Source organism: Mucilaginibacter sp. OK268, from assembly GCF_900103125.1.
GTDB lineage: Bacteria > Bacteroidota > Bacteroidia > Sphingobacteriales > Sphingobacteriaceae > Mucilaginibacter.
Map to the genome: position 1 here is coordinate 922,743 of NZ_FNJV01000003.1, position 57,671 is coordinate 980,413.

Here is a 57,671-nt window from a genome sequence, read left to right on the forward strand (position 1 = left end):
GTTTATAATACAAATATGTTTAAAAAAAACCTTTTAATTATTTAAAAGGCTAATAAACATTTAAGGAATAGTTAATTGAGAAAATTAGAATCAAGAGTTAAGAATCAAGAGTCAAGACTAAAAACGTCGGTTGCTTAAATACGTCATCCCTGATTTAAACCAAAACCGGGGACCAAGATTATTGCTTATCTTGATTCTTGACTCTTGGTTCTTGATTCTAATTCCCCAACATCTTTGGCGGCCGGTGCCGACTTAATGTATGTTTTAGGTTTGCTGCTTAACGCGCCTGCTATGGCCAATATTACTCCAGAGAATAGCACATACCAGCCCCATTTAAACCTTACATGCCTGGTTAAATAGGCATCCAGTTTTTTAAAGGGTATAAAGCTAAAGGCAGTTTGCACTTTGAATATAGAAGCTAATAACAGCAGTATCACCAGGGCAAAGGCCATCCATGAAGCTGCCTTTATGATTTTTGGCTGGTTTAAAAAAGATGCCGCCACGCCAACCACAGCCACCAGCGCCAATACCAAACCGTAAGGCTGATTAAGCTGATAAACATTCCAGTTAAATAAGCCAAGCGGCCGCAACAAAGGGCAGTAAGTACCGGCAAAAAGCAGCACAAAGCCCAAAAATGATAAAATAGAACTGATACGCATGTTGGTGAGTGGTGAGTAGTGAATAGGCAATTGTATATAGTAAGCAGTGAATAGTGAGAGAAAAGTATAAAATGCCATCCCTTTTAAAGTTGACAACCACTCACCTCTCACTACTCACCACTCACTAAATTATTGTTTTATTTCCATTTTATCGGCAAAGTGGGCGCAATAGTCGCGCAGGTCTTCTACGATGTTGGTTTCGCCGGTGGCGCGTAAAAAACTGTCGCCCATGGTTTGCAGGGTTTCGTAAAAAAAGCGTTTCATTTCATCAACAGGCATATCTTTTGTCCAAAGGTCAATACGCAGCGTATTTTTGTAGCTTTGATCCCACAGGGCCAGCATCATTGATTTTACAGGCAGGGCCTCTTTGTTTTGCGAATCTGTCGATTCCCACAGGATGCTTTCCGGTACATTGTTATCATCAAGGCTGATGGTCAGCTTTATTTCAGCAGTTTTCATCTAAAAATAATTAGTGATTTATTGAATTAGTGAATTAGTGATTTTTTATCCTTCTCTGTAAAAAAATCACACAGAGGGCTTACAGATTAATATCTTTTTAATAATTATTTTCCGGCCGCAAGTATCTTAATTTTTGAACAAAAGGCATATAATGGGTTTGTAATTATTTTATCTTCACCCATGGCTTTATTCAAAAACGGCTGTCATGCTGAGCACCGTCGAAGCATGGTGGGCGGGCCTCTGCGCTCTACCCTTCGACGGAGCTCAGGGTGACAGCCCCTTTAGTCCATTATTTATTCTACTATCATTTAACCAATAAAAATATAACGGTTACCAGGGCTATAAAACATAACTCTACTATCCATAGCTTTTTAAGTTCGGCAAAAAAGTTACGGAATATCAGATCCAGAAAAAACACTACCGCGGCAAACAGCAAAAATATCCAGCCAATGGTAGTGCTCCAGGTTTCCAGTGGCCTACCCGCTATGTGGGCGCCATAGATCCAGATATAAACCGCCGCCACAATAAAAAAAGTAGTAGCGAAATTTAAAGGGGTAATGCGAAGTTTCATGTAATACTTTATTGTGGAGTCAAGAATCAAGAGCCAAGAATCAAGAACAAATTAAAAACAGGTATCGAAACATATTTTTTTCATATTCTATTTGCCGCTATTTTTTATCTTAACTCTTGATTCTTGACTCTTGCTTCTAATTAATTATCGTTTTTTCCTCGATGATTTACTGTTCGGATTTTTTTTGCCTACTTTACCATAGCGCGCCTTATCCCGGGTGGCGTCGAATTTTTTGCGCTGGTTAAGCGTTTTCTTTTCGTGAAAAGCTCCTTTAAAGTCGGGATCATCCTTACGCTTTTGCAAATCGATCTCTTTGTTCTGCTCCTGCCTTTCGTCGTAACCGGTTTCCTCCATAAATACATCATCAGGAATGGCCGATACGGGTATGCTTTGTTTGATCAGTTTTTCGATCTTTTTGAGATAATACTCCTCCGCCGGACCACAGAACGTAATGGCTTCGCCCGATTGCAGGGCCCTGCCTGTACGCCCAATGCGGTGTACATAATCTTCTATCACTACCGGTACATCAAAGTTGATCACATGGCTCACATCGCTCACATCGATCCCCCGCGATGCCACATCGGTTGCCACCAGGATCTTCACCTCATCGTTCTTGAACGAATTGATGGAGTTGATCCTCGTATTTTGCCCTTTGTTGGCATGCAATACGCGAACACCGTTTTCGCCGTATTTGCGAAGCAAAAACTTGTACACATCTTCGGCAGCTATACGGGTTTTGCAGAATATGATGAGCTTGGTGATGTCGCCTTCCAAATCAAGCAGCTTTTTGAGCAGGTTGATCTTGGTTTTGTTGTTGGGCACATGGTACAAATGCTGGTTTACCGTTTGCGCCGGGGTAGCCTGCGGGGTTACCTCAATTATGGTCGGATACTCCAGGAAATTGTTGGACAATTCATGGATCTTATCGCTCATGGTGGCCGAAAAAAGCAGGTTTTGTCTTTTTACCGGTACCACTTCCAGTATGCGGTTTATCTGGGGCATAAAGCCCATGTCCATCATTTTATCGGCCTCATCTAACACCAGCACCTGTAGGGTTTTGGTTACGATGTGCCCGGCCAGATAAATATCCATAAAGCGGCCGGGGGTGGCCACAATAATGTCGACCCCTTTATTGATCTGCTCTATTTGTGTTTTAGGCCCCAAGCCGCCGTAAAGTACCACCACACGCAAGTCAGTGTTGGCGGCAAATGTTTTTACGTTCTCCTCGATCTGCATAGCCAGTTCGCGCGTTGGCGAAATGATCAGCGCCCGCGGATTTTCGCCTTGGGCATATTTTAGTTTCATGAGGATGGGCAACACATAGGCCGCCGTTTTACCGGTGCCGGTTTGCGCAATACCCATCACATCCTGCCCGTTCAGTATCGGGGGGATGGCCTTTTGCTGTATAGGCGTAGCTTCGGTATAACCGGCATCAGCTATCGCGTTCAATATTTGCCGGTTAAAATTAAATTCTTCAAAAGTTACAGCCATGGCGCAAAGATAAGCTTTTGAGGAAAGAGTCAAGAATTAAGAATCAAGAGGCAAGAATGGGTGGTGGTTTGGCGACGATAGACTCAGCTCGCCGGCGCTGCGCGACCCTCTCTTTGGCTTTGATTCCTTCTCCACACACGTCATTGCCACGTCGTTCCTCCTCGCAATGACGTTCTTTATTAAGCTCCCTTTTTGTCTCTTACATCTTGTTTACTGTCTCAAACCCCAAAATCCTATATTTGCCTTAATTAAATCCGAAATCGAAAATCCCAACTCCGAAATCAATATATGTCAACAATCCTCATCAAATCAGCAACAGTAGTAAACGAAGGCCGGCAATATGTAACTGACATCCTGGTAAAAGATGGTTTTATTGAACGGATAGATTCAAACATTGACACCCCTGCAGATGAGGTGATCAACGCTGAAGGCCTTCACCTGCTGCCCGGTTGTATTGACGACCAGGTGCATTTTCGCGAACCTGGATTAACCCACAAGGCCAATATTCATTCCGAATCGCGCGCGGCGGTGGCAGGCGGTATTACTTCGTTCATGGAAATGCCCAACACCGTACCCAATACACTTACTCAAACTTTACTGGAAGATAAATATGAGATAGCCTCACGTAACTCGCTGGCTAACTACTCCTTTTTCATGGGTGCATCAAACGATAACCTGGACGAGGTGCTGCGTACCGATGCCGCCAATGTTTGCGGTGTTAAAGTATTCATGGGCTCATCAACCGGTAATATGCTGGTGGATAATCCGCGCACACTGGATAACCTTTTTGCACAATCGCCCATGCTCATAGCGGTACATTGCGAGGATGAGGCCACCATCAAAAGTAACCTAAACCATTACAAACAGTTGCTGGGCGAAAATCTGCCCGTGAGATTGCACCCCAAGATCAGGAGCGCCGAGGCTTGTTACCTGTCGTCGTCATTGGCGGTAGAGCTGGCTAAAAAACATAATACCAGACTGCATATCCTGCACATATCCACCGCGCTGGAAACACATCTTTTTACCAATAAGATCCCATTGCAGGACAAACGCATTACCGCCGAGGCCTGCGTGCACCACCTGTGGTTCAGCGATGTTGATTATGAAACCAAAGGAAACTTCATTAAATGGAACCCCGCGGTAAAAACCGCACAGGACCGTGATGCTGTTTTACAGGCTGTGTTGGATGGCCGTATAGATGTGATCGCGACGGACCATGCCCCGCATACTTTAGAAGAAAAGGAGCAACCCTACCTGCAGGCGCCATCGGGCGGTCCGCTGGTTCAACATGCCTTACCGGCCATACTGGAACTGTACCATCACGGTAAGATCACCCTGGAACAAATAGTCGAAAAAATGGCGCATAATGTGGCCACTCTTTTCCGGATAGATAAACGCGGCTTTATCCGCGAAGGCTACTGGGCCGACCTGGTGCTGGTGAATTTGAATAAACCCTGGAACGTGAACAAGAGCAATATTTTATACCATTGCGGCTGGAGCCCTTTTGAAGGCACCACCTTCCGCTCGCAAATTGCCTATACTTTGGTATCGGGTAATATAGCTTACGCTAATGGAAGTTTAACTGAAGGTAAAACTGGCAAACGTTTGAATTTTAATCACTAATAGAATTAATATTTTTCAATTACAGAATTTTCTGTAGAGAAAAACACATAAAAACGCGTCATGCCGAACTCGTTTCGGCATCCCACAGGAAAGGTTAACCACCGTGCTACCGGGACCTGCTAATGGGATGCCGAAACAAGTTCGGCATGACGAATTAGATAAAGATGGCCTGTCACCCTGAGCTTGTCGCAGGGTCGCGCGCAGAGGCCTGCACACCATGCTTCGACGGGCTCAGCATGACATCCGTCCCTTTGTAAAGACTCTACTCCACCGCTACATAAATCTCCACCCGGGCATCCTCTGGGTTTTGGCCGGGGCAGCCGTATACATCAAAATCGGCGGTGTATTTGCGGTTAAGGCTACTGTTCCAGATGTGCTGCCAGGTTTCGGCCACACGATCAGGCATCCAGCTTTTAGCTGTGAATTTTACATAAGTACCAGGGGCAACCACCAAACTCACCAATCCTTCCGGAATGTCATCCAACGAATTCACTTTGCAGCCAAGTACGGCGGTATAAGGCCCGGTATGGTCTGTTTCGTATTCGGTATAAACGCAATGCACCTCATCGCTTACCCTATCTTCAATTTGCAGTAAAATATTATCGTCCATAAAGCGGCACCACAGGTCGCCAATGTCCTGGGCTGCCTGTCCGTTCTGGTTGGTGGTGCGTGTAGAGATCCCCAGCAAAAAGAAGCCTATTACATCTATCTTATCCATAATTGAAGTTATCACTATTTGTTATATTGATACATAATTTATTTTATATCAATTTTTTATAACGTTTATATAAATTATTTATTTAATATGAAAATTACTCGATCATTTTTCGTAATCCATCAAAAACGCCGCGCCAGTTTTGCTCAGAATGTTCTTTGCCCGCTTCATCTTTGATATTATCCTGGGTAATAGCCAGGGTGGTTACCCCATCTTTTTCGGTCAGGCTGTAGGTAATATCGGCATAGTTCTCGGGCTTATCTTCGGTGCCGGCCATGCTGCTCCAGTAATTATACTTTACATATTTGCCAGGATCAATTTCCAGTATGGTGCCATGATCGCGGTAAGCCTTGCCATCCCACTCGCCGCTGAAAGCAATGGGCTCCCCTACCCTCCAGCTCGACTCCAATTTAGTACCAAAAAAGTAGGCTTTTACCATTTCCGGATCAGTAAGTCCCTGCCAAACTTTGGTTATTGGGGCTTTAAATGTTAGATTAATGCTTAATGTTAAATTTTTCATTTGAGTAATTTGTTTTTTAAAGGTAATGAAGCTATCATGAGCCTATTTACTCATTCAGGTTGCTGAACTTTAGCTCATGATGGTTTCATAATGTGGTTTATTTATGGTTTATAATAGCCTCACCTAAATCCTCTCCAAAGGCGAGGGCAGGGTGAGGCTCTTCTGTTATCATTTGCTTTTTGATCAGTTCAAAATCCTGTTCGCCTATCTCCAGGAAGCCAAAACGGAAAGGATAACCCCATGATTTTTTGTTGATGATGAAGTCGAGTTCATCCACCAGGGGAACGATAGGCGCTTCAGCACTTTCATAGAACCTGATGTTGCGACGCCAGGGTATAAAATCCTCAGACATTTTATGCTGGTAGATCTCGTCACCAACAGCCTGCCCAATGGCTGTAAAGGCCTTACAAGGTTCGGTACCATTCATGCTTTGTTTTGGCGAATAAAAAAGCACCCAATCACCGGCATGTACCTTTTTTAAGGCGGCCTGTTTACCGTGATTGGCCTGCATAAAGCCACCGGCTATACCACGGGCTATATGATCTTTTGATGCTACGGTTATCCAGTATTTCATAATACAGTTATTGAATTATTGATTTAGTGAATTAGTGATTTTATGCTTCTTGTAAAAGGTCACAAAAACACTACCATAAAACCATGTGTATAAGCCAATCACTTTAACACACTATTTGTAATGGTTAAGCAAAGTAAACACCGGTTAATGACAACCCTATGTCAGCAGGGAAAAAGAAGGATTATTTATTTTTTTGAACGATGGCCGCGGCTATGGTTTTAACCTGATCGATGAGCTCCTGGGGTTTCACAATTTCGGCACAATCGCCGTACATCATAAACCAGCGGGCAAAGCTCTCGATAGACCGTGTCAGGAAAGTCATTTCGATCTTATTACCCACCGCTTTGTCGGATACAAAGCCGCTGTAGTATTTTTGGTAATCTAAATGACGGGCTATTTCTTTATCTACCCTGATCAGTACCGTTTCCAGCTGTTTCTCTTTGGCGGTTTGTTCAATATAGGCCTTCAAGGTAGGGTGCTTGCTATGGTTATAAGAAGCATCGGCTATTACTGCCTTGCGCATCCTGTCCACCCGGAAATCGCGGTAATCGCTACGCAAACGGCAAAAGGCAATTAAATGCCAAAAACTATCCGCATAAAAAATACCAACCGGTTCTACATCCCTTTTGGTGGCCTCCTGGCTGTGCGCGGCAAAATAGTCGAGTGTCAGCAGCTTTTTTTGTGCTATGCTATCCAGTATGGTCTGGATATGATCGGTATTGGCTGCCGGTTTATGGTACCTGTTTTTCAACACCTCGATGCTCCCGTCCAGGTTTTCCAATATATCCTTTTCAGCGGTTTTGAGGATGGCCCGCACCTTGTACATCGCCGATTGATGGTGCTTCATGGTACTGGTATCCGTCATCTTCTCCACAAACTTTTCGGCGGTTAAAAAGGCGGTGGCTTCCTCGCGGGTAAACATTACCGGGGGCAAACGGTAGCCGTCCATAATAGAATAACCCACACCGGCCTCGCCCATGAGGGGGATGCCCGCTTCTTCCAGCGTTTTTACATCGCGGTACACGGTACGCAGGCTGATATTAAAACGCTCGGCAATGTCCGAAGCTTTTACTACCCTGCGCGATTGTAGCTGTATCAAAATTGCCGAAATACGGTCGATGCGGTTCATAAATCAAATTAAGCAAAAAACAAGCTACCTTTGATGGAATAATTCATTAAAAAGAATCAAGAGTTAAGAATCAAGCACCAAGACCGCTTCAAAGGGAGTATGCATCCTTAGCTTTGTCTTGATTCTTGACTCTTGGTTCTTACATCTAATTACGCTATGTCCAACCCTGCTGAAGATAAGATCATAACACTGGAAACCTATTACGATGTGATGCTGGCACACATTATGCGTACCAAGCTGGAAGATAATGGCATACCCTGCTTTATTGCTGACGAAAGCTTAAATGCCCTTGGCCCATTATACAACCAGGCCGTTGGCGGTATAAAGCTTAAAGTTTTTGAACGCGATCTGGAGCGCAGCCGCGAAATACTGGCTACCGAGGGCGATCTGCACGAGCAGGACCATATAGAAATTGATGAGGAAACCAATAATGCGATCATCTGTCCGTTTTGCGCCTCAACCAATATCGGTCCGGCAGATCCGGGTAAGTTTTCCGTTTTCCTTTCGACTGTTTTCCCGTTTTACAATACCAAAGCCTGGCATTGCTTTAACTGTTTGCAGGATTTTGAGTAAAGTTCTTTCCCTTTATGTCATTGCGAGGAGGAACGACGAAGCAATCTCCTCGCCTGTACAAACGCGAGGAGATTGCCACGCTACGCTCGCAATGACATGATTTTGATTTAATATTATTCCCCGCACTCTTTGCGGCAAAGCCGAAGAGGGTCGTCCAACGATGTGCAGATGGGGCGAGTCTACTGCCGTTTAGGTGAGGTCATTTTATTTGCTGTTTTTTATATATTAGCAGCATGTATAACCGCCGTAAGTTCATCAAAATATCAGCCGCGGGCGCATCGCTTGCCGCATTATCCAACTCTGCTGTAGCCAAAGCCATTTCGTCAACCACCGATACCACTTTACCCATAGTGATATCCACCTGGGATTTTGGCATCATCGCCAATAAAGGCGCCTGGAAGGTACTTTCAACTGGTGGCCGCGCGCTGGATGCCATTGAAGCCGGCGCACGCATACCCGAAGAACAGGATATCAGTAGTCATACCGTTGGTCGTACCGGTTTACCTGATCGCGATGGTCATGTTACGCTCGATTCCTGCATTATGGACGAGAATGGCAACTGCGGCTCGGTAGCCGCTATGGAAAACATAGCCCACCCTATATCCGTGGCCCGTTTGGTGATGGAAAAAACCCCGCATGTGATGCTGGTGGGCGAAGGTGCCACCCAGTTTGCGGTTGAGCAGGGCATGAAAAAAGAAAAACTGTTGACACCGGAGTCTGAAAAGCTCTGGAAAGAATGGCTTAAAACAGCCAAATATGCCCCGGTTATGAATATCGAGAACGGTAAAAAACCGGGCGATAAATACAATCACGATACCATCGGCATGCTGGCTATTGACGCCAAAGGTAATATATCCGGCGGTTGTACTACCAGCGGCATGGCCTTTAAACTGCATGGCCGTGTAGGCGATAGTCCCATTATTGGTGCGGGTTTATATGTGGATAACGAAGTAGGCGGCGCCACATCCACCGGTGTGGGCGAAGAAGTGATCCGCAATGTGGGCAGTTTTTTGGTGGTCGAACTGATGCGACAGGGTTATTCGCCCGAGGATGCCTGTAAGGAAGCTGTTCGCCGTATCATCAAAAAGAAACCCGAAACAGCTAAACAGATCCAGGTAGGCTTTTTGGCCATCAACAAAAAAGGCGAATACGGTGCTTACGCCATACAAAGTGGCTTTTCCTTTGCGGTTTGCAACGCGCAGCAGCAGGACCTGCTTATTAAAGGAAAGAGCTTTTATTGATTTATAGTTCATAGTCAATGGACCATAGTAGTAATTTTAAGCCCGGTCAGGGACATTTCAAATACCATGGACTATAAAACGACTAACGATAATCTTAACCAACTATGATTAAACCCGTTAATCTTGAAGTTTGCGCTAATTCAGTTACATCTGCACTTGCAGCCCAGGAGGGCGGCGCCGTACGAGTGGAACTGTGCGAAAATTTAAAAGAAGGTGGCACTACGCCCTCGCATGGGCAAATATTAATGGCCCGCAGCTTACTGCACATTAAATTATATGTACTGATCCGTCCGCGGGGCGGCGATTTCCTGTATTCCGACCTGGAATACAATATCATGATGGCCGATATCAGGTATTGTATCGATGCCGGCTGTGATGGCGTGGTGATAGGCATGCTGAATCCCGATGGCTCTATTGATACCGAACGCTGCCTGGAAATGGCACGACTGGCCCGCCAATGGGGATTGGGTGTTACCTTTCACCGGGCTTTTGATATGTGTGCCAACCAGGATAAAGCCCTGGAAGAAATTATTGAAATGGGTTGCGAACGCATCCTTACCTCGGGTGGTAAAAGCACCGCCATGGAAGGCGCCAGAGTGATCAACCACCTGGTGCAAAAAGCCGCAGGCCGTATCAGCATTATGCCGGGCAGCGGCGTGAGCGAAGCTAACGTGGCCGACCTGGTACATTTTACCGGCGTAACCGAAGTACACTCATCGGCCCGCGTCAGTGTACAAAGCAAAATGCAATACAAAAACGACCATATCCTGATGAGCAACGAACCCGGCGATGAATACAGCATCGACCTCACCAGCGTTGATAGGGTACGGAAACTTGTAGAGTTGGCTAATAGCTGAGCGAGAGAATCAAGAGATTAGAGTCAAGAATTAAGATACAACTGCTCAACCTTGGGCTCGTTGGAAGACATAAACCCCTTGTCATTTCGAACGAGGAATGAGGAGAAATCTTCTTCGACATGCAATTAGGGTTTGTACACAGCAGAAGATTTCTCTTTCGCACAACGCCCAAGCCTACCCATGCTCTATCGAAATGACATTTTTCATGTACTTTTTGTGAAGCCAAGCGACTGTTTGTTTTCCAGTTCCCTCCCAACGGGAGGAGTGCGGCTGGCACGAGCGCAAAAGCAGGGAGGGGTTTAGCCAGCTGAAGAAACCCCTTCCTCCCCTTCCCCAAGGAAGGAATCGCAAGGGGCCATTCGCCTTATCTGCCATTATTTTTAGTTTCAATCAGAGACTCTAGACAGCGCCGTATTATGTTTCAACATATTCATTTAGAGCCTTTCTTACAATTACATTTAGATCGTCGCCATCAAACCGTATACTATCAAAAGATCCTTTTGATGAGCTAATAACCACGGTATAAACATAATTTTCTCTTGCCCCATCATTTTTCAATATAAAGATATCGCCAAGGCGCCCTATTTTAAAAAACACATCCATTATCTGATCATTAGTTAGAACATCGGGATTTTTTAATAGGGCTATTATTTCTTCTTTAGTTTGTTCCACATTGATTATTTCATAAAACTTGCCGTGCTACCATCTTTTTTAAAGTCTCCCCCTCGGGGAGATTTAGAGGGGTAATTAAAAAAACGTAACCGGCAATACCAGTTCTATCCTATTCCTGCCCGTGCCGCCAAAAAAGTCCTCATCCAATAACCTACTGTATCGGATGCCGAACGAGATGCTGTTCTGGTTAAAGAATTTGGTATCAAAAAACACCCCTGCCCCTGTCGACCGGAAGTTTTGTTTGAAGCTGGCGCCATTGGTAAAAAAGTTATCGGAGGTAGCCCGTGTATAATCAAAAAACAATTGCCCTCTTAAACGCAGCAGGTATACGATGTTGCCAAAACCGGCGTCGGGATAGGCGAAGGGGAAATGATAGTTAAGGCCTACCTTATTCATATCGTCCAGGCTTTCGGCAGTATATCCCTTGCTAAAAGGGAAGTCGTTCGAGAAACCGATCACATTATTTTTACCTTTTTGCTGATGCGCCACATTGATCACCAGACTGTGGTTGGTTGCCAGTCCGGGGAAATAGAATGTACCCTGCGCCAATAACTGTGTAGCCGCCCCGCCAGATACACCAGACTTATAATTGAGGCTGATGCTTTGCGCCAGCATGGGGTATATATTCTGCTTAGCCACCAAACCCTGGTTGCTAAAGGATATATAATTGTTCAGGTAGGCGTAGTTACGGTCTTTAAACTGCTGGGCATTGCCTTGCTGAAAGTGCGTTTGGTTAAAATACAGGTCGCTGCCAAAGGTAAGCCAGGTAGAGTGTTTACCCGCGCTAAAGTTAAGCGGCACTTCGAGTCCGCCATGTACCGACGTTTCGTTCCAATACACATAGTTGCCTTTATAAAACTGGCGGCGATCAAGCGTATAATCAACCCCGGCGGATAGGTAAGGGTACAAAGCGCCATAAGTAGCATCAAAGCCAAATTGCTTGTAACCCTCGTTACGATTATAATCAAAGGAGATCTGCGACTGAAACGTATTCAGTACGTTCTCGCCGGTAATGGCAAAGGAATAGTTGGGGTCGCTGATGTTGGGAATGATGCTATGGAAATTAAACAAGCCATGCCCTTTGGAATATGGCACAACCGGCAAAGGTTTATTTACCACCTCCGTCAGCATATCCGCAGATGAGTCGCGAGCCAATGCGCTGATACCCATGTTTGGCAAATGCCGTACATACTGCGGACCGGCATCTATCCATTTTAAGTCCTTTTTGTTTACCTCATTAATCTGGTAGCCAAAAGCGGTAAAACCAACCCAGGCTAGTTTATTATCGGCCACAGCGGGCTGGTAATGGCCTATACCGGTATCATGGCCCGTGGGCAATAATTCATAGCATTGGTTATCTTTCAGTTTCAGTACAAACAGGCGGTCGTTTACATCTTCGGTTTGGGTAAAGTATACGTCGTTATTTTTAACCGTGGTGAAACCAATGGGCCGGTAACTAAAAGGGACCAGGTATTTAGCGCTGCCGCTGGCAATATCGATCAGCGCCAGCGTCATTTTACCTTCGGGATTACGCACAGCTGCCACCAGCTGATCATCACCATAAAATTGCGGATAGGTATAAAACAGTTTCTGCGGATTAGGCAACACTTTGATCAACTCGCCATCGGTGTTCAACAAATGCAGCTCGCTCGCTCCAGACGTAGCTACCTGCGCCACCACGATCCGCTTACCATCGGCATTAAAAGCGGGCGAAAAATATTTTGTTTTTTGGGTGATGCGATGCTCCTTGCCGCTGGCTATATCGAGTATCATCAGCTCGCTGTAATTGCGGTAACCCCAGCGCGGGTCGGGGCGGTAGCTGGCATAAACCACCTTGCCGTCATGGTAATTAAAGTAATTATCAAGCGATGACGAACGCGTGCTGATCTTGCGTTCCCGGTTACCGGTACGGATCACAAAGGCCGGAATATGATCATACGGGCTCTTCATATAAATGAGCGTACTATCATTGATATAAGCCGGATATTCCCTGTCGGCATCAAAGTGTTTGGTTTTAGCCGCATGCGCTTTCTCATCATCCTTAAATTGCTCTTTAAAATGACTGAGCCCGTTATTGGTGAAAGTTTTAAAATCGGTACCGGTGTATTTATTGCTGGCCCGCTGAAAAGGATAAAAGCCACCCTTAAAAGCCGCGGCATCATGCGTTACGTTTTTCCAGAGGTTATCGCCATACTTTTCGCGCCCGTAGGAAACCAGCATATAACCCAGTGGGTAATGATCGGGCGTAAAATCAAGATATGATCCATTACGCAGCTTCATGTAGCTATAATCGCGGTCAGCCGCCCACAGGGCCCGGTAGCCATTAAAAAACCAGGGAAGGCGCCCACGCCCCTGCCCGCTTACATGGGTTTCGTTAAATACGGCATCGCCCTCAAAAAACCAGTTGGGAACTGACAGATCATTACCCAGGGCCTGCCCGCCTTCGCCAAAAAGAATATGCAGCACGTGCGAAACACCCACATTAAAATTATTATACTGCTGCACATGCCTAAATTCGTGAATGGCGAGCTGCTGCGGCCAGGGCAAACTGCCTATATCAAAGCTATTTTGCTCGGGCGTTAAAAAAAACTCACTCCTGAAGGGTGCCAGACCCACATAGCCATTGGCAATGGTGGTTTGGTTTTGCAGCACAATGCTCACCTGTTTCTGTTTAGAACCGATGGTAGGTTTAATGAGTCCATTCATTTGCTGTATAATGTTGGCCACCCTTAACCCTGCCGAATCCATCCCCGCCGGGAAAATGATCCGGGCTGCCGGTGTATTTACCTGCTTCCATTTTATCGAAGGCGGGTTACCACCAAACTCCTGCGACCGGGCAACAGTAGCGGCAAATAATAAGGCGGGCAGCAGTAGTTTTTGTAAGGTTTTTTTAACGGCGGGGTAATTTTTCATAGGAGTGCTCAAAGTAAGCACAATTTGTAATTTAAACAACAGCCTCACCCCGGCCCTTTCCAAAGGAGAGGGAGCTAAAAAAACTCATTTGTCATCCTGAGGAACGAAGGATCTATTCTTGATTTTGCAAGGTGTATAACATGATTTATTGGGTTTTTCACGAGTTAATTTTAATCGGTGTGCAAGAGGGCTTAGATTTTTATGATTTATGTCTCTTGATTCTTAACGCTAAATAAGGGCGTTACCTTCAGCCCGCGCTATCCGCTCATACGCCACAAGGCATTAGGCACGGGCCGGTATCCGCTGCTATCGCTAACGCGGGTTGTCTGAATCAGGATTTACAGAATTTAAGGATTAACAGAATGAGTTTCCCGTCAGCAGAACAGCTTCGGACGAAAGCGGGCAGAACAATGGTGGCCTGTGCGGATGCGGGGCATAGCGAACCTTACCCGAAGCGTGAGATAATGAGCGAACGAAGTAGAGGTAAGGTTTAGCAGCCCTGGTTCTGCCCGATTTGCGGGGTAAAGGCCCAGTGCGCAAAGAAGCCTGCTGAAAGCGTTATTCGTAGTTATTTATTTTTATAGGTACTCATTATCTCGCTTCGCTCGGTCTGGGTACTTTTGTGGCGACATACGGCGGAGCCATCTTGAGTACCTATAAAAACAAACAATAACGAAAAACGTGACTGGCCCTCCCGCGGCCCAGAGCGGGTATTCGCCCTGTAAATACATGCGGTAATAAATATCGTATAAACCCCTCCCTGCTACACCACAATCCAGCGCCCCCTCCCGTGAGGAGGGAATTTAGCTGCCAGAAAACTACTTGATACTAAAAAAACCTATCTCCTTACCCGCATAAACATCATAAACAACATCTCGTATAATTCCGGGTGTTTGTGTTTCAGCTCTTCGGGTTTCTGAAAAAAGTATTCGGCGGCTACGGCAAAAAACTCGGCTTCGCTGGTAGCAGCGTATGGATTGATATCCGATTTGCCTTCTTCTATTTGATGGATCTCGTGGTGGATCATTTTTAGCCAGGGCAGTACATAATCATGCGCCAGCAGGTTTTCGGGGATGCCATCGGTAACGCCGTCTGATTTATCCAGCAGGTGCACAAACTCATGTATGGCCGTATTTTCTTTACCGGCCGAACGCGAAAAACCTTTGGTAAGCGCCGCCCGCGACAGGATCATTTGTCCGTTCATATAGCCCGAACCCACCATACCCAGGATATTCCGGCCTTCGCCCTCAAACTGAAACTCTGCATCAAAAGTATCGGGATATAATATCACATTCGTGAGATTGCTGTACCGCCAGTTGTCCAGCCTAAAAATCGGGATCACCGCGCTCGAAGCGATCATGACCCGGTCGGTATCTTCAATGGCTGTACCTACTCCTTCTATGGTAGTGCTTTCCAAAAAATCACTTACTTTTTGCTCAAATAAGAGCTTGTCTGTATTGTTTAACGTTTGATAAAACGGGATGTACCTTTCCAGGATGGCTTTATAAACCGAATTGGAAGCCGTTATTTTTGGCTTACGCTTACCTTTCAAAAAGAAGTATCCGGTAAAAATAATAATGATCAGTAGTATAATGATTGGCGTCATAGGCTCAAAAAATCAACGAGATCAACGGAATCCTCTCCATCAACGGTCAAATATCAGCATTAAATCAGGTAAATCAACCCCATAACCAGGGCAGCCATCAGGGTATTTAAAAAGTTTACGGCATTGTTGCCGATGTATCCACGGCGTTCCAATAAGGCTCCCAGTACAGAATCTGTTAAATTACCTATTGTTCCGGCAATAACAATCCAGATCAAACTGCTGCCCCATCCAAAGCCAACGGCATATACCAGGGCTATAACGCAGCTGCCGGCCACGCCAAATAAAGTACCTTCTATGCTTATCACACCATCCAATCCCCCCTGGTCGGGCTTTAGCGTAATGATGTTAAAAAACCGCCTGCCATAAACGATGCCCAGTTCAGACGACAGTGTGTCTGCCGTTGCCGAGGCAAAACTGCCAGCCATCATCAATATCCAAAGCGTGTTATATGCAGGAAATGATAAAACTAAAAGTCCGGTTATGGCACCTACACCCGCATTGGCCAATACCTGGGCAGGGGTTCTACCGCCCTGATGTTCTTCGGGACTGGCAAAACTTTGCTTTCTATGTTTTTGCCATGATGTGGCAGCCGAACCTAAAATAAAAAAAGTGGTCATCATAGCCACGCCTGTGTATCCAGCGCCGGCAAAAACCAAACAGGCAACCACAGCGCCAGTGATGGCCGCCACCGGAGTTAGTTTACGGGCCGATATGCTGTAAACTACGCCTGCGATCAGGGTCAAAACCAATAAACCATAGTGTGCCAGCATGGATGTTAGAGTCAACAATAGTAAAAACAATAATAAGTCATTAATTTCAATAATCATTTCCAATTCAGGTGAAGGCAGGGAAAAGGCACTTAAACAGTTGCATATAATTGGGCTAAAGCCATTTTCTTCTGTTGCACTTCTTCCGTCCCATAAATGAGATGGCAATCAATTTAAATCAGGTTTAATATTTCATTGCCGTTTGGCTTTAGCCAACGGTTGGTAAACATGATAAAGTCCCGGCTTCAGCCAAATTCAACGATGAAAGTTTTCAAAATGACTACCTATCCAGATTTAGGTTCTGATCAGTCAATTAGCTTGTTGTTTTTCCTTATTCTCAAATCTTGGCACCTGATTCTTGATTCCAACACCTTTCTCCCTATTTTTGCCCACGTATGAAAGATATATTAGGCCAGGCCATCCATGATTATTATTATAAAAAGCCGGAGCATCAGCTTTGGATCAATAATCAGTATGGCCCAAGTGAAGAAATGCCCGTGGAGGCTTATTTTCGCGAAGAAGACGATATGCCCGACATAGAGTGGCTGGCCCTAAACGAGTGCCGGGGCGATATATTGGATATCGGTGCCGGTGCGGGCGGGCATGTGTTACTACTGCAGGAACGTGGCTTTGATGCTACCGCATTGGAGATATCCGACCTGGCATCAGCAGTAATGAAGGCTCGCGGAGTTAATAAAGTGATCACTGCCGATATATTTGAATATCAGGAGCAGCAATATGACACCCTGCTGTTGCTTATGAACGGCATCGGTTTAACCGGTACACTACTCAAGCTAAAAACTTTTTTACAACACGCCAAGCAACTGCTTAAACCGGGCGGACAGCTTTTGTTTGATTCCTCAGACATCGCCTATTTATATGAGGGTAAACTCCCCGAAAACGGACCATATTACGGCGAAATTCAATACCAGTATCAATATAACCAGCAAAAAAGCGACTGGTTCCCATGGCTCTATATCGACGAACAAACACTCACCGGCATTGCCAGCGAAATGGGTTATGATATGGAAGTACTGCTCGAAGATGAGTTTAAACAGTATCTGGTAAGGCTCACTTTAAAGTAGATATTTACCACTGCACCACATTGCAAATCTCAAAGATTTTTAGTATATTTAAGCATATCCAACCGCCAGCCCTGCTTGTTTGAAAAACATAAGCAGGGCTGTTTAATTAAGGGGTGAAAAGGCTCAAAACAAATCATAATTTTTATTTAAAAAATTGAATATCAATATTTTAAAACTTTTTAAACTTTTCAAAACCGTGTTAAAATTTGTTAAAAAGTGTTAAAATAGATGGTTTTACATCAAAATCAGGGTATTTTTAGTTTGTTTTCACCCCAATTTCGAACAGAAAAGTGTTAAAATAGAGCTTTAAAAAGTTTTTAGTTATTTGAATTTTATAATTTTTGATTTTAAACGGTCAAAAGTGCAGGTGATAAATTGATCCCGAACCAAAACGAAAATTTTGACAGTCCAGAACCCCTAAGCTTATCCCGTTTTTTTATCTTTATCAAGTTTTAGCACCATACCATGAAAAAAGCTATCGACCATATACTGGAAGGCCGCGAGAAAAAAATAACCGAAGAGGATGTAGTAATACAGCCCTTACCCCATCAAAATTTCCGGTTTGCAAACCCTTTTATTGTTTTGCACCACATGAGGCCGGTTATTATTAAACCGGGGCAATCATCAAGGATACACCCGCATCCGCATCGTGGATTTAGTCCGTATACCATTATGCTGCAAGGCGAAGGCTATCACCGGGATAATGCAGGCAACGATAAAGTAATAAAAGCCGGCGATGTACAACAAATGTTTGCAGGAAGGGGCATTTTACACAGCGAGGGCCCAACCGACAAAATGTTAAAGCAAGGTGGCACACAGGAGTTGATACAACTTTGGATAAATGCCCCAAAAGCCAACAAATGGGATGAACCTTTTTACCAGGCCGCTACTCAAGAACAGCAACCCCGGGTATTAGAGGGTGATGGGGTGAATTGCCGCCTGTTAAGCGGCGCCTATGAAGGTAAAACCGGACCTATAAAAAACTTTACGCCCGTTATTTCTATAGTCGGTGAAATAGCAGCAAGTAAAACAGCCAATTTTACTGCTACACCTGGTTACTGGGCTTTGCTATATATTATTCACGGCGATGTAGTGGTTAACGATACTGCGGTATCTGCTCATAACCTTATCGTATTCAGTAAAGAAAATGAGGATGTCGCTATAACAGCCACCACCGATGCACAGGTATTATACCTATCGGCAGAGCCTATTGAGGAGCCCGTTGCGGCGAAAGATAACTTTGTAATGAACACACCCGAAGAAAACGAACAGGCCATTGCTGATTACAAGAATGGCCTGTTCGGAACTTTAAGTTTTTAACCGGGCAGTTTATTTGGCTTTGCGGAGATAAATATTACCATTCATGTTCTTCATCAGCATTTCGGGGCCGCCGCCATCAATTTTTCCGTAAACCCAATCATCAATTTTAAGGCTGTACATGCCGTTTTTATTAGTACGGGTAACCGCAGGTTTCTGCATAGTACTCACCACGTCAAAGTCGGTATAAATATCCCCACGATCTGATTTGAGTTTTACATTCGCCTTCAATGTGGCCGGGAAACTTACATCTACATTTCCATTCAATGTAGTGAAGGCCATAGCCGCTTTTGGGTCGATAGATCTGAACGTAACGGTCACATCGCCATTAATTGTATTAGCCACTACAGAACCAGAAACACCGTTTAGTTTGATATGACCATTTACATTAATTATCTCCAACTCGCCTTTTACATTGGAGACAATGATATTGCCATCATTTACAGTAGATATCTTTAATTTGGCCCCGTTTTGCGGTACTTTAATAATTAAATTAACAAACCTGCCGGCACTACCTCCTACATTCACCTCGTTGTTTTTTTCTTCTGCGGTAACATCCAGATTATTATTGCCGATCAGGCGTTTCATGCCGTTGCCGCTCTCTTTTATATGACCATGCCTATCCTCTCCCGACTGGGCATCTATGACAATGTCTTTACCTTCGTAACCTGTTACCGTAATGGAGCCCCGTACCAATCCTGCGCTTAATTTATAAGCTTTACCTGGATCGCTTAAGGGAACTACTAATTGCCCTGAACCATTTTGTGCCTGGATACGTGTATTTGCTAATAAAATGGCAATCAGTACCCCGGTAATTTTTATAGTTTTTATCATTTTCATGTCCTTAGCTTTTACTATTGTTTTTTAATATAGATATCCCCGTTAAGGGTTTCAAACTTGAATAATTTACCACCAGACCCTATCCTTACATCGGAGTTTTTGCTGAGTTTGTAAGTGGTACCTTTATTATTTTTTGACTGCGTTGTAATTACCTTGCTGGGCATTACCTCCGCGTTAGGAAAATCCGTATAAAACTGACCGTTCATACTTTTAAATTCCATATCGGCAGATAAGGCCGCTGGATAAGTAACCTTTACTTCTCCATTTATAGTTTTATAGGATGATGCTTCTGCCGGAACTTTAAGATAATTAGCAGTAACTGCCCCGTTAATTGTATGAGCGTCTGTAGTACCTTTTGCGTTAACGATATCTATAGGGCCGTTTATATTATTGATGTTTAATGTACCGTAAACGTCTTTAACAGTAATATGACCATTATTGATAGTTGATACCCGGAGATTGGTGTTGAACGGCACTTTCACTGTAAACTCCAGGTTGAGTTTGTACTTAACTTCCGTGTCATCACCATCGCGCCAACTGTGGTGAGGTTTTGAATTGTAAGGTTTCGCGATATAGGCTATCACACTATCAGATTTCTGATCAAAGGCAAGCTTAACTTCATTTTTTCCCTGATCCACAATTTGCTGATCCCTGCCCGAGATGGTTTCATCAATTTCCATGATCACCTTATCGCCCAAATAACCTTCTACATTGATGGAGCCATAAACATTGTAAATGGCCACAACCCCACTTTGCAAGGTAAACTGCTTGCTGATATGTTGTTTAAACTCCTGGGCCGAGGCCGAGAATTGGGCAAAACAAAGCCCTGCTCCCGCCAGAACGGGGATCAATAATTTTTTCATAAATTGGTTTTAAATAAGTTGTGTTATCGTTTCTTTGATCTTTTCACGTACACCACGATCCAGATCTTTTTGTTTTAATAATTCTTTAAATGAACCTATCGAACGTTTTTCCTGTAGCTTGAGCATCACATCGGCTATGGCCGACTGCATTAATGGTGAATCCTGATCTAAAATAGAGCGGATAAGCCCCTCCCTAACCTCGGGATGATCAGACAAATGCGCCAGGGCATCAAGTGTGCTCAGCCGTACATTTACATTAGGATCGTTGTTTAACGTGGCCAACAGCGCGCTGATAACCTGTTTATCGACATGTTTTATTTCACTGGTATAGCTTACCCCTCTCATCCGTTCAGATGCCGACGGGTTTTCCAACAAGGCCAGCATCATGGTTTGTCTTAATTCATGTACCTGTGATGAAAGTGCCTGCAACTGCTGATCTTGTTTATCAGTTCGGCTGGAATAAAAAACCCAGTATCCGCAAGCAAAACTGATCAACACTACGATCATGCTATAGGCTAATGGCCAGCGCGGTTGCAATTGCCATAATTTATTTGAGTTATCAGTTATTCTGTCCCAAAAACCTCTTTTTTCTGCAACCGATGCTGTATAAGTATCCAGCATGGCATAAAATTTCACCTTTACATTTACAGATGGCTCTGGTGTTTCCAGATCACCCAGTTCATCCCACAGCTCTTTCATGGCCGCCAGTTCCTGTCCACAACTATCACAACCGGCAACATGGGTTTCCAGCTCCGTTTGTTGTTCGGTTGTTAGCTGTTTATTCATATAATCTGTAAACAGCTCCTGGTATTGCTCACACTTCATCTTATTTCTGTTTAGCATTTTCTTTTTAAATAAACCTGCTTTAACTCCTGCATGGCCCGGTGCGCCCTCACTTTAACAGCACCTTCGGTAGTTTGAAGTATCTGTGCTATTTCCTGGTATTTCAGCTCCTGCAGCCTGCTCATGATCAAAACTTCGCGGTGATCATCGCTTAAATTTTTCATAGCCCGATGAAGCTCTGTACGCGTTTGTTTTATTTCAAATTGCTCATCGGCTGCGGTGCCTCCGTCAATCCTGTCGGCAAAGTCTGTCACATCATAGTGCGCAACGTTCTGCGATTTCTTTTTATAGCTGTCTTTTAATACATTACGGGCTATCTGGTACATCCATGCCATAAACTCGCCGTCGCCGGTAAAGCTGTTACGGTATTTGAGCATTTTGTAAAAAACAGTTTGAACCATATCTTCACTACTTTCCCGGTTATAGGTCATGTGAAACAAAAAGCCATATAAAACCCTGTGGTACCGCTCAAAAAGCAGCCCCATTTTTTCCAGTTCTCCTGTTTTAACCCGGAGCATGATGGCATTGTCACTTAGCGTATTCAAACAGGTTTAGTTGTTTTAATTTACATTGGAGACTTCTGTAAAAAGAAATGGTTACAGAAAATTTAAGAAATATTGTAATTTACTGATTCTGAGTAAAAATCAATAAAAAAAAGAAGGCCTCCATGATACATGTCGGCCTGTCTTTTCTTGGGATAAGGTAGGTATAAACTCTTCATTACTAATACGCTCCCACCTGAACGGGCGGGGTATTAATTTATAGCATCAAGCACCATGATACCCATGAGCTTTGATTTTTTATCGTATGTTTCTGATTTTACAAAGCGACCCAATTTAGGGGCATACCACTCGGCAGCTTTAATATGTACGGGAATACCGATGCCCATCATTTTAATTTTCATGGTAGCATCATAGGTGATCTTGTAACAATCAAAACTCCCGGCATTGGTGGTAATACTTTCAGCCTTTTCAACCGTCCGGTTAACAATATCCATTTGCATTTGCGACATGGATTGCCCATTATTGCTGATATCAATAGTAACTGCTCCGTCGTCAAGCTTTTGACCAACGCTCAGATTAAGCGGATAAGCCAGGTATTTGGCATCTCCGGTCATTTTCATGTTGCTGAACTGTTTCATGGATGAAGCCGGAACAAAAGCCTTCATATCAATTTTAATGGCGTTGCCATCGCAGATTATTTCAGAGTCGCCACCACCTACTGATTTTCCATTCTTATCAATAACCTCGCTGTGTACGGTTACCGTAGAGGCGTCTTTTTTGGTGGCTGTGTAGATGAGTTTTCCGGTGGAATTTCCTTTGGCATCCTGGTTTAAATAGGTTAATTTTTTCCCACTCACCGTGCCAACAAACTGGTTACAATTTTGCGCGATGGCTAATTGACACCCAAAGAACAACAGCGTGATGATAGTGATGACCCTTTTCATTTCGACTTTAACATTTACCTGTAAAAGTCTGCTTACCATCAGTTATTCGCAACAGTACAAACACGCTATCGGTATGCGGGTTTTACGCATTCGTTCAAAGTCCGGATAACATCTATTTTATCCCAATGGTTAAATGGCAGGATCAGTTGGTTAATTATTGGTGATGGGCTTCATGACCTGGTCAAGGGCTAATTGCCAATTGAATTTTTGCTTTGTGCTATTTACCTGTTGTATATCTTTTATATAAGCCGGGTTAAAATAAGCGGCCAGCGAAAGCGTATAAACCCCATTAGCCGGTTCAAACAAGGTGCCTGCTTCATATCCCTTTTCGTGGTTTTCGGCACGTTTTTTATCAAATGATACCTTGCTGTTTACAAACTCGCCGTGAGTTTTAGCTCCTGTTACAAATGGCACTAAAAAATCAACCGATTTTTGGATAGATGCCCCCTTTTCTGACTGGTAGGTAAAATAGTTTTTGCCGTTAGCCCGGTAAATAACCATACTGGCCCTTAACAAGGGTTCAAGCGTATAGGTATGGTAATGCAGCGCATCCCTTTCCAAAAAATCAAAACCGCTTCCATCGGCATTCAGGTTAGCGTTGATCTGTTTTTCCAATTCCTGGTAAATGCGCGGTTCGTAACCCGTGTTATGCAGCGTAAATGCAACCAATGTGATGGTCTTGATACGATGCGAATTCCAGTTATTAAAGCCGGTTGTTCTACCCGGTCTGGCAGAGGCGCTGTTGAGTTCTGCTTCACCAACTTTGATCAGCCAGTTGTCAATCTGTTGTTTTGATTCCGCGGAAACATCATTCCTGATCAGATCATAACCGGTGATGAAATCCTCCAGCTTGGTTTCGTTAATGGGATCGCCATTCGGCTTATTGGTATTAGCCCAGGCCAACAGAAAATCCTGTGCCTTTTGTAGATAAGATTTTTGCTGATACAACCGGTAACACAAAGCCAGCCCGTAAATTTTTTTTGCATCCTGCAGTGCTTTAAGACTGGCCGTTTTTGCAGGATTACCAGCCAATACACCCTGAGATACGATTGTTTCGATAGGATTTGGCTGTTCATTTAAAGCCTGTTCTGCAGTTTGCTTGTTGGGTTCAAATGCTTTTTTAACCTCATCGTTACTTCCGATATTCTTTTTCAATGCCTTAATTTCGGCATCGTTTAAACTAACGTACTGCGCCTGGGCATACACTCCTGCAACCAGAAAGCCCATCAATAAAACTACTTTTTTCATCGATCAGTTACGGTTAATTACGGGTTGACCTTTGTATAAATGTTGTTTACGCAGCAAAGCTTCCAAATAATAGTAGTCCGCATAAATTATAGGCACATCAATCTCGGTTCCTGCTGGTTTGTGGCCTGTACTATGGATGAGTAAAAAACCTTTGCTACCCCCTGCTTTGGCCTGGTATTTTTCGCTCAACATTTTTACGATCTTATCGGCAGTTGAGCGATATTCTTTGGCATTTTTACTATAAGTACTTAACTCATATAATGCCGAAGCAGCCACCGCAGCAGCAGAAGCATCGCGCGGAACATTGGGTATGGCCGGATCATTGTAATCCCAGTATGGTACCAGGTCTGTTGGTAAATTAGGATTGCTAAAAATGAATTTAGCGATATTTTCGGCCTGTTTCAAATAGGCTTTGTTGTGCGTTTCGCGATAACACATGGTATAACCATAAAGGCCCCATGCCTGCCCACGTGCCCAGGCCGATTCATCGGCATAACCCTGGTGGGTTTGTTTGTGCAGCACTTTACCGGTTTCCGGATCATAATCAATTACATGATAAGAACTATAATCGGCCCTGAAATGATTTTTCATGGCGGTATTAGCATGTGCCACCGCTATTTTATAAAATGAGGAGTCGCCTGTTAAGCGTGTTGCCTCAAACAGCAGCTCCAGGTTAAGCATGTTATCAATAATAACCGGGAATTTCCATTGTTTACGGTTATCCCATGATTTGATCGAACCCACAACCGGGTTAAACCGGGTCGAAAGTGTTTTGGCGGCTTCAATGATCACCTCTTTATAGTGCGCGTCTTTTGTTAACCGATAGCCATTGCCAACGCTGTTGTATACCTTAAAACCCATGTCATGCGTAATGCCATTTGTTTTCTCGGTTTCAATATTTGTGGTGAATTTTTGGGCCAGCCCCATCCACTTTTTATCTTTGGTGTACTCATATAAAAACCAAAGTTCGCCCGGGAAAAAGCCGCTGCACCAATCTTTTGATGGTACCATTATCAGCTTTCCGTCCACGTTTAAACTTCGTGGCGATACCAGCGCAGAATTGGCTGCGTCGGATTTTACCGTGTCAACCTCTTTAAGCATCAAAGCGGTTTGTTTTTGTGCGAATGAAAAAGCTTTGGTTACATCAGTTTGTGAAAATGCCTTTATAGCCAAAAGATTCAGCACAAAAAAGACGATCAAGTTTTTGGTTCTCATGGGTTTTATAAAAGTTTATGATCAGTTTGGTTCGTCTTCAATTCAGGGGGTAAAAGACACTGATGATGAGTTCAATATTACGACGTATTCCTGCCAAAATAAAAGCATAGCCTGTTAATTTTTACGCAAACGTTTGAGTTGACGTTATGCAACCTGGGCTTTAATGGATTTTTCGATACAACTTTTTCGCAAAAGTGGGTAAAAATGCTGTTTAGTCGATGTTTTTATCTAATTTTAAGAAAATACTCATATACTTGTTGAGTCGCCGGGAGAGAGCCAATTATGAATTTTGATGCCATTACTATAAGGGATATAGCCAGGGAATTACACCTATCCGTTTCTACTGTTTCTAAAGCACTGAGAGACAGTTATGAGATCAGCGAAAAAACCAAAAAACTCGTAATGGAGTTTGCCCAAAAACACAATTACCGTCCTAACCCTATGGCCCAAAGTCTCAAAAAAGGGCATAGCAAATCCATCGGCATTGTAGTTTCCAGTATAGACAACCAGTTTTTTTCGCAGGTAATTAATGGCATGGAGTCAGAAGCCTATAGCCAGGGGTATAATGTGATCATTACCCAGAGCCATGAATCATATGATCTGGAAGTACAAAATGTAGGGCATCTCATCCACAGGGCAATTGATGGCCTGTTAATTTCCATTGCAACCGAAACAGCCGATGTAGAACATCTCAGAAAGTTGCAGCAGCAAGGCTTACCTATTGTTTTCTTTGATAGGGTTAGTACTGAAATAGAAACACATAAAGTAATAGTTGATAATTTTGGTGGTGCCTACCAAGCCACTACGCACCTGCTCGATTCGGGTTATAAAAATATTGCGCATATCACCAGTTCGGTAACATCATCGGTTACTAAACAAAGGCTGGCTGGCTATATAGATGCGCTTGTAGAAAAAGGTATTGAAGTAAAGGAACAATACATCAAATATTGTCTTCATGGTGGTCTTAACCTGGATGAGTTGGAGCAAGCCGTTGATGAACTGATGGCATCAGAACCACGTCCTGATGCGATCCTGACGGCCTCTGACCGAATTACAACATCTACCATGACCTTGCTGCACAGAAAAAATATCAGAATACCACAAGATGTTGCATTGGTTGGTTTCTCTAATACCGTACTGGCCGATGTATTAAACCCCTCGCTTACATCGGTACATCAGCCCGCCTTTGAAATCGGCAGAAAAGCAACCGAAATGTTGTTGAGTATCATTAACAGCAAACGCCCAATTACCGAATTTGAGAATGTGATTTTACCTACCGAACTATTTATCAGGAGTTCATCAGCCAGTAAGCACAAATAAAACTTCTCCATCATTCCCCAAAGATTCCTGGACAATCCTTGTAACAGTTCATATTTCTGAAAAACACCTTAGTGTAAGAAGAAAGTTACAATTCCTAATTTTTCGAAAACGATTGCGTAAATAAAATTGGGGCAAAGTGTAAAACACCGTATCAAATGTAGGTACTTTTGATATGTGCCTTTCGCCTGAATAAGGCGATCACCCATTTATAAACCCTGTATTAATTATTAAAGTTTGCTGTATGTATCAGGTTGTACCTTCATATTATGTAAATGCTATTGATCAACCATCAAACATAGTAAGTGTAATCAATACTCGTTTGCATTAATGATAGAAAACCCGCGTACAGTCATAAAATTTATTGACAGTGTAATAAAACGTACTAATAACCACCTAAAAACCAATAAAACCAGTGCTTACCCAAACAAGTTGAATATGAAAGAATAACAGACAAAAAGTCTGGCGACAGACACCTCTCCCCCTCATTTAAGGTTTCCTCAAAAAAATTAAGTAACGAAAGTTGCACGGGAATCTTATTGCCAATTTTTAACCTAATTAATACAATAAACAAAGAATTATGAAGATAAAAGCTTTATTTTTTAGCGTATTCAGAAGCACCTCATTGCAATTAGCACTTATTTGCTTTTTGCTTACCGGTGCTTTTGCAAGCGTTGGCGCAAGGCCAGGAGCTATGCCAATGAAAACAATCAAATCAGCCGTTAACTTAAAAGCCGCGGCTGATATAAAAATAACCGGTCGCGTTACCGATGAGAGGGGCTTAGCCCTCCCCGGAGCCAGTATACAGATAAAAGGCACAAAAGCAGGTACCACTACCGATATTGACGGTAAATATTCTATTACAGTACCAGATAATGATGCTGTTCTGGTATTCACAACCATAGGTTACACCACCCAGGAAATACCGGTTAACGGACGTAAAACCATTGATGTTCAATTATTAAACAATGCCAAAGACCTGAATGAGGTTGTAGTTGTAGGTTATGGCGCTCAAAAGAAACGCGATGTAACCGGCGCGGTAACTTCTACCAATTTAACCAACGTTACCAAAACTCCTGTTTTTGGTACAGCCCAGTTATTACAGGGGCAGGTGAGCGGTGTGCAGGTTACACAAACCAACGCGCAACCGGGTGCCAGTTTTAGTGTACGCATCAGGGGTACCAACTCCATTACTAACAGCAGCGAGCCATTATATGTAGTTGATGGTTATGCCGGCGCCGATATATCAGCCATAAACCCTAATGATATTGCTACTATGGATGTGTTGAAAGATGCATCTGCAGCAGCAATTTATGGTAACCGTGGTGCGAATGGTGTAGTTATCATCACTACCAAAACCGGTAAAGCGGGCCAAAATATTGTTTCGGCCGATGTATATTCCGGCGTTCAAAGAGTGGGCAAAATATTGGATCTGATGAATGCGTCGCAATTTGCCGTGTATCTTGATTCGGTAACCGCTTATAACAATGTAGGCTCAAAAACACCCAAACCACTACCTTTTACTCAGGATCAGATCAATAGCTTAGGTGCCGGTACCAACTGGCAAAAAGAATTATTCCGCACGGCCCCTGTTACCAATGCTAACCTTTCCATAAGCGGCGGCAGCGAGCTTACCAAATACCTGGTAAGTTTCAGCTATTTTGATCAAAAAGGTATTATTCTTAATTCGGGGTATAAACGTGGTACCTTACGTTTTAATTTCACACATGATATCAGTAAAAAACTATCATTTGGCCTTAATTCCCAGGTATCTTATGATCAGCAGAATATCGCTAACGTAAATACCAGCGGTGGTGCCGGCGGTGGTACTTTGCTTGATGCCTTACGCATAAGTCCTACTGTACCAGTTTATGATGCTACGGGCGCGTTTACTTTTCAAAATGGCCCTACCGGATATGCTGATATATTAGGTAACCCTATCGCGGCAGCTACCTTAAATACAGATGTTGACAATTCGCTGCGTTTGTTCATTAACGCTTATGGCGAATACCAGATAACAAAAAACCTAAAATTCAGGTCGAGCTTTGGTACTGATGACCGTTTCGAAAAAGAAAGGATCTTTAGACCGAACACTACCTACCTGGGCTTAACCACCAATGGTTATTCGTCGATCATTAACCCTTCCAATCTGGATTGGTTAAATGAAAACACGTTAACCTATAATGCCACTTTCAATAAGATACATACGATAACAGCATTAGCAGGGTTTACCTATCAAAACTCCCAATACCGGGCCAGTACAGCAACCGCACAATCATTAACTACCAACAACTTAGGTACAGATGGTTTGGGCGCGGGTACCAGCTTAAATGCCACATCAACTGCAAACGGACGCCGATTGGCATCATTTATCGGCAGGGTAAATTACAGCCTCATGGACAGATATTTATTAACCGTTTCCGTACGCCGGGATGGTTCTTCGGCTCTGGGTGCTAATAATCGTTGGGGTACATTCCCATCAGGTGCATTAGCCTGGAGGGTATCAAGCGAAGAGTTTATGCAGAACATCAAAACCATTAGCGATCTGAAACTACGTTTAGGTTATGGTATCGTGGGTAACCAGAGTATCCCTGTAAATTCACCTTACGCGCAGTATGCTTTAAATAGCTACGTACTTAACGGTGGCCGTAATGTTGGTTTTTCACCCAATAATATCCCCAATGATAATTTACAGTGGGAACAGACCCGGTCATACAATATTGGTTTAGATCTGGGTTTACTCAACAACCGCATTACCTTTAATGCCGATGTTTATGATAAAAAAACCACTAAATTATTATTCCAGCGCCCTGTGCCTTCAACAACCGGCTTTACTACTTTTCAGGACAACCTGGGTGCTATGAGTAACCGCGGTATCGAACTTGCTTTAAATACTACCAACATCAGCGGGCAATTTATAAAGTGGACTACAGGCATCAACTTTGCCAAAAACATCAATAAAATATTAGATCTGGGAGGCCCTCAAAGTGTACTTACTGGTACCGTGAGCTCCAGCTTATATCCAGGCGGTCAAAACTCATCTATATTGCAGGTAGGTAAACCTATCGGCTCATTTTATGGCTATGTATATGATGGCATATGGCAATCAACCCAGCAAATTACGGCAAGTGGAATCACCAATACGCTTAAACCAGGTGATCCGAGATATAAAGACCTAAATGGCGACCATATCATCAACGCGTCTGATCGTACCATCATCGGTAATGCCTTACCAAAATTCACTTACGGCTTTAACAGTAATTTAACCGTAGGGCAGTTTAACCTGTTTGTTTTGATACAAGGCGTTTACGGTAACAAGATCATGAACGAGAATAAAATTGAGACCGAAAACGGAACCACCGGCGATAATAAATTAGCCTATGTATTAACCAGAAGCTTTGGTATGCCGGGTTCTGATAATTCCCTGCCAAGTGTGGGCAGTACTTTGCGCCGCAGTTTAGGTCCAACCAGCGACATTTTAGAAAATGGCAGCTATTTAAGATTTAAAACCATCACTTTAAACTATAATCTGCCATTGCCAAAAGTTAGTAAGATATTCAAATCGGCCAGTATATATGTAACAGGTCAAAACATGTTCACCATTACCAAATATTCAGGTTATGATCCGGAAGTGAATACTTATGATACCTCAAGCGGAAACTATACTTCATTAGGTACCGACTATAATCCATATCCAAATATTAAAACCTACACCTTGGGCTTAAGATTAGGCATGTAACCGGTAATTATTTAAATAGAGAAATCATGAAAAAAATATATATACTATGTGCTTTGGCAGGGTTAACCTTTTCTTCCTGCAACAAGCTGTTAGATGAAAAACCAACCAGCGTTTTAACTAATATCAACTTTTATCAAAGTGCTGCCGATGCGCAGGCTGCGGTTGTTGGCGCCTTGAGTCAGTTACAACCCCAGGCTTATTATCAGCGTACGGTTTACATTATGGGTGAACTTTCGGGCGATTGCCTTATCCCCTTGCTTACGCAAAACCAGGAGCGTATTGATATGTACAAGCTAACTTACACCCCATCAAACATCGAAATAAATAACTGGTGGGTAAATAGCTATAAGCTGATTAGCAGGGCTAATGATATTTTGGCTAACGTGCCCAAGATCACCATGGATGTTCCTACAAAGAACAACCTCTTGGGTAACGCCAGCTTTTTACGCGGCATGGCTTACTTTGACCTGGCAAAAAGCTTTGGTGATGTTCCATTGATCACCCATCCTGTTATTGACAAAAGCGATCCTGATTTTTCTCCATCGAGAACGGCTGCCAGCAAGGTTTATGCACAAGCCATAGCCGATCTGTTGTTTGCCGAAGCCAATTGCTTATCCGAAGATAAGATCTCATCAGCCAACAAAGGGATGGTATCATCTGGCGCGGCATCAGCCATGCTGGCCCGTGTTTATCTGCAAAGAGCAAGCACCACTTTTGCCGATCCATCTGATAATCAGAATGCCCTTACCGAATGTAATAAAGTGATCAACTCCGGACTTTATAAACTGATGCCAAATTATACTGATGTATTTAACTGGGATATTAAATATTTCCCGCAACAAACAGAGCATATTTTTGATGTACAGTTTGGCAGCAATAACACTACTACCACGCAAAATATAACCGTGCGCATGTTTACGCCGCTGGCAGGTGGTGGTTCCGGATCATTTGTGGCTAACCCCTATGTATTCAATAGTCTTTATTTTGGCGCAGATGTTAGGAAAGCCTGGAACGTAACCAACAAGGTAACCGATTCAAAAGGAGTTACCACAACCGTTTCTCCATGGATCAGTAAATATAAAGATCCACAGTGGGTACAGGGAAGTAATAACTCCCGGATGAACTGGATCATACTGCGTTACGCCGATGTATTGATGATGCAATCAGAAGCGATGAACAATCTTAATCCAGGTGATCCTGCCAAATTTAACGGCTTAAACACCGTACGGGATAGAGCTGGCTTATCTGCATCACACCTTGATTTGGCTAATACCCCTACACCTTCCGCTTTTATTGATACGTTGGTTAAAGACCGCGCCCGGGAGCTTTGTGTGGAAGGTCATCGTCGCTGGGACTTGATCAGGCTGGGGCGCATTAAACAAGTTGAACAGACTATAAACGGTTTTACACTTCCCGACAACCTGTTGCTACTACCTATTCCGCAGCCAGAGCGTGATGTGAATCCAAATTTATCTCAAAACCCAGGATATTAACCCATTATGACATACAGACATATCACCCTATTTCTGTTAATACCCCTATATTTTACCAGCTTTGCACAACGCAAAGCTGGTAAAACTGTTTTTATACTGCTTGATGAGCAAACGCTTGAGCAATGTAAACAACAATATCAAAATAAAGACACGGCCATGGTAGCGCAGGTTAATAGCCTGATTACCCGTGCCGATAGTCTCCTTAGTGCAGGCCCCTATTCGGTAACTTATCACAAAACTAAACTGGCCCCAAGTAATGATAAGCACGACTATGTAAGTCAGGCGCCCTACTGGTGGGCCGACTCCTCCAAAAAAGATGGTAAACCCTACATCCGCAAAGATGGCAGGCGAAACCCCGAAATTTATTTATTGCATGACGGCAGTCAGATGGGCAGCTTATGCAATAGTGTGGAGCAACTCACGCTGGCCTGGTACTTTACAGGTAACGAAAAATATACACAGAAAGTTAAAAGTTTACTGCAAGTTTGGTTCATAGATGCAGCTACCCGGATGAACCCCAATTTAAATTATGCACAATATATTCCCGGACTTAATGATGGTCGGGGTATTGGCATTATCGAAACTACGGGTTTAACGGTTATCCCGGACATGCTCACCTTGCTGCGATCAAGCCAAAACATCAACAGCAGTTTGGTAAGCGGCGTAAAACAATGGTACAAACAATACCTGGACTGGTTGGTAACCAGTAAAAACGGCAAATCGGAACATAACCAGATCAATAATCATGGTACTTACTATGACCTGCAGGTAGTCGACTTTGCCCTATTTACCGGTAATGATGTTTTGGCAAAACAAACCTTACGGCAAACCACCATCGCCAGGATCGATCAGCAGTTTACGCCAGATGGCGCTATGCCGCTGGAACTCATCCGTACCAAATCATGGGGTTATGCCAACATGAACCTTTGGGGCTGGTGCCGCCTGGCCAAAATGGCGGCTTTAGTCAACGTAGATCTTTGGCACGAACAAACCATCGACGGCAAAGGCATCAAAACAGCTATCAACTGGCTCATGCCTTACGCACTTAAACAAAAAGCATGGACGCACGAACAAATCGAGCCGTTCACCTACGGTACATTCACCCGTATTGTTCACGCCGCGGCGACTGTTTATCCCGATGATATCTTCAAACAATATTTAAAAGAGCATCCGCTAAAAAATCGGTTAAACGATATCAATTAGTAGGTTTTTAATATACTTATGAAAAGATCAATATTATCCTTTTTAACTTTTATCTGCATCTCGGGCCAGTTGAGTTATGCCCAGCAAAAAACAAGACTTACCGGTAACTGGGAGTTTTTAAAGCAGGACATCGGTGGTGTATGGGAAGCCGTGCGTCCGGTTACGCCCGGTAACCCCGAAAGTGTTCCGGTTTGGCAAAAGGTAACCCTGCCCCATTGTTTCAACTCCCGAGATGCGGTTGATCCGGATACCCATTATTACCAGGGACCGGGCTGGTACCGCACCCAACTGGATATTAAAAATCCTTATGCTAATGGCCATACCCTGCTCCATTTTGAAGGTGCCGGGCAAAAAACCGAAGTGTATGTATACACCACCAAAGTAGGCGCTCATTTGGGTGGCTATGATGAGTGGACGGTAGATATAACCCAGGCGGTAGAAGATTTTAGAAAGACTGATGTTTATCAAAAAAGATTTAAGGGGCGCATCCCGGTGGAGATCCGATGTGATGACTCTCGTGATCTGGAAACCATCCCCTCGCAATTATCTGATTTTAATGTTTATGGTGGGCTTTACCGTTACCTGAACCTGGTGTATGCCCCAGCTGTTTCATTGGATAAAATATTTGCTTCGGCACAAACAGATAAAGAAGGTAAACAAGGCGAACTACAGATTAAAGCCAGATTTTATAACCCGGCTAATAGCTCTACTGCCGATGGTTTGATTAAACTGATCGACCCTCAGGGAAAAGTTGTAGCTGATAAAACTTTTCAATTAAGCAATTTAACCGGCGATGTTTCTATTGGCTCATTCCAGGTTAAGAAACCCAAATTATGGTCACCGGCCAATCCGGCCTTGTACACGGTTGAAGTATCCGTTAAATATAGAGATCAGGTTGATGTACAAACCGAAAAAGTCGGCTTCCGCAATTTTGAATTTGCTGATAACGGGCCATTTTATCTGAACGGAAAACGCTTGCTATTACGCGGCACGCATCGCCATGAAGATCAGGCCGGCGTAGCCGAAGCCATGACCGATAGTATGATGCATCAGGAAATGCAGATGATGAAGGATATGGGTGTAAACTTTATCAGGTTGGGTCATTATCAGCAGTCCCGAACCATATTGAATTTATGTGACAGCCTGGGCATTTTGGTTTGGGAAGAAGAACCCTGGTGCCGTGGTGGTTTAGGCGGCGAAGGGTATCAGAACCAGGCCAAACAAATGATGACTAACATGATCGAGCAGCATTTTAATCATCCGGCCATTATTCTTTGGGGATTGGGTAACGAGAACGACTGGGAGGGCGATTTCCCGGTGTTTGATAAAGAAAAGATCCACGAGTTCATGAAAGCGCAGAATGATCTGACCCATCGTTTGGATCCTTCACGCAAAACCACCATCAGACGTTGTGATTTCTGTAAAGATATACCCGATGTATATTCTCCTTCTATCTGGGCAGGTTGGTACCGTGGCTTATTTACCGAGTATAAGGCCACTTCCGAAGAAGAATTTAAAAAAGTAAAACGCTTTTTCCATGCCGAATGGGGCGGTGACAGTCATGCCCTGCGCCATTCCGAAAATCCGGATAAAGCATTAAGCAATATCAAGGCTGGAACTGGAACAGACGAACGTCTGGGCGACGCTTCTTTATACGGTGGTGCAGCCCGTGCATCAAAAGACGGTGACTGGAGCGAAAGCTATATCTGTAACCTGTTCGACTGGCACTTAAAAGAACAGGAAACTATGTCATGGCTTACAGGTTCGGCCTTTTGGATCTTTAAAGATTTCTCGACCCCTATCCGCCCGGATAACCCTATCCCCTACATGAATCAGAAGGGTGTGGTTGAACGCGATCTTACCCCTAAAGAGTCTTACTACGTATTTCAATCCTATTGGACAGATAAACCTATGGCCCATATTTACGGGCATAGCTGGCCCGTGCGCTGGGGTGATCCCGGTGAAGAAAAGATGGTAAAAGTATATTCCAATTGTGACAATGCCGAACTTTTTGTGAACGGTAAAAGCTATGGCATAAAAAAACGCAACAGCCAGGATTTTCCAGCGGCAGGCTTGCGTTGGATGGTACCTTTACAGGCAGGTAACAACGACATCAAAGTAGTAGCCCATAAAGGCAAACAAACCGTTACCGACCAGATCAGTCAGCAATACCAGACCGAAAAATGGGGTAAGCCAGCCAAAATAGTGATCGAAAAAGTGAAAGATGAAAACGGAGAAGCTACTATTCAAGTAAAACTGCAAGACAGCAAAGGTGTACAATGCCTTGATGCGGTAAACTGGATCACGTTTTCACTGACCGGCGATGGTACTTTGATAGATGATCTGGGTACTTCAAGAGGCTCACGCAAAGTGCAAGCCTATAATGGTCGCGCTTTAATCAGTATAAAAACAAATAATGGCAAAAGCGTGGTGGGTGTACAATCGCCGGGCTTATCGACAGCATTTATTAATTTATAAGTTATGTTTAAAATACGGTATCTATTATTTCTTTGTTTGCCCCTGCTTTTGCTAAGCTGGCAAACAGACACAGGGTTGCCTGTTAAACAACAGGTAACAGCTACATTAAAGGCCGATATATTAAAAGAAGCCGCCTGGGCGCTTAAACAGGATCCGGTAACAGTTACCGCCGAAACTTGTCCGCGCAGCTCGGGAGGTAAACATGATTTTTACTCCGAAGGCGATTATTGGTGGCCAAATCCACAGGACCCTAACGGGCCATATATACAAAAGGATGGGTTAACCAATCCTGGGAATTTTGTGGCCCATCGTCTGGCTATGATCCGTTTCAGCCGTATTATTGGTGCATTAGCCTCGGCTTATCAGATCACAAGTGATAAAAAGTATGTTAAACAAGCCATCTGGCACCTGAAAGCCTGGTTCATTAACCCCGAAACCATGATGAACCCTAACCTGCAATATGCTCAAGCCATCAAAGGTGTGGCCACTGGTCGCGGTATAGGTATTATTGATACCATACAATTAATGGAGGTGGTTCAGGGTCTGGAAGCGATGCAAAACTCATCCTTGATTGATCAGCAAACGTTGGCGGGTATTAAAGGGTGGTTTACCCAATATATTACCTGGCTTACCACTCATCCATATGGTAAGGACGAAATGAGCGCTAAAAATAATCACGGTACTTGCTGGGCCATGCAAACCGCTTGCTTTGCCAAATTTACGGGCAATAAGGAGGTGATGGATTTTTGCCGCAACCGCTTTAAAGAAGTATTACTACCCAGCCAGATAGCAGCAGATGGTAGTTTCCCCTTAGAGTTAAAACGCACTAAACCCTATGGCTATTCTATATTTAACCTGGATGCCATGACCACCCTTTGCCAGATACTAAGCGACAAAAACGATAACTTGTGGACCTATCAAACACCAGATGGCCGGTCCATCAAAAAAGGGATCGAGTTTCTATATCCCTTTTTAAAAGATAAAAATACCTGGCCTTATGCACATGATGTAATGCACTGGGAAAGCTGGCCTGTTGCCCAACCCTCATTAGTTTTTGGCGCAGCAACCTATGGTAATGCCGATTGGCTCAATACCTGGAAAAAACTGGATCACGCTCCTACTGATGAAGAGATCATTAGAAACTTACCGGTAAGGCATCCTCTTATTTGGCTCAATTAACACATAAAAAAGCCCGGTTCAATTGAGCCGGGCTTTTTTATGTTGTATCATTAATTAGGTAATAGTCTGTGAAATTTAAATTCGGTTAATACCGGGGCGTCGGCCGGATAGGTGATATATTTTAAGGTTAATAGGTTAGCATCAAGCGTAAATGTGGTATTATCATAAAGCTTGACATTACTTGGCGTTTTAACTACAGGGTTTTGGCCATTTTGCTCAGCCATTTCTTTGATCGTAACTTTTAAACTATCCCCTTTTGTTATATAAGTCCCGGTATACGAAGTTTGAGTAGTTGGGTTGCCATAATGGACTAACGTATAGGTAAATTCGCCAAGTCCCCCGAAATTTAAGTGGGTCTCAAAATTAGGCGTCTGGCTTACATCTACCCATCCTCCAACAAGGTTTTTAACAGGTTCAGTTACTGGTTTCTTTTCCTTTTTGCATGCCCCTGTTATTAACAGCGTACAAATCAGTATGCCATGCAAAACATTGATAAAATTAGGTTTAAGCGATTTCATAAAATGCAGGTTTATAACCCTTACGGCACACCAAAGCATTTCGCTACAACCACTTATTCTTTTCAGTTCATTAATATATCGGGACTCCTAAACTGATCCCATATCGTTTCACAGATGATTTGAAAACTTCCCTGGCTACCTGTGTTAAATTTTGCCACTCAAAACCGCCGTAGATAGTATCAAACCGGATATTGTCTACCCGTTTGATCACCTCAGTTAGCTCCTTCTCAGGTAAGGGAATAACATTGGGGTAGCTGTACATAAAGGCTAAATGTTTTTTGCTTTTGGCTACATAGATACTGTCGCCGGTAAGTAATGCGCCTTCTGCAGATAAGCGTGGCACCCGTAGTACGCTGCTGCCCGGGAAATGCCCACCGGTGTTGATGATGGAGATACCATCCCACAACTGCTGTTCAGCTCCCTCCCAAAATGTGATACGCGGGCCTTTGTTAAGCATCCATTGCTCATCAGCAGCATTAATATAAACCGGGCAATCAAAGGTCTCTGCCCACTCGTTCACGTTACTATAAAAATGTGGGTGCGAAAATGCGATGGCTTTTATTCCTCCCTTTGATCTGATAAAATCAATGACCTCCTGGTTAAGCAGCGGAATGCAATCCCATAAAATACTACCCCCAGGCGAAAGTGTTAATAAAGCCCTGTTTCCAAGCGCGAATAATGGTGTTACCTGAAAGGAGAAAAGCGTAGGACTAAGTTCCCTGATCTGTACTTGATGATTGGCCACTATTTCGGCTGAATTAGTCCAATTTTGACCATCTTCGGCCAGGTATTGCCGGTCGTCATTACATATCGGGCAAACTTCTGGTGATGACAATTCTGCCTTATATTGTGTACCGCAGGTACAGCATGTATTTTTTACTGGTTCCATAATTTTATTTACGATGCTTCTTGTTATTAATCCTCACCCGCAACCAGGTGCATAGCAATAGCTATCCGGTTCCAGCTGTTGATGGTTGTAGTTACAAATATGACCTGTGCCAGCTTTTGTTTACCCAGCAGTCTCAGTGCATTTTCATAAGTTTTATCGGATACACCATGATCGGCAATACGGGTTAACTCTGTAGCTAATTGTAAAATAGTCTGCTCTTCTTCGGTAAAAAATGGGGTTTCCCACCAGGTGGCCAGTGCGAAAAGTCGTTGGGTAGTTTCGCCAAGGGCGATGGCATCTTTGGTATGATAGTCGATACAATAACCACAGCCGTTGATCTGGGATACGCGTATCCTGATCAGTTCCTGCAGGCGGCGGTCGAGTTCAAATTCAGCCCACTGTTTATCGGCAACAGCCATGGCCTTATAAATACGGGGCTCTGCCTCGTCAATGTTCATTCTCCGTTTCATGTCTGGTTAGATTAATTATCATCTAATTTCAGACATTATTGGACTACTTATATAGTCCAGACATTACAAAAGAAATAGTCCAGATATAAATAAATTATCGGGTTAGTCAATAGCATGATCTGTTTCGATATCTGTTCCCTTCCACACCTTTTTGGCTGTCCAGTCTTCATCTGCTTTCTGCCAAAACTCGTCAGACGGAGGTAAACCCAGAATCAGAAAAGCTTCGGAACAAAGATAGAGGCTTCCTGTCGACATATATCCTTCGCCAATATTGGGCTGATGACCGTATAACCCGACCTGCAACCAGCCTTTATCATCAAAAGTCCTGGGTGCTTCTAACTGTCTTTTAATCAGCGTATATAAAGCTGCCCTCACCTGTTGAGGTTTAACCGCATCAGGCAAAGCGTGCATCAACGCAATTTTTGATAAAAGCTGAAAAGCGCCAAAGCGGTAAGCCAGGGAACGGCCAATGGGCGGATAAGTACCTTCGGGCGATATCAATCGCTCCTGAATAGCGGCATAACGACGGGCACGTTTCAACGCGGTATCATAAGTTGTCTTTTGATCGATACCGGCATTTTGGAGGGTTTGTAATACATCCAGCAACATAGGCTGTATCACAAAACTGTTGTAATAATCCCAATGAAAATCGGCACCATCACCATACAAACCGTCCCCCTTGTACCACAATTGATGCTGTTTGATAGCGTAATCCATCCGCATCCTATCACCATAGTTATCAAATTTCAGCAAGGCGGCTTCAATAGTGGCGCTGAACAACAGCCAATTGTTATATCCTGGCGTAATAACCCGTGAGGATTTAAACGCGGCAATAATATTGGCTTTGGTTGGCGCATCCAACGGATCCCATAATTGATGCGGTGCACGCAATAAAGCCTGGGCCAAAAAAGCGGCATCCACTACGGGTTGGGCACCTTTGTTAAAATTCATAAAATCGGGACTGCCTGGATCTGTAGCGTTATGAAGTCCCACACGCGCCAGTTCGATATATTTTTTGCGTAATATACCCTCGGGAGTTTGATCCGGACCGATCTCGAGCCAGGGGGCCATACCAGCCAATAAGCGGCCAAATGCTTCCAGGTACGTATAATTTTTACGGTCGCCGGTTTTGGCTTCCACCGGCATTTGCTGTTTGAGTTCATTTTTGCTCAAGGCGGTCAATACCGGATCGGCTATCCGCACAAGTGATTTAACCAGATAAACTCGCTCTTTTTGGCCGGCATCGTTATTTGCCGGCAATTGGGCCATTACTATGCCTGATAAAGGCAGGGATAATATCAAACAGAAAAATTTACGCATTGCAGAATTGATGTTCATCTTTATCATTTTTAATTCTCCGTTTTACCGGGAAATTTATCAAACAAGGCTTTCAGTTCCTTTGCTTTTTCAGGGTATTCCTGAATAACATTGGTTCGTTCGCTTGGATCGTATGACAAGTTAAACAATTCTATTTTAGATTCCTGTGCCTGATTGGATATCCCAGTATTGGTATTGGCTGATTTTACTTCCCGGTACTTCCAATCCCCCTGCCGTACAGCCTCACAAATACCGTTGTTTACATAATATATCTCCCTGTGTTTAGGGTGACGACCGCCTTTCCCCAATAATACATCCGAGATAGACTGACCATCGAGCACCCGACCTTTTGGCAATGGCGCATTTACCCATTGGGCAAGGGTTGGCAATACATCCAGGTTGCTCACCATGCTGGTGATAGATGCCCCAACCGGGGTATGATTTTTCCAGTAAACGATAAACGGTTCGCGAACGCCGCCCTCATAACTTTGCCCCTTGCTGCCGCGGAAAACGCCTGCGGTACCAGCATCCCAGGGTTTGGTAGCGCCATCACCAGACATGCGCGACGGAAATTCGATCCATGGCCCGTTATCGCTCGAAAACATAAATATGGTATTATCAGCCAGTCCTTGTTTTTCCAACTGTGCCCAAACCTCGGCCAGACTGGCATCAAGTTGCTCTACCACATCACCCAGATGACCACCATCTGAACGGCCTTTATTCTGTTGCGAGGAAGCAAAAGCAACCGGCAAATGCGGCACGTTATGCGCCAGGTACAGGAAAAAAGGTTTGCCTTTCTTTTGTTCTTTAATGTATCTGATGGCCTCGTTCTTGTACAGATCAATAAGGGATGAATCGGCAGGCTTGATTACCTCTGGTTTATGCCCCCTGAATATTTTAAGCGTGGTATCTGTTTTAACATAAGGCGCCCGGTAATCATGACTATATAAAAGGCCATAATAAGAATCAAACCCCTGTGCCATGGGGTGGTTGTAGGGTTTATGATCGCCCAGGTGCCATTTACCTATCATAGCGGTTTTATACCCAACAGCTTTCAGCATTTCGGCGATGGTTACTTCCTGATCTGGTAAGCCCAACTCCGATCCAGGAGGTATTGGATAAGGAAGGTTCATCCGGGAAGCATAACGTCCAGTTAACAGTGATGCCCTTGATGGCGTACAGCTTGGGCTGGATACCACATAATTGGTTTCGCGTACACCTTTTTGGGCCATCTTATCCAGAAAAGGCGTCTTGATAACCGGGCTTCCGTAGCAGCTCAGGTCAGAGTAGCCCATATCATCGGCTAGTACAAAAATGATATTTGGCCGCTGCTGCGCCCTGACATTTAGTGTGATAAAAAGTAAGACAAGCCATATCAGCTTAGTAGATAATTTGCCCGGGAAAGCTCTCATACAGGTTTATGTAATTTATCCAAAGTAACCGATTGCCGTTTTACTTTGCAAGCGGTTACTTTATTATTTTTGTTACAATGATTTAATCTTGTTCCAGTCAACCACCCCTACTTTTTGTGCCCATTGCAGGTATTCGACCTCCAGTGCTTTTACTTTATCCGGATATAGGGCTGCCAGGTTATTGGTTTCGGAGCGGTCGGCTTCGAGGTTATACAATTCCCAGGGCTGGTCAATTTCGGCAACCAGTTTCCAATTTCCTTTTCTGATAGCGCGGCTGCCTTCGTGCTCCCAAAAGATAGCGTCATGGCCACTCCAGGGCTTGTTGAAGAGTACGTTCTTCAGGCTAAAACCTTCCAGGGGTGTAAGCTTCCGGTTTTTAAATTCCTGCGGATAAGTAACTCCAGCCAGATCAAGACAGGTAGGCATAATATCAATAAAATGGGCGGGTTGGGTATTGGTACTACCAGATTTTATTACACGCGGAAACCAGGCAATAAACGGCGTGGCAATGCCGCCTTCGTGCGTATTTCTTTTAAATAACCTGAACGGTGTATTACTCACATTAGCCCAGGGAATTTCGTAGCTGTCGATAGAATTTACGGAGCCGGGTATTCCGTTCTTTTGAATCACGGTGGCCAGGCTTTTTACCTCATCGGCGCTGCCGCCATTATCAGATGCGAAAAGCACAATGGTATTTTTATCTTTTCCGAGCTGCTTGAGTTTGTCCATGATCTCGCCTACACCGGCATCCATCCTATCGATCATGGCCGCGTAAATGGCCATGCGGGTATCCCATCTGTCTTTTTCTCCAGGCGATAATGAATCCCAGTCGGGTACGCGGCTGTCGCGATCAGATAGTTTCCAGTACTTTTTGATGATGCCGCTAGCCAGTAGTTTTTCGTAACGTTGTTTACGCAGCTTGTCCCAGCCTTTAAGGTATTTGCCTTTGTAACGGGCAATATCTTCAGGCAAAGCCTGAATAGGCCAGTGCGGGGCATTATAGGCTACATACAGAAAAAAAGGAGCCTTATCCGCTTTGATCTGTTCCAATGATTGTTTAGCAAAATCGGTAATAGCCTGGGTCAGGTATTTGGAAGTATCGCTCCTGGTGATCTCCCGGTCGTTCAGCATAAAGGTGATCTTGCTGCCATCGTTATACAGCGGTGCCGAATTAAAATAGCTGCTGCCATTATTGAGCATAGTGAATGATCTGTCGAAGCCTCGGTTAAAGGCCAGCGCAGATGGCTGTAAACCTACATGCCATTTGCCCGATACGATGGTATTATAACCAGCCTGAGTTTTGAGTAATTCGGCAATGGTGGCGCAATATTCATTCAGATAGCCTTGGTACGCAGGTGAGCCTTTATATTTCACCATATCGCCCACGCCTGCCTGGTGCGGATATAAACCAGTTAATAAGGAGGTGCGCGATGGGCAACACCTGCCGGCATTATAAAATTGGGTCATTTTTAAACCCTCCTTTGCCAACCTATCTATGTTGGGCGTATGGATCTCGGAGCCAAAACAACCCAGATCCGCAAAGCCCATATCATCGGCTAAAATGATCACGATATTGGGTTTGGTGGGTTGTTTTTGGGCGAAGGCAATATTGCCGTGAAGCAGGAATAAAACAAGGTAAGCTATACGTTTTAACATGGTGGTTAGTGGTGGGATATATAAACACGAAACTGCAGGACGGCGAGGACTCACCCCGACATCGCTGCGCTTGTCGCCCCTATCTTCGCCTGCGGCGGAAAGAGGGTGAAAAATTAATATTAATACCCGTCATTGCGAGGAGGAACGACGTGGCAATCCCCGACTTACAGAGACGCTCTGTATATCGGGGATTGCGACGCTACGCTCGCAATGACGAGCTTTATTTTATTTGTTGTAGCATCGGCGTCGCTAAAACAATAAAACTATTTCACGCTCGCTAAACCAGTTTTGGTTTGATTCACCACGGCTTCAACCTGGGCAACCGACGAAAAACCTTGCTTTTTCCAAACCTCTTTTTTGTTTTGATACAGCACCAGGGTTGGCAGTACGTTTACTTTCAATTCTTTGGCCAGGGCTGTGTTATCATATACCTCAATACTGATGATCTTTGGCGTAAAACCTGTTTTTGCTTTCAGTGAATCCAGTACGGGTACCAGTTTTTTGCAGGCGCCGCAATATCTCGAGCCAAAATCAACCAGTACCAGTTGCGATGAACCGGTGAGCTCAGTAAATTGTGCTTTGGTTAAAGAAACACCTTTTTTAGTGGTCGAAATAATAGGGTAACCAGAACCTATCCAGTTGGCTAAACCACCCGGAAGCTCCTCTACATCCGTAAAGCCTTTTGCACGCAATTCATTGGATAAAACCTTACTGCGGCCATTGGCAATAGAGTATACAAATGTTGGTTTATCTTTAGAAAGCGCATCCAGGCGTTGCTGATAGTCGGCGGCTTTCGCATCTACATTAACAGCGCCCTTGATGTGGTTCTGAACAAATTCTTCGGCCGAACGGGCATCCAGTATTTGTGCGTTTTTGGATTGATTAAGTTTCACAGCAAAAGCCTCCAGTGATAACAGAGGTTTACCAGTTTGGGTTTGTGCATGGACAACGCCTGTGGTTGTAACTATTACAGCCAGTAAAAAGCTTTTTAATTTTTTCATGATCATTAATTATTGTTTTCTAAATGATGGATCCTTTTATTGTTGATATCATCGCGGTCTATAAAGGGGTAGATGTTGTTCTTTTTGGCCTCCGCATCAAACAGATCTTTCAGCTCTTTGAGTTTTTCGGGATATTTTTTAGCCAGGTCAACACGCTCATTAAAATCTTCGTTCAGGTTGTATAGTTTCCATACATCCTTGTCGTAATTACGCTCTGGCAAGGTTTTGCCCTGCGGAAAATTGAGCAGATCGATATTATCCGGACGATGCGCGGCTTCGGCTTTCCAGCCATCTTTATAAATAGAGCGGGAAGTGAAGATGTAGTAATACTGCTTGGTATGCAGCGTTGGCGCCTGCGCGTTATTAAACGAGCTGAACAAGGATTTGCCCTGTAGCGTATCCTGTTTAATACCTTTGATATATTCCGGCAATTTCAGGCCCGCGGCTTCAATAGTAGTTGGGAATATATCCGAAACATGGCCGTATTGCGTGCGGATGCCTCCTTTTTCTTTGATGAGTTTAGGGTAATAAACAATCAACGGGTTATGTGTACCACCTTCGGCATCGGCATCAGATTTCCAGTATTTGAAGGGCGTATTGGCAGCCTGCGCCCAACCCAGCGGGTAATTGGTGGAAGCCTCTGGCGTGCCGATGGACTCGTAATCACTTTCATTCTTTTTGATATAATCAGCTTCTGGTGTGGTCAATGCTGAATTTTTCGGGTTGATCACGCCGTGGAAAGTTCCCTCCTTACTGGCGCCGTTATCCCCTATCATCACAAACACCAACGTATTATCAAACTGACCAGATGCTTTGAGGTAACTGATCACCCGGCCAACCTGGTGGTCGATGTAGGTGAGGTAGCCTGCATATACTTCCATAAAACGGGCATACAGTTTTTGCTGATCGACTGGCAAGCTCTTCCAGGCTTGTATGCGCTCGTTGCGCTCAGGCAGTTTGGCATAAGCGGGAATATAACCGGCCTTTTTCTGATTTTCAAAAACCTTTTCGCGGTATACATCCCAGCCCTCGTCAAATTTACCTTTGTACAGGTCGCTCCACTCCTTGCTAACCTGGTGCGGCGCATGGGTGGCACCCGGCGCATAGTATAAAAAGAAAGGCCGGTCGGGCGCTGCTTTATGGGCCGCATCAATATAGGCTATAGCCTTATCGGTGATCACCTCGTTCAGGTTACGTCCATCGGGTTTGATGTGGAAATTATCCTCTACCAAATGCGGCGGGTTATACTGATCGGTAGCCGACTCCAGGAAACCGATGTGGTGGTCAAAGCCCTTGCCTGTTGGCCAACGGTCGAACGGACCAACAGCGGTGGTATCTTCATCGGGGGTTACGCCCCACTTACCCACAGCAAAAGTGCTGTAACCATTTTCGCGCAGGTTTTCGGCAATGGTACCCTTATCTGCCGGGATTCGCCCATCATAACCCGGGAAACCTGCCGCGGTTGAGGCATGCGAAAAATTACCCACGTGCACATAATGGTGGTTACGCCCTGTTAATAATGACGACCTTGTTGGTGCGCAAATACCAGCTGTATGAAAATTGGTATAACGCAAGCCATTATTGGCCAGCGTATCAAAGTTGGGGGTATTGATCAATCCGCCAAATGTGGCCGAAGCGCCAAAGCCAACATCGTCCAATAATATCCACACCACGTTTGGCGCGCCTTTAGGGGCCTTAAGCGGCTTGGGCCACCATTCTTTTGATTCGGCCAGGGTTTTGCCCACAATCCCTTTGTAGGTTGATGGCGTTGATGGCGGAATGTTCGCCGGGGCTACGGGTCCATATTGCGCCACGGCCGGCAGCGCAAAACCCAGGGCAATTACTATTGCCACGAACGTTTTTTTATGATCTTGTTTCATATGGATAGGTTTATATTGATTCTGATTAACACCCCCTCTAAATCTCCCCCCTTTGGGGGAGACTTAAAAAAACATTTTAAAGCCCTCTCCTTTGGAGAGGGTTGGGAGAGGTTTATCCTTACTCCCAATCAGCTCTATTTCTTATAATTCTGATGGATCCTCCGGTGATAAACATCATACCAGTCGATAAACGGATACAGGTTGTTCTTTTGAGCCTGTTCCTCAAATACCGCTTTCAATTCTTTTAATTTTTCGGGATATTTTTTGGCCAGGTCGATACGCTCGTTAAAGTCATCATTCAGATTATACAGTTCCCATACGTCATTATCAAAGCTAATATCAGGGACCTCTTTGCCAACGGTAAAGTCGTTCAGCTCCACATAATCCGGGTGATGCGCCGCCTCTGCTTTCCAGCCATCGCTATAAATGGAGCGCGAGCCAAATATGTAATAATGCTGTATTTTATGCTTGTTGGCTGCTTCCGGATGATCAAAGGAATAAACCAGCGATGTGCCTTGCAGCGTATCCTGTTTAATCCCCCTGATATATTCAGGCAGTTTAATGCCGGTATATTCCAATGTAGTTGGCAATACATCGATCACGTGGCCGTATTGCGTGCGGATGCTTCCCTTGTCTTTAATGCCTTTGGAATAGTAAACAATAAGCGGGTTACGTGTACCGCCTTCGGAATTGGCATCCTGTTTCCAGTATTTAAATGGCGTATTGGCTGCCTGTGCCCAGCCCAGTGGATAATTGGTTGAGGCCTGTGGCGTGCCTATGTCATCAATATCTTCGATGTTAGTTTTCAAGTAAGGAGCTTCGGCAAGCAATTTGGCCGAATTCTTTTTGGGGTTGATCTCGCCATGTAAGGTACCTTCTTTACTGGCGCCGTTATCGCCGATGATCACAAATACCAGGGTGTTATCCAGCTGACCGCTTTGTTTCAGATAACCCAACAAACGCCCAACCTCATGATCTGTATAAGTTAGGTAACCAGCATAAACTTCCATAAAACGGGCATACAGTTTTTGCTCGGTCGGCGGGAGTGATTTCCAGGCAGGGATACGGGTATTGCGTTCGGGTAATTTGGCGTAAGCCGGAATAATGCCCAGCTTTTTCTGACGGGCGATCACTTTTTCGCGGAAATCATCCCAACCAGAATCAAACTGACCTTTGTACAGATCGCTCCATTCTTTGGCTACCTGATGCGGTGAGTGGGTTGCTCCCGGCGAATAATACAGGAAGAAAGGTTTATCGGGCGCTGCTTTATGCTGGCGGGTAAGATAAAAGATAGCCTTATCGGTGATCTGCTCGTTCAGATGTCGACCATCTGGTGTTGCATGGGCGTTGTCTTCTACCAGATCGGGTTTGTACTGATCCGTTGCCGAACCCAGGAAGCCAAAGAAATGATCAAAACCTTTACCCGTTGGCCAGCGATCAAACGGACCGGCATCAGTGGCATCCTCGTCAGGCGTTAAACCATATTTGCCTACCGCAAAGGTGTTATAACCATTCTCCCGTAATATTTCAGCAACCGTTCCTTTATCAGATGGTATGCGACCATCATAACCCGGGAATCCGGCCGATAAAACCACATGCGAAAATCCGCCCTCGTGAACATAATGATGATTACGCCCGGTAAGCAGCGCCGACCGTGTTGGCGCGCAGATACCCGCGGTATGAAAATTGGTATAACGCAAGCCGTTATTAGCCAGCGTATCAAAATTTGGTGTTTTGATGATGCCGCCGAATGTGCTTGTAGCGCCAAAGCCCACATCATCCAATATGATCCACAGCACGTTTGGCGCGCCGGCAGGCGCTTTATGAGGCTCAGGCCACCACTCCTTTGAATCATTAAGCGTTTTCCCTACCGTGCCGCCAAATGGCTGAGTATTTTGTGCCTTTACACTTTGCAAACCGAGTATCCCGATAAGCAAGGCAACAGGCCATATTTTACCGCCACCCGATTTAAAATAGCGGGGTGGCTTTGGGGTGAGTACTTTTAAATGTATCATGATATGATTTTATTTTAGATGTTAATTATTGTACAGGGAAACCTGCTTTGGTTAAACTGTCAAGTGCCCCAATGTTATAGCTTAAATGATAGCCCAGCGTTTGCAGGGAATCCGCTGCTCTGCCGCTTCTGTTACCAGAATGACAATACAGATATACTTGTTTGTTTTTATCCAGCTTTTTAACCTGATCCGCAAAATCAGCCGATTTGATATTGATATTTGCGGCATATTTTAAATGCTTCAGGTTATACTCCTCTGGCGTACGTACGTCTACCAGGTATGCTTTACCTTGTGCTATATCGTTAAGCAGTTTTTTTTCGATCGCGGGTGTTACCGCGATTTTGTCGGAGTGAGTTTGCACATACATTTGCTGTGCATGTAAAGCTGTTCCTGCTGAAAATGACAATAGGAATATGGTGATTATCTTTTTCATAGTTATTTATTATTTGTTACTGCCAACCCGGGTTTTGGGTGAGCTTGCCGTTACTGTTATCAATTTCCTGCTGTGGGATCGGAAACAGGTAAAATTTACCCGCGGCCCCTTTGGTCACATTGGTTTTACCTACTTTGAGCAAGCTGGCTTCCAGTATACCATTACCACTGGCATCTCGTTCACGGATCAGATCAAACCAGCGCTGGTATTCGAACACAAACTCCAGGCGGCGCTCCAGGTAAACTGCATCGCGGAACTGTGCCTGTGTAAGGCCAGAAAGGTCATCCAGTCCGGCACGTTTACGTACCCTGTTAACAGAGGTATATGCCTTGGTGGTTGGGCCATTCAGTTCATTTTCTGCTTCTGCATGGATCAGCAACACTTCCGAAAACCGAATGATAGGCACATTGGCACCAGATTCGGCCTCATTGGCAACCACATTGGGATCATAATATTTATTAAAAAACGGTGTAGAATCACCCGGGATGCTGTTATCGTTCAGTTTGCCATACCAAAGGTTAGTGCTCGGGCTCTGGAAACGGGTCACAAAACTTACACGCTTCCTTTTATCGTTGGCCGGATACAATTTATAGATACTGAAAAATTTGTCTGTTCCGCTTGGCTTGGTAGCATCGGGCACCGAGTAAAATACTACCTGGTCGGCATAACTGCTTACCATACCCGGTATAGCGTTTAGGATGGCCCGAGGTGCCTGGTTATTACCCTGCCCCTGCGAATTGGCTTTGAATTGAGCCGAAAAGATATGTTCCCTACCATTTTTAGAAGCCGGTAAAAACACATCGGCGTAATTGGTAAACAGGTCATACCCATAAGGACCATTGATCACGGTTTCGGCCTGGGTTACTGCTTTGGCCCATTGGCGCTCAGTCAGATAAACTTTAGCCAGCAGTGCATTAGCAGCACCCGCCGTCGCCCTGCCCACATCGGCACCGGTATAAGTATTTGGCAGATCGGTCGCGGCAGCTGTCAGGTCGGTTTCTATTTGTTTGTAAACCGTTGCGGCGGCTGTTCTTGGTACCTGGAGATCCGATAAATTAATAGAAGTTTGATCGTGCAGCACCAATGGTACATCGCCATACAAACGCACCAGGTTAAAGTAAAATAGTGCTCTCAAAAATTTAGCTTCGGCTACCAGTCTTTTGTTCAGGGTGGCATCAAACTGGATGTGTGGTATAGTATCAATAGCAATATTGGCTTTTTTTATAGCCGCATAATGCTGCTGCCAAATCTGCAGGATACGTAAACCTGCGGATGAATGCCCCAGCACCGCCTGTGAACGCACATCGGCATTGGTAGCGCCCGGACCGGGTCCTTCATCATCGGCCATAAAGTTCATGCCGGTATTAAACAGCGTGTTATATGGTGTCTGGACAGCGTTGGAACCAGCATTTAACAGTGAGTATGCAGCCGTAACCGCGGCTACCGCGTCGGCCTGTGTTTTATAGAACTGGTTTGCCGGAATAAAAGATCGCGGATCTTCATTCAGCTTGGCGCAGGAAGTGGCGCCAAAAGCAAGCAGTATAGCGATATATTTTATATTATTGAGTTTCATGTTTGATCATATTATAAGGTGATACCTAACCCGGCAATAATGGATTTACTGTTGGGGTAAGCCCCGTTATCGACACCTGAGGTAATAGCCGACTGTTCGTTACTGCTTACCTCCGGATCATACCCAGTATACTTGGTCCAGGTGGCCAGGTTTTGCGCGGTTATGTAGATCCTGATCTTTTTAATAGGTGATTTGGACACTACCGATGTTGGGATGGTATAACCCAAACTCAGGCTTTTTAAGCGCAGGTATGAGCCATTTTCGATAAACCTGTCGGAAATGGTTGGCGCCGGATCCTGGAATGCGCTGTGCACATCGGTATTGGTGTTAGTTGGTGTCCAGCGGTTTAGTAAGGTAGTGGTGGCATTGGTATAGCCCGTGCCCAGTTCCAGTACGTTGCGCTGCTGGTTGTATATTTTGTTACCATATGAACCTTGCAGGAAGATACTCAGGTCGATACCCTTATACGAGAAGGTATTGGTAAGGCCGCCTGTAAACTTAGGTTGTGCGTTGCCCAGGATCACCCTGTCTGCCGATTGCGTGATCTTACCATCGCCATTGATATCTACATAAGCCTGACCACCCGGTGAGGTATTGGCTGCCGGGGTAAGCGCAGGGCCACCGGCCTGGATCAGTCCGTTGGTTTTGTAACCGATAAATGAACCGATAGGTTCCCCCACTTTTAAAATGGATGGCAGGGACGAATCAGGGATAAACTGGTTTACACCGTTACCACCCAAACTCAGTACTTTATTACGGTTCACTGCAAACACCAGGCTGGTGTTCCATACAAAGGAACCGGTCAGGTTATGGGAATTCAGGCTTAGCTCAAAACCTTTATTTTGTACCGAACCCACGTTTTCATACTGCTGCGGATTGGTGATAGCTGTATTGGTAATAATGGTAAGCCCGCTTGTAGCCGGTAATGGCAGATACAGCAGCAAATTGGTTGTTTTTTTATAGTAGATATCGGCAGTAAGCGTGATCCTGTCTTTCAGCAGGCCCAGGTCGAAGCCAAAATCATATTGGGTTGTTTTTTCCCAGGTAAGGTTGGGGTTAGCCAAACTGTTTGGTGCAAAACCAGCCACGGTAGTATTACCAAAGTTATAGCGGTAATAACCCAGTTGCGAGTACGACTGGTACGCGGGGATATCGCTGTTACCAGTTTGTCCGGCGCTCAACCTGAATTTAAGCTGACTGATCTGCTCTACATTTTTCAGGAAATTTTCGCTGGAAGCATTCCAGGCGATAGCCGCGGATGGGAACGAAGCCCATTGATGCCCCGGTGCAAATTTGGAAGAACCATCGGCGCGAAGGGTCAGTGTTAACAGGTATTTGCTGTCGAAGCCGTAGTTAACACGGGCCAGGTATGATTTTAGCGCCCAGATATTGGAGGAGGAGGATGGCGCTATAGCAAAGCCACTACCCGAAATGGAAGTGATACTGCCCGAGCCCAGGTTGTTATACGTATCATAATCGCTTACAAAACCCGATGAACCAGTGATAGCACCTTCGGCTTTAAACTTTTGCTGGGTAAAGCCCGCCAGTACATTCAGGTTACTCCTGCCCAATTTCTTGGTATAGGTCAGCGTGTTTTCATTCAACCAGTTAAAGGAGTTCAGCGTACCTACTTCACCAATACCCGAATAGCCCTGGCCTTCATAAACGGTGGATGGCAAATAACGGTTTTGTTTATTGTCGATCAGATCCACACCAGCTAAAACACGTGCAGTCAGGTCTGGGGTGATCTTGTAGTCGCCGGAGATATTACCCAAAACCCTGCTGGTAGTAGTGGTATTGGTTTGGTTATACAACGTATTGATGGGGTTACCATAACTACCCTCAAATATATTCTTCATAAAGAAGGATCCATCTGTATTATATATCGGGGTGGTCGGCGTCATCAATAATATCGCCGGTACAACACCTGCCGGCGCTACTTGCGCGCTGATACGACTGCCGGTGATATAAGATGATATTTTAAGTTTATCATTGTAATCGTGTTCTATGTTCACACGGCCGGCATAGCGCTCAAAATTGGTATTTTGCAATATCCCATCCTGCTTCATATAATTGCCCGAAAAAGCGATCCTGGTACGATCTGTACCCGAAAGGATAGACAGGTTATGATTTTGCGTATTTCCTTCCCGGAAAGCAGCATCTTGCCAGTCGGTATTTACATTATAAGGATTCAACTGGGCGGCAGTTTGCGGGCTTTTGCCCGAATTAGCCAGCGCATCATTACGCAAGGCGCCCCATTGATCGGAGTTAAGCAATGGCAGGGTCTTGATCACATTTTGCCAGCCATAGCTGCCATCGTAATTGATGGATGATACACCCGATTTACCTTTTTTGGTAGTGATGATAATTACACCATTAGCCCCCCGTGTTCCGTATATGGCCGTGGCCGAAGCATCTTTCAGCACTTCGATATTTTCGATATCAGAGGTGCTAAGTGAGGCCAGTGGATTGATCTTAGGGCCATTGGTTACACCTGCATCGGTAAGGGAGTTGCTGTTGGAAGTGGGGAAACCATCAATAATATATAAGGGTTCGGCCACCGCGTTAATGGAGTTCACACCGCGGATCTGCACACTAACGCCAGCTCCCGGCTGCCCGGTGGCCTGGGTTACCTGTATGCCCGATATGGTACCCTGCAGGGCCCGGTCCAATGATGGAATGGGTTGTTTCAGTGCCAGTTGCGGCACGGAAGCTACCGATCCTGTAATATCCTTACGTTTTTGAGAGCCATAACCAACAACTACTACCTGGTTCAGCTGACTTTGCGCGTCTTTCATCAGGATCTCGACGGGGCTGCCATCGGCAATGAACGACTTTGTTTCGTAACCTATAAAGGTGATAATAAGCTTATATGGAAACTTCTGACCGGTAACAAAACTAAACTTTCCTTCCACATCTGTAGAAACTACGTGGGTGGTGCCTTCAATACGTACTACCGCGCCGGGCAACGGTTCTTTGGTGGAACCATCCAATACCCTGCCTACCAATTTTGAATTGATAATGGGCTGTGTTGATTGCTGCGCAAAAACAATAACGGGAAGCAATAAAGCTAATATGGGGATGAATAAAAGTTTTTTCATATCGCCTGGTAGTTTAAGTTGGTGAATAAACTGGACGATATAGCGGCTTTTAGTACAAGCCCGCTACCGGTGTACCGGTAGTAAAGGTCGGCGGCTATGGCCGTGACCAGGTGAACAAGCCGGGATTGAGGCAATAGAAAGCCCTGCCCAACTTTTGCAATATTTTGCATAAATTTGAATAGTTTAAAATGACACCATTGAAACAGGCTCAACGCCAATCGATCCCTGTTTCGTTGTTTTAATTCTGGAGGGGAAAAGCGAATGCTTTTCCCTTATTTATAGAGCCGGTTTTGTTATTATTTTTTCATATTAATTTGTTCTTTAATGTTTATCAATTCCCCCCTTCAACTATTCCAAGAGAGGCTGTCACCCTGAGCTCCGTCGAAGGGTAGAGCGCAGAGGCCCACCCACCATGCTTCGACGGAGCTCAGCATGACACCCCTTTGCAGGGGTATTCATTATTTAATTCTTTACACATCTAAAACCCAGGTGCTCCATACCGCTGTCTTCGGTGGTTTTCATTCTCCGGGATACCCTGAAGCCCGAGCAATAGCTGTCGTTACACAAAAACGAGCCGCCTCTTACTACCCTTTTTATCGCGTAAGGCTCATCCGGATCATATGATTTTGACGGACCTTTAGGATTTTTAACACCTTCGGGTTTGTTGATGGTACTGTAATACCGGTAATCATACAAATCGGCGCACCACTCCCAAACGTTCCCGGCCACATCGTACAAACCATAGCCGTTTGGAGCAAATGAACTTACCGGCGCGGTATAATAAAATTGATCTCGCTGGGTGTTCCGGTACGGGAAATCGCCCTCCCATATATTGGCCTTTGGCTTACCATCGGTCACTTTTTCGTTGCCCCATGGATATATATTATCCTTCAATCCTCCCCGGGCGGCATGTTCCCATTCCGCTTCGGTTGGCAAACGTTTACCGGCCCACTTGCAATAAGCTATCGCATCATCATAAGACACCTGCGTTACCGGGTAATGGCCTTTTCCCTTGATATCACTGCCCGGACCGTGCGGATGTTTCCAGCTTGCACCTTTTTTCCAGGTCCACCACTGGCTGTAATCGCTCAGGGATACCGGTTGTTTCGAAGGTACAAACACCAGCGAGGCAGCTACCAGCAAACTATCAGCGGGCTTTTCGGTACCTGGAGGCAGTTGTTTTTTAAGTACATTCCAATCCGGCTTTTGCTCGGCTGTGGTTATGTACCCGGTAGCTTTTACAAACTTTTCAAACTGCGCGTTGGTTACTTCGGTACGATCCATCCAAAAGCCATCAACAGTAACCTGGTGTTTCGGATATTCATCCTTTTCGGCCTGGCTGTTGTCCGCCCCCATCCTAAAAGTGCCTGCCGGTATCCAAACCATACCATCGTGACTTGTATCGGGCCCCGCCATCACAGCCGCACCCGCTAAAGAGGTTGGCTTAAACCTGCTGGGAATGTTCGACTCACAGCATACCGCCTTTTTTTTCTGCGGAACAACGCTGGTTACAACAGCCGTCTTTGCTTTTTCTTTTTGCTTGCAAGCCGAAAAAATCATCGGACCAGCAATCATGATCAACAGTACCGGGGAAATTTTTTTAAGATTCATATTTATATAGAGTCAAGAGCAAAGAATCAAGAGTCAAGATGAGAAATTAACCTACAACAATCATTTTTGTCCTGATTCCCGATTCTTATATCTTGATTCTCTCTAAGCTTTTACCGGCTGTAAGTTATATGTTTCTTCAGAAATTTCCTGCTCCACACTTTCTTGTTTTTCCGGACGATACAGTTGATGCTCCTGTAAAGGCACATCCTCTCTCACCATTTGGCCATCAGCAGCCAACTCGCTTCCCGGTACTTTCGATTTAAAAATAGGCCATAAAAGTTGTGCATACCATTGATCGCCTTCATAGTGCGATATACCATAGGCTTTTGGATATTGACGTGAAATATGTGCCGTTCCGAAGATCACATCCCATAAAAAGAACATGTTGCCAAAATTGCCTTTGTAATAGCCTACGCCATCATCTGTAGTAGCAGCATGGTGCGCATGGTGTGTAGCCGGTGTTGATATGGTACGCTCCAAAACCCAGGCCAGCGGATGCAGCACTTTATACTGATAAAAAGGTTTATCCCATGGGATACTGGAATGTGCCAGCGTGGTAATAGTACCTTTGATGCCTTTTACTATAATAGCGGGGATACCCAGGCCCAGGTAAACCAGCGCGGTAGTTAAATAGGTTTGCGAAAAAAACAAAGTATAGATCACATTTTGCCTGCTGGCCATTGCCATACCCATGTACGATGCCGAGTGGTGCGTACGGTGAAAACGCCATAACCATGGCACTTCATGGTGCAAACGGTGGTACCAGTATTGGGTAAGGTCATCAGCCACCGCAATGATGATAAAGCCCCAGAAAAATGGCACCCAATCAAACACATCTTTAAAACCTGGCAATATGGATGGTAAAACTTTCAGTCCATAATAGGCTACAACCGGTTTAACAACCAATTTGGGGATGGTAAAGCAGGCAATATCTACCCAACGCTCGTTTTTGTTCCAGCGTTTTTTATACAGGCCGAACGAAAACTCCAGCACCCCGAGTACCAGTACCAGAACGGAAAAACCATATCCGTTGAGGTTGTCAATTACTTTTTTTATCAGTTCAATCATGGTATTTACGTTTAAGGATTTTCAGATTTAGTTTTTTCGGTGGACTGAGCTGCTTTATGCTTTTTCTTTTCCCATGGACGTTGCCCGGTAAAGTAAAAAGTGACAAACATGAGCACTAAAGGCAGTGCATACAGCAGTAGGCTCAGCAGGGCATTTTTAATGATGCGCGTTTTTTTAGCTTCTTCCAGTTTCATGATGCGGTTGATTTAGTTGGTGTTGTGGATGCCGGGGCAGACTTATGGTTATCAGACAGTAGCTTTTGCGTGAGCCACAATCCGCCAAAAATGATAACAAAGGGAATCAGGGTGATGATCACCCCTACCAGTATCTTTTTTCCCAGCAAGGAAACGTCGTTGAGGGTCATAATAGTAGTATTTTTTATATATGGTAATTAAAAAGCAGGTATAAAAGAGCAAACTCAACTGTGCACAGATGGTCATGCCGTATATAAAATTGAATAAGAATAATTTTTAGAAATCAGATCAATACCGGCAGGTAACGATCACAGAGAAAGAGGATCCCTTGATGCCCGGATCAACAGCAACAACAAAAACGACGGGAAAAAGCAGTTTGCATTTGATAAGCAGCAAAGCCGGGGCTGGTGGTTGGGTCGGGTTGCATTTTCTGGAGCTTTTAAAACTGTTTTACGTTGTATTTTTTTATCTCTCCGGCAAATGTATATAATTGCTTTTATAATTACTACTAATTCTATAGAATTTATGTACAAAATATGCATTTTTATGAATTTCGTAGCGTTTCTGGCTTAAAATGGTAGAAAACTAAAGTTAGAGGCGTTTAAAATCGATGAAAATTGAGTATTTGTAAATAAGAATGATACTTTACAGAGTCGAAATGCATGGCGTATACCCGGCAAAGCAACTCTGTATAGCATAGAGATTGCTTCGTTCCTCGCAATGACGTGGTTTTTGACTACGGTATCAACCCCACAACCGTATTAATGATCAAATTAAAAACATCGCTTTTAAATTGGTCAACGGCAACTTCTGCCAGGCCGGCTTGTTTCAGGGCTATCATTTTTATCTCATCGGCTTGCCCCAGCACCAGGTCGCTGAAGTCATCCTTGCTGATATCACCCTTGGCCAACTGTTTAGTCCAGGTTTTCAGGTCGTCTTTTAATTCATTCAGAATAGCCTGCCCGTCGGCTGTTGCCTGGGTGACGAATTCCTTTAAAGTGTTTCCGGCCAGGTCCGCTATACCCTGTTTGAGCGTAGCCAATACGTTTTTAAAATTTATTGCCATGATTCAATTATTGGGTTACCTGTGCGGGTTTTATTTTTTTACTTTCCAGTTCGGCTATCTGATCGAAAGAGTTGCTGATCTGTTTCTTTTTATCTACGATATAAGCCGCGTTACATTTACCATCTTTTTTCCATTTTACCAGGAAACCGCCAAATAAATGGCCTTCCGGATTGTTTAAGAGCGTCCACATTTGTGTGGTGATCTCATTATGTGGGCGGTGTTTATCGTATTCGATGGCTTTATCGATGTTAAGCTGTAACGCTTTTACTTCGCTTTCATGACTTGCGTAATTTTCGGTAGCTTTATCCATCAAATCAAGGGCATCTACTTTCAAAGAAGTAACCTGTGCGTATGCGGTTTGATCGAAGGTTGATATGGTTGGGCTGCAACCCAAAAGCAGGCAAAGCGGAAGTAATAGCGCGAGGTAAAGGCGTGTGATCTTCATAGGTAATGTTTAAGTAAAAGTAAAAAGAGTTTTCGATATAATTAATAAAAACCATGAGTATTTCGCCCGATTCTGCAGCTGTATTTGGTTATCACCGCTATATGATAGCACTGCACGGCAACCGGGGACCCGAGGCTTTGGGCTGGCGCGATACCGAAAGCCAGATCATCCGTTTTGATGCCCTGGCTCATATGGCCGATCTGAACGGTCATTCCCTGCTGGATGCAGGTTGCGGACATGGGGATCTTCGCTCCTATCTGCACCGCTTATATCCCGACATTATTTATTATGGGATGGAACAGATCCCCGAGCTGATTGACGAGGCAACACGCCGTTACCAGGATTGGGAGGCAACTGTATTTATCCGCGGTGATTTTATGATCAA

The 57,671-nt window shown here is 44.4% G+C and carries 51 protein-coding genes (1 of these 51 only partly in view); 13 read left to right on the top strand and 38 right to left on the bottom strand.

Translation table 11 applies throughout. From position 1 onward, the window contains the following. Nucleotides 1-185: 185 nt before the first annotated feature. From BLR84_RS14250 to BLR84_RS14265, 4 genes are all read right to left on the bottom strand, one after another. The gene (locus BLR84_RS14250; RefSeq protein ID WP_143013905.1) at nucleotides 186-689 is read right to left on the bottom strand and encodes a hypothetical protein; all 504 of its coding nucleotides are present in this window, start codon (nucleotides 687-689) and stop codon (nucleotides 186-188) included. A 99-nt stretch (nucleotides 690-788) separates the two neighbouring features. After that, entirely contained in the window at nucleotides 789-1,118 is a 330-nt protein-coding gene (gldC, locus tag BLR84_RS14255; RefSeq protein WP_076372156.1) for a gliding motility protein GldC, read from the bottom strand. Nucleotides 1,119-1,422: 304 nt separating this feature from the next. Further along, nucleotides 1,423-1,689 (bottom strand): hypothetical protein, encoded by a 267-nt coding sequence (locus tag BLR84_RS14260; protein WP_090468967.1) that lies wholly within the window; start codon nucleotides 1,687-1,689, stop codon nucleotides 1,423-1,425. A gap of 144 nt (nucleotides 1,690-1,833) precedes the next feature. Continuing rightward, the gene (locus tag BLR84_RS14265) at nucleotides 1,834-3,180 is read right to left on the bottom strand and encodes a DEAD/DEAH box helicase (RefSeq protein ID WP_076372160.1); all 1,347 of its coding nucleotides are present in this window, start codon (nucleotides 3,178-3,180) and stop codon (nucleotides 1,834-1,836) included. 288 nt (nucleotides 3,181-3,468) lie between these two features. Between BLR84_RS14265 and BLR84_RS14270 the strand changes: the two genes are divergently transcribed. After that, the gene (locus BLR84_RS14270) at nucleotides 3,469-4,803 is read left to right on the top strand and encodes a dihydroorotase (RefSeq protein WP_090468969.1); all 1,335 of its coding nucleotides are present in this window, start codon (nucleotides 3,469-3,471) and stop codon (nucleotides 4,801-4,803) included. Between the two features lie 262 nt (nucleotides 4,804-5,065). On the opposite strand, the gene BLR84_RS14275 is transcribed toward BLR84_RS14270, so the two are convergent. From BLR84_RS14275 to BLR84_RS14290, 4 genes are all read right to left on the bottom strand, one after another. Next, on the bottom strand, nucleotides 5,066-5,521 hold the full coding sequence (locus tag BLR84_RS14275; protein ID WP_090468972.1) for a GyrI-like domain-containing protein: 456 nt from the start codon (nucleotides 5,519-5,521) through the stop codon (nucleotides 5,066-5,068). Between the two features lie 94 nt (nucleotides 5,522-5,615). Further along, entirely contained in the window at nucleotides 5,616-6,038 is a 423-nt protein-coding gene (locus BLR84_RS14280; protein WP_090468975.1) for an SRPBCC family protein, read from the bottom strand. Between the two features lie 97 nt (nucleotides 6,039-6,135). Further along, nucleotides 6,136-6,612, bottom strand: coding sequence for an EVE domain-containing protein (locus BLR84_RS14285; RefSeq protein ID WP_090468978.1), 477 nt, complete (start codon nucleotides 6,610-6,612; stop codon nucleotides 6,136-6,138). 181 nt (nucleotides 6,613-6,793) lie between these two features. Continuing rightward, nucleotides 6,794-7,741 (bottom strand): helix-turn-helix transcriptional regulator, encoded by a 948-nt coding sequence (locus tag BLR84_RS14290; protein ID WP_090468979.1) that lies wholly within the window; start codon nucleotides 7,739-7,741, stop codon nucleotides 6,794-6,796. Between the two features lie 156 nt (nucleotides 7,742-7,897). Here BLR84_RS14290 and BLR84_RS14295 point away from each other — a divergent pair, with 156 nt between their 5' ends. From BLR84_RS14295 to BLR84_RS14305, 3 genes are all read left to right on the top strand, one after another. Further along, nucleotides 7,898-8,314, top strand: coding sequence for a putative signal transducing protein (locus BLR84_RS14295; protein WP_090468981.1), 417 nt, complete (start codon nucleotides 7,898-7,900; stop codon nucleotides 8,312-8,314). A gap of 233 nt (nucleotides 8,315-8,547) precedes the next feature. Then, a complete protein-coding gene (locus tag BLR84_RS14300) occupies nucleotides 8,548-9,555 on the top strand; it encodes a N(4)-(beta-N-acetylglucosaminyl)-L-asparaginase (protein ID WP_090468984.1) in 1,008 nt (335 codons plus the stop codon). A 104-nt stretch (nucleotides 9,556-9,659) separates the two neighbouring features. Next, nucleotides 9,660-10,412, top strand: coding sequence for a copper homeostasis protein CutC (locus BLR84_RS14305; RefSeq protein ID WP_090468987.1), 753 nt, complete (start codon nucleotides 9,660-9,662; stop codon nucleotides 10,410-10,412). A gap of 414 nt (nucleotides 10,413-10,826) precedes the next feature. Here BLR84_RS14305 and BLR84_RS14310 read toward each other — a convergent pair whose 3' ends face one another. The 4 genes from BLR84_RS14310 to BLR84_RS14325 form a co-directional block, all read right to left on the bottom strand. After that, the gene (locus tag BLR84_RS14310; protein WP_090468990.1) at nucleotides 10,827-11,084 is read right to left on the bottom strand and encodes a hypothetical protein; all 258 of its coding nucleotides are present in this window, start codon (nucleotides 11,082-11,084) and stop codon (nucleotides 10,827-10,829) included. Nucleotides 11,085-11,159: 75 nt separating this feature from the next. Further along, nucleotides 11,160-13,997: a TolB family protein gene (locus tag BLR84_RS14315; RefSeq protein ID WP_090468993.1), complete on the bottom strand. Its 2,838-nt coding sequence runs from the start codon at nucleotides 13,995-13,997 to the stop codon at nucleotides 11,160-11,162. A gap of 838 nt (nucleotides 13,998-14,835) precedes the next feature. Next, nucleotides 14,836-15,603 carry a M90 family metallopeptidase gene (locus BLR84_RS14320; protein WP_090468995.1) on the bottom strand — a complete coding sequence of 256 codons (768 nt, stop codon included), beginning with the start codon at nucleotides 15,601-15,603 and terminating at the stop codon, nucleotides 14,836-14,838. A 59-nt stretch (nucleotides 15,604-15,662) separates the two neighbouring features. Continuing rightward, the gene (locus tag BLR84_RS14325) at nucleotides 15,663-16,430 is read right to left on the bottom strand and encodes a DUF92 domain-containing protein (protein ID WP_218128325.1); all 768 of its coding nucleotides are present in this window, start codon (nucleotides 16,428-16,430) and stop codon (nucleotides 15,663-15,665) included. A gap of 335 nt (nucleotides 16,431-16,765) precedes the next feature. Here BLR84_RS14325 and BLR84_RS14330 point away from each other — a divergent pair, with 335 nt between their 5' ends. Then, complete coding sequence (locus BLR84_RS14330; RefSeq protein WP_090469001.1) at nucleotides 16,766-17,455, top strand: class I SAM-dependent methyltransferase; 690 nt, start codon at nucleotides 16,766-16,768, stop codon at nucleotides 17,453-17,455. 465 nt (nucleotides 17,456-17,920) lie between these two features. Further along, nucleotides 17,921-18,775 carry a pirin family protein gene (locus BLR84_RS14335; protein ID WP_090469004.1) on the top strand — a complete coding sequence of 285 codons (855 nt, stop codon included), beginning with the start codon at nucleotides 17,921-17,923 and terminating at the stop codon, nucleotides 18,773-18,775. Between the two features lie 9 nt (nucleotides 18,776-18,784). On the opposite strand, the gene BLR84_RS14340 is transcribed toward BLR84_RS14335, so the two are convergent. From BLR84_RS14340 to BLR84_RS14370, 7 genes are all read right to left on the bottom strand, one after another. Further along, nucleotides 18,785-19,612, bottom strand: a complete 828-nt coding sequence (locus tag BLR84_RS14340; RefSeq protein ID WP_255366942.1) for a DUF4097 family beta strand repeat-containing protein — start codon at nucleotides 19,610-19,612, stop codon at nucleotides 18,785-18,787. A 14-nt stretch (nucleotides 19,613-19,626) separates the two neighbouring features. Next, complete coding sequence (locus tag BLR84_RS14345) at nucleotides 19,627-20,475, bottom strand: DUF4097 family beta strand repeat-containing protein (protein WP_090469007.1); 849 nt, start codon at nucleotides 20,473-20,475, stop codon at nucleotides 19,627-19,629. Nucleotides 20,476-20,484: 9 nt separating this feature from the next. Continuing rightward, nucleotides 20,485-21,318, bottom strand: a complete 834-nt coding sequence (locus BLR84_RS14350; protein WP_090469009.1) for a zf-HC2 domain-containing protein — start codon at nucleotides 21,316-21,318, stop codon at nucleotides 20,485-20,487. Then, nucleotides 21,312-21,863, bottom strand: a complete 552-nt coding sequence (locus tag BLR84_RS14355; protein ID WP_218128326.1) for an RNA polymerase sigma factor — start codon at nucleotides 21,861-21,863, stop codon at nucleotides 21,312-21,314. Before BLR84_RS14355 ends, BLR84_RS14350 begins: the two co-directional genes overlap by 7 nt. 209 nt (nucleotides 21,864-22,072) lie before the next feature. After that, entirely contained in the window at nucleotides 22,073-22,804 is a 732-nt protein-coding gene (locus BLR84_RS14360; RefSeq protein ID WP_090469015.1) for a TapB family protein, read from the bottom strand. Nucleotides 22,805-22,915: 111 nt separating this feature from the next. Next, nucleotides 22,916-24,013, bottom strand: a complete 1,098-nt coding sequence (locus BLR84_RS14365; protein ID WP_090469017.1) for an alginate lyase family protein — start codon at nucleotides 24,011-24,013, stop codon at nucleotides 22,916-22,918. A 3-nt stretch (nucleotides 24,014-24,016) separates the two neighbouring features. Next, nucleotides 24,017-25,228: a glycoside hydrolase family 88 protein gene (locus tag BLR84_RS14370; protein ID WP_090469020.1), complete on the bottom strand. Its 1,212-nt coding sequence runs from the start codon at nucleotides 25,226-25,228 to the stop codon at nucleotides 24,017-24,019. Between the two features lie 282 nt (nucleotides 25,229-25,510). On the opposite strand from BLR84_RS14370, the gene BLR84_RS14375 reads away from it, so the two are divergent. From BLR84_RS14375 to BLR84_RS14400, 6 genes are all read left to right on the top strand, one after another. After that, nucleotides 25,511-26,548 (top strand): LacI family DNA-binding transcriptional regulator, encoded by a 1,038-nt coding sequence (locus BLR84_RS14375; RefSeq protein ID WP_090469023.1) that lies wholly within the window; start codon nucleotides 25,511-25,513, stop codon nucleotides 26,546-26,548. 577 nt (nucleotides 26,549-27,125) lie between these two features. Further along, a complete protein-coding gene (locus BLR84_RS14380; RefSeq protein ID WP_090469026.1) occupies nucleotides 27,126-30,284 on the top strand; it encodes a SusC/RagA family TonB-linked outer membrane protein in 3,159 nt (1,052 codons plus the stop codon). 26 nt (nucleotides 30,285-30,310) lie between these two features. Then, nucleotides 30,311-31,777, top strand: a complete 1,467-nt coding sequence (locus tag BLR84_RS14385) for a RagB/SusD family nutrient uptake outer membrane protein (RefSeq protein ID WP_090469029.1) — start codon at nucleotides 30,311-30,313, stop codon at nucleotides 31,775-31,777. 6 nt (nucleotides 31,778-31,783) lie between these two features. Next, nucleotides 31,784-32,980, top strand: coding sequence for an alginate lyase family protein (locus BLR84_RS14390; RefSeq protein ID WP_090469031.1), 1,197 nt, complete (start codon nucleotides 31,784-31,786; stop codon nucleotides 32,978-32,980). Nucleotides 32,981-32,998: 18 nt separating this feature from the next. Next, nucleotides 32,999-35,458 (top strand): glycoside hydrolase family 2 TIM barrel-domain containing protein, encoded by a 2,460-nt coding sequence (locus BLR84_RS14395; protein ID WP_090469034.1) that lies wholly within the window; start codon nucleotides 32,999-33,001, stop codon nucleotides 35,456-35,458. A 3-nt stretch (nucleotides 35,459-35,461) separates the two neighbouring features. Further along, on the top strand, nucleotides 35,462-36,637 hold the full coding sequence (locus BLR84_RS14400; protein ID WP_090469037.1) for an alginate lyase family protein: 1,176 nt from the start codon (nucleotides 35,462-35,464) through the stop codon (nucleotides 36,635-36,637). Nucleotides 36,638-36,687: 50 nt separating this feature from the next. Here the strand turns inward: BLR84_RS14400 and BLR84_RS14405 are convergent, their stop codons facing one another. From BLR84_RS14405 to BLR84_RS14485, 19 genes are all read right to left on the bottom strand, one after another. Beyond that, nucleotides 36,688-37,155 carry a hypothetical protein gene (locus BLR84_RS14405; RefSeq protein ID WP_143013906.1) on the bottom strand — a complete coding sequence of 156 codons (468 nt, stop codon included), beginning with the start codon at nucleotides 37,153-37,155 and terminating at the stop codon, nucleotides 36,688-36,690. A 70-nt stretch (nucleotides 37,156-37,225) separates the two neighbouring features. Then, nucleotides 37,226-38,044 (bottom strand): MBL fold metallo-hydrolase, encoded by an 819-nt coding sequence (locus tag BLR84_RS14410; protein ID WP_090469043.1) that lies wholly within the window; start codon nucleotides 38,042-38,044, stop codon nucleotides 37,226-37,228. Between the two features lie 26 nt (nucleotides 38,045-38,070). Further along, on the bottom strand, nucleotides 38,071-38,514 hold the full coding sequence (locus BLR84_RS14415) for a carboxymuconolactone decarboxylase family protein (protein ID WP_090469046.1): 444 nt from the start codon (nucleotides 38,512-38,514) through the stop codon (nucleotides 38,071-38,073). Nucleotides 38,515-38,616: 102 nt separating this feature from the next. Beyond that, nucleotides 38,617-39,852 carry a DUF2264 domain-containing protein gene (locus BLR84_RS14420; protein ID WP_255366943.1) on the bottom strand — a complete coding sequence of 412 codons (1,236 nt, stop codon included), beginning with the start codon at nucleotides 39,850-39,852 and terminating at the stop codon, nucleotides 38,617-38,619. 11 nt (nucleotides 39,853-39,863) lie between these two features. Beyond that, nucleotides 39,864-41,243 carry a sulfatase-like hydrolase/transferase gene (locus BLR84_RS14425; RefSeq protein ID WP_090469049.1) on the bottom strand — a complete coding sequence of 460 codons (1,380 nt, stop codon included), beginning with the start codon at nucleotides 41,241-41,243 and terminating at the stop codon, nucleotides 39,864-39,866. A gap of 72 nt (nucleotides 41,244-41,315) precedes the next feature. Continuing rightward, entirely contained in the window at nucleotides 41,316-42,899 is a 1,584-nt protein-coding gene (locus tag BLR84_RS14430) for an arylsulfatase (RefSeq protein ID WP_090469052.1), read from the bottom strand. 263 nt (nucleotides 42,900-43,162) lie between these two features. Then, complete coding sequence (locus BLR84_RS14435; protein ID WP_090469365.1) at nucleotides 43,163-43,900, bottom strand: thioredoxin domain-containing protein; 738 nt, start codon at nucleotides 43,898-43,900, stop codon at nucleotides 43,163-43,165. 5 nt (nucleotides 43,901-43,905) lie between these two features. Beyond that, nucleotides 43,906-45,780 (bottom strand): arylsulfatase, encoded by a 1,875-nt coding sequence (locus BLR84_RS14440; protein ID WP_090469055.1) that lies wholly within the window; start codon nucleotides 45,778-45,780, stop codon nucleotides 43,906-43,908. Between the two features lie 134 nt (nucleotides 45,781-45,914). After that, nucleotides 45,915-47,795, bottom strand: coding sequence for an arylsulfatase (locus tag BLR84_RS14445; RefSeq protein ID WP_090469058.1), 1,881 nt, complete (start codon nucleotides 47,793-47,795; stop codon nucleotides 45,915-45,917). Between the two features lie 25 nt (nucleotides 47,796-47,820). After that, nucleotides 47,821-48,228, bottom strand: coding sequence for a rhodanese-like domain-containing protein (locus BLR84_RS14450; protein WP_090469061.1), 408 nt, complete (start codon nucleotides 48,226-48,228; stop codon nucleotides 47,821-47,823). A gap of 16 nt (nucleotides 48,229-48,244) precedes the next feature. Beyond that, complete coding sequence (locus BLR84_RS14455; protein WP_090469065.1) at nucleotides 48,245-49,801, bottom strand: RagB/SusD family nutrient uptake outer membrane protein; 1,557 nt, start codon at nucleotides 49,799-49,801, stop codon at nucleotides 48,245-48,247. Between the two features lie 11 nt (nucleotides 49,802-49,812). After that, nucleotides 49,813-52,902, bottom strand: coding sequence for a SusC/RagA family TonB-linked outer membrane protein (locus BLR84_RS14460; RefSeq protein WP_090469068.1), 3,090 nt, complete (start codon nucleotides 52,900-52,902; stop codon nucleotides 49,813-49,815). Beyond that, a complete protein-coding gene (locus BLR84_RS30050) occupies nucleotides 52,899-53,072 on the bottom strand; it encodes a hypothetical protein (protein ID WP_176852066.1) in 174 nt (57 codons plus the stop codon). Before BLR84_RS30050 ends, BLR84_RS14460 begins: the two co-directional genes overlap by 4 nt. A gap of 292 nt (nucleotides 53,073-53,364) precedes the next feature. Beyond that, complete coding sequence (locus BLR84_RS14465) at nucleotides 53,365-54,513, bottom strand: formylglycine-generating enzyme family protein (RefSeq protein WP_255366944.1); 1,149 nt, start codon at nucleotides 54,511-54,513, stop codon at nucleotides 53,365-53,367. 102 nt (nucleotides 54,514-54,615) lie between these two features. Then, nucleotides 54,616-55,581 (bottom strand): sterol desaturase family protein, encoded by a 966-nt coding sequence (locus BLR84_RS14470; protein WP_090469071.1) that lies wholly within the window; start codon nucleotides 55,579-55,581, stop codon nucleotides 54,616-54,618. A gap of 11 nt (nucleotides 55,582-55,592) precedes the next feature. Further along, nucleotides 55,593-55,775, bottom strand: coding sequence for a hypothetical protein (locus BLR84_RS14475; protein WP_090469073.1), 183 nt, complete (start codon nucleotides 55,773-55,775; stop codon nucleotides 55,593-55,595). Beyond that, nucleotides 55,772-55,945: a hypothetical protein gene (locus BLR84_RS30055; protein ID WP_176852067.1), complete on the bottom strand. Its 174-nt coding sequence runs from the start codon at nucleotides 55,943-55,945 to the stop codon at nucleotides 55,772-55,774. The genes BLR84_RS14475 and BLR84_RS30055 overlap by 4 nt, the downstream gene beginning before the upstream one ends. A 566-nt stretch (nucleotides 55,946-56,511) precedes the next feature. Then, a complete protein-coding gene (locus BLR84_RS14480) occupies nucleotides 56,512-56,841 on the bottom strand; it encodes a hypothetical protein (protein ID WP_090469076.1) in 330 nt (109 codons plus the stop codon). A 7-nt stretch (nucleotides 56,842-56,848) separates the two neighbouring features. After that, on the bottom strand, nucleotides 56,849-57,286 hold the full coding sequence (locus BLR84_RS14485) for a hypothetical protein (RefSeq protein ID WP_090469079.1): 438 nt from the start codon (nucleotides 57,284-57,286) through the stop codon (nucleotides 56,849-56,851). 53 nt (nucleotides 57,287-57,339) lie between these two features. Between BLR84_RS14485 and BLR84_RS14490 the strand changes: the two genes are divergently transcribed. Next, on the top strand, nucleotides 57,340-57,671 hold the 5' portion of the coding sequence (locus BLR84_RS14490) for a class I SAM-dependent methyltransferase (RefSeq protein WP_090469082.1). The gene runs 271 nt beyond the window's last position; only the first 332 of its 603 coding nucleotides appear in the window; its start codon is at nucleotides 57,340-57,342; its stop codon lies beyond the right edge, outside the window.

Bases quoted from the DNA above. Each gene is read 5' to 3' on its own strand.
- gldC (WP_076372156.1), bottom strand. From the start codon at position 1,118: ATGAAAACTGCTGAAATAAAGCTGACCATCAGCCTTGATGATAACAAT.
- BLR84_RS14260 (WP_090468967.1), bottom strand. From the start codon at position 1,689: ATGAAACTTCGCATTACCCCTTTAAATTTCGCTACTACTTTTTTTATT.
- BLR84_RS14265 (WP_076372160.1), bottom strand. From the start codon at position 3,180: ATGGCTGTAACTTTTGAAGAATTTAATTTTAACCGGCAAATATTGAAC.
- BLR84_RS14270 (WP_090468969.1), top strand. From the start codon at position 3,469: ATGTCAACAATCCTCATCAAATCAGCAACAGTAGTAAACGAAGGCCGG.
- BLR84_RS14275 (WP_090468972.1), bottom strand. From the start codon at position 5,521: ATGGATAAGATAGATGTAATAGGCTTCTTTTTGCTGGGGATCTCTACA.
- BLR84_RS14280 (WP_090468975.1), bottom strand. From the start codon at position 6,038: ATGAAAAATTTAACATTAAGCATTAATCTAACATTTAAAGCCCCAATA.
- BLR84_RS14285 (WP_090468978.1), bottom strand. From the start codon at position 6,612: ATGAAATACTGGATAACCGTAGCATCAAAAGATCATATAGCCCGTGGT.
- BLR84_RS14290 (WP_090468979.1), bottom strand. From the start codon at position 7,741: ATGAACCGCATCGACCGTATTTCGGCAATTTTGATACAGCTACAATCG.
- BLR84_RS14295 (WP_090468981.1), top strand. From the start codon at position 7,898: ATGTCCAACCCTGCTGAAGATAAGATCATAACACTGGAAACCTATTAC.
- BLR84_RS14300 (WP_090468984.1), top strand. From the start codon at position 8,548: ATGTATAACCGCCGTAAGTTCATCAAAATATCAGCCGCGGGCGCATCG.
- BLR84_RS14305 (WP_090468987.1), top strand. From the start codon at position 9,660: ATGATTAAACCCGTTAATCTTGAAGTTTGCGCTAATTCAGTTACATCT.
- BLR84_RS14315 (WP_090468993.1), bottom strand. From the start codon at position 13,997: ATGAAAAATTACCCCGCCGTTAAAAAAACCTTACAAAAACTACTGCTG.
- BLR84_RS14320 (WP_090468995.1), bottom strand. From the start codon at position 15,603: ATGACGCCAATCATTATACTACTGATCATTATTATTTTTACCGGATAC.
- BLR84_RS14325 (WP_218128325.1), bottom strand. From the start codon at position 16,430: ATGATTATTGAAATTAATGACTTATTATTGTTTTTACTATTGTTGACT.
- BLR84_RS14330 (WP_090469001.1), top strand. From the start codon at position 16,766: ATGAAAGATATATTAGGCCAGGCCATCCATGATTATTATTATAAAAAG.
- BLR84_RS14335 (WP_090469004.1), top strand. From the start codon at position 17,921: ATGAAAAAAGCTATCGACCATATACTGGAAGGCCGCGAGAAAAAAATA.
- BLR84_RS14340 (WP_255366942.1), bottom strand. From the start codon at position 19,612: ATGAAAATGATAAAAACTATAAAAATTACCGGGGTACTGATTGCCATT.
- BLR84_RS14345 (WP_090469007.1), bottom strand. From the start codon at position 20,475: ATGAAAAAATTATTGATCCCCGTTCTGGCGGGAGCAGGGCTTTGTTTT.
- BLR84_RS14350 (WP_090469009.1), bottom strand. From the start codon at position 21,318: ATGCTAAACAGAAATAAGATGAAGTGTGAGCAATACCAGGAGCTGTTT.
- BLR84_RS14360 (WP_090469015.1), bottom strand. From the start codon at position 22,804: ATGGTAAGCAGACTTTTACAGGTAAATGTTAAAGTCGAAATGAAAAGG.
- BLR84_RS14365 (WP_090469017.1), bottom strand. From the start codon at position 24,013: ATGAAAAAAGTAGTTTTATTGATGGGCTTTCTGGTTGCAGGAGTGTAT.
- BLR84_RS14370 (WP_090469020.1), bottom strand. From the start codon at position 25,228: ATGAGAACCAAAAACTTGATCGTCTTTTTTGTGCTGAATCTTTTGGCT.
- BLR84_RS14375 (WP_090469023.1), top strand. From the start codon at position 25,511: ATGAATTTTGATGCCATTACTATAAGGGATATAGCCAGGGAATTACAC.
- BLR84_RS14380 (WP_090469026.1), top strand. From the start codon at position 27,126: ATGAAGATAAAAGCTTTATTTTTTAGCGTATTCAGAAGCACCTCATTG.
- BLR84_RS14385 (WP_090469029.1), top strand. From the start codon at position 30,311: ATGAAAAAAATATATATACTATGTGCTTTGGCAGGGTTAACCTTTTCT.
- BLR84_RS14390 (WP_090469031.1), top strand. From the start codon at position 31,784: ATGACATACAGACATATCACCCTATTTCTGTTAATACCCCTATATTTT.
- BLR84_RS14395 (WP_090469034.1), top strand. From the start codon at position 32,999: ATGAAAAGATCAATATTATCCTTTTTAACTTTTATCTGCATCTCGGGC.
- BLR84_RS14400 (WP_090469037.1), top strand. From the start codon at position 35,462: ATGTTTAAAATACGGTATCTATTATTTCTTTGTTTGCCCCTGCTTTTG.
- BLR84_RS14405 (WP_143013906.1), bottom strand. From the start codon at position 37,155: ATGAAATCGCTTAAACCTAATTTTATCAATGTTTTGCATGGCATACTG.
- BLR84_RS14410 (WP_090469043.1), bottom strand. From the start codon at position 38,044: ATGGAACCAGTAAAAAATACATGCTGTACCTGCGGTACACAATATAAG.
- BLR84_RS14415 (WP_090469046.1), bottom strand. From the start codon at position 38,514: ATGAAACGGAGAATGAACATTGACGAGGCAGAGCCCCGTATTTATAAG.
- BLR84_RS14420 (WP_255366943.1), bottom strand. From the start codon at position 39,852: ATGAACATCAATTCTGCAATGCGTAAATTTTTCTGTTTGATATTATCC.
- BLR84_RS14425 (WP_090469049.1), bottom strand. From the start codon at position 41,243: ATGAGAGCTTTCCCGGGCAAATTATCTACTAAGCTGATATGGCTTGTC.
- BLR84_RS14430 (WP_090469052.1), bottom strand. From the start codon at position 42,899: ATGTTAAAACGTATAGCTTACCTTGTTTTATTCCTGCTTCACGGCAAT.
- BLR84_RS14435 (WP_090469365.1), bottom strand. From the start codon at position 43,900: ATGAAAAAATTAAAAAGCTTTTTACTGGCTGTAATAGTTACAACCACA.
- BLR84_RS14440 (WP_090469055.1), bottom strand. From the start codon at position 45,780: ATGAAACAAGATCATAAAAAAACGTTCGTGGCAATAGTAATTGCCCTG.
- BLR84_RS14445 (WP_090469058.1), bottom strand. From the start codon at position 47,795: ATGATACATTTAAAAGTACTCACCCCAAAGCCACCCCGCTATTTTAAA.
- BLR84_RS14450 (WP_090469061.1), bottom strand. From the start codon at position 48,228: ATGAAAAAGATAATCACCATATTCCTATTGTCATTTTCAGCAGGAACA.
- BLR84_RS14455 (WP_090469065.1), bottom strand. From the start codon at position 49,801: ATGAAACTCAATAATATAAAATATATCGCTATACTGCTTGCTTTTGGC.
- BLR84_RS14460 (WP_090469068.1), bottom strand. From the start codon at position 52,902: ATGAAAAAACTTTTATTCATCCCCATATTAGCTTTATTGCTTCCCGTT.
- BLR84_RS30050 (WP_176852066.1), bottom strand. From the start codon at position 53,072: ATGCAAAATATTGCAAAAGTTGGGCAGGGCTTTCTATTGCCTCAATCC.
- BLR84_RS14465 (WP_255366944.1), bottom strand. From the start codon at position 54,513: ATGAATCTTAAAAAAATTTCCCCGGTACTGTTGATCATGATTGCTGGT.
- BLR84_RS14470 (WP_090469071.1), bottom strand. From the start codon at position 55,581: ATGATTGAACTGATAAAAAAAGTAATTGACAACCTCAACGGATATGGT.
- BLR84_RS14475 (WP_090469073.1), bottom strand. From the start codon at position 55,775: ATGAAACTGGAAGAAGCTAAAAAAACGCGCATCATTAAAAATGCCCTG.
- BLR84_RS30055 (WP_176852067.1), bottom strand. From the start codon at position 55,945: ATGACCCTCAACGACGTTTCCTTGCTGGGAAAAAAGATACTGGTAGGG.
- BLR84_RS14480 (WP_090469076.1), bottom strand. From the start codon at position 56,841: ATGGCAATAAATTTTAAAAACGTATTGGCTACGCTCAAACAGGGTATA.
- BLR84_RS14485 (WP_090469079.1), bottom strand. From the start codon at position 57,286: ATGAAGATCACACGCCTTTACCTCGCGCTATTACTTCCGCTTTGCCTG.